This is a genomic window from Bifidobacterium sp. LH_413 (assembly GCF_056357015.1).
The window spans coordinates 1-57,671 of sequence record NZ_JBKEVK010000004.1; the positions used below are offsets into that span (position 1 = coordinate 1).

A 57,671-nucleotide genomic window follows, 5' to 3' on the forward strand; every position below is an offset into this window, starting at 1 on the left:
GCCGAACACCCCGGAAACCAACCAACAGCAGACAACCGGACCGCTCAGCGGCAGCGAATGAATAACCTACACCACACCGACCAACACCGCAAACCCACACCACAAAACAACCCCCAAAACCCCGGAAACACAACACTCCACCGGCGTGTCGAAAAACCGACCACAAACAACCCAACAACCCCCCACAGTCGGCCAAAGGCCGGCAGCTCCCCCTCACAGGGAGAGCAGACACCGCTATCTCTTCCCCGCGCGATTGCAGAGGGCCGGGCGACGGACGCATGCCGCATCGCGCCGCCCGGTTCCCATACCCCGGACCACTCAGCGCCCGTAGAACAGACGGTCGGTGACCTCCCTGGCCTTGCGCATGACGGCGAGCAGGTCGTTCTCGAAATGCTGCCCGCGGTTCGCGTCGTAGCCGAGGTAGACGGCGATGCCGCCGAGCGAATACATGTCGTCGGGCAGGATGTCGGCCTGGTTGACGCGTCCGGACCACAGGTAGTTGCCGTTGCGCGCCGCCGTGCACATCGTCCACGCGTGGCGCAGGGTCGCGGCGTCGCCCGCGTCGATGAGCTTGCGGCGTTCGAGCACGTCGAGGGCCGCCAGGGTGCCGCCAACGCGCAGCTCCTTGATGTCGCCGGCGTGACGCAGCTGCATGAGCTGCACGGTCCATTCCACGTCGGATAGGCCGCCTTTGCCGAGTTTGAGGTGGCGGTCGCGGCGCACGTTGCGCGGCAGTCGTTCCGCCTCCATGCGCGCCTTGAGTTTGCGGATGTCGCCGATTTCGGCGTCGGTCAGGTCGACGTGCGGGTAGCGCAGCGGGTCGGCGAGGTTGGCGAGGAAGTCGCGTGCGAGCGCCTCGTCGCCGGCCGCATACCGGGCGCGCAGCAGCGCCTGCCGCTCCCACGTGCTCGACCAGGAGCGGTAGTACTCCTCGCAGGAGGCGTAGGAGCGCACGAGCGGCCCGTTCTTGCCTTCCGGCCGCAGATCCAGGTCGAGTTCGATCTTCGGTTCCAGCGTGGTCGGCCCTTGCAGGATGGCGCGCAGGTCCTCGACGACCTTGCGGGCGAACAGGTTCGCCGTGCGCTCGTCGACGCCATCGCCGGGACGGTAGATGATGATCGCGTCCGCGTCGGAGCTGAAGTTCACCTCACGTCCGCCGTAGCGTCCCATGCCGATGACGGCGAGCGCGGCAGGCGCCGCGGCGGCCCCACCGGCATCGGAGCCGCCGTCCGCCCCGAATTCGCGCATCCGGTTGTTGACCGCCCAGGTGAGCGCCGCGTCGATGATCGCGTCGTACACGTCGGTCATGCCTTCCAATGACGCGGCGTCGTCCATCACGCCGCTCATCCAGGCGAGGCCGATGCGTTCGATCTCGTGCCGGCGCATGGCGCGCATCGATGTGGCGAAGTCGTTGATGTCGCCCGCGTTGCGTTCCAGCGAGGAGCGGCATTGCACGTCGAGGCTGTCGCGTGTGCGCGCCTTGAGTCGTTCGTCGTTGCCGAGCCAGGTGACCGATTCGACGGACTTGTTGAGCGCGTCGCCGAGGAAACGCGAATTGGACAGCACGTGGCACAGGCGCTGTGCGGCGGATGTGGAGTCGCGCAGGAAGCCGAGGTATTCGCTTTCGGTGCCGAAATGCTCTTCGAGTTTGCGCCAGTTGAGCAGGCCCATGTCCGGGTTCTGGCCTTGGCCGAGCCATTCGAGCACGGCGGGCAGGATGATGCGGTTGATCTTGGCGGCGCGCCCGAGGCCGTTGGTGAGGGCGACGACGTGGCGCATGGCGGCGTCCGGATCGCCGAATCCGATGGAGCTGAAGCGTTCGCGGGCCGCATCCTGGCTCAGGTCGATCTGGTCGTCCTCCAGTTGCGCGGAGACGGGCAGCATCGGCCGGTAGTAGATGTCGAGGTGGAGGTGGCGCACTTCGCGGCGCGTCTCGTCGTAGCGTTCGACGAGTTCCTCCGGGTGGAGGCGGAAGGCGCGCGCCACGCGGCGCAGCTCCTGGTTCTGGTTCAGCGCGTCCACGTCCACGTCGCGTTTGCGTTCGAGCCCGCCGAGGTTCGCCCCCGCGCCCAGGTCGGGGAACAGGTGGGTGCGTTTCAACGCCCACATCTGCTGACGGTGTTCGAGCACGCGTTCGAACCGGTAGTCGGCGGACATCCGCGCGGCCTGTTTGCGCGACACGTAGCCGCCTTCGGCGAGACGCGCCAACGATTCGAGCGTGGAGCGGGTGCGCAGCGTCTCGTCGGTGCGCCCGTGGACGAGCTGGAGCATCTGCACGGTGAATTCGACGTCGCGCAGACCGCCTTTACCGAGTTTGATCTCGCGGTCCTTGAGCGGCGCGGGGATGAGGTCTTCGACGCGCTTGCGCATCTTCTGGCAGTCGTAGACGAAGTTGTCGCGTTTGGCGGCGGACCAGACGAACGGTCGGGTCATGTCCATGTAGGCGCGTCCGAGCTCCGGGTCGCCGGCGACGGGCCGGGCCTTCAGGAGCGCCTGGAACTCCCAGTTCTCCGCCCACTGCTCGTAGTAGCCCTGATGCGAGTCGATGGTGCGCACCAGCGGGCCGTCCTTGCCTTCGGGCCTCAGCCCTCCGTCGATCTGCCACAGGGTCGGTTCGGCGACGCCCATGATCACGGACTGGCATACGCGTTGCAGGGTGGTGGCCATCTTCGTGCCGATGCGGATGAGCTCCTGGCGTCCGATCTCCTTGTCGGCGGGTTCGACCGCGTAGATGAGGTCCACGTCGGACACGTAGTTGAGTTCCTGGGCGCCGAGCTTGCCCATGCCGATGATGACGAACCGTACGTGTTCGCTGCCGGGCACTTCGTGGCGGGCGATGGCGAGCGCGCCTTCGAGCGCCGCGTCGGCCAAATCGGACAGTTCGCGGCTGATGGTCGGCTGGATGGCGCACGGGTCGGCGGCGGTGGCGTCCTGCGCCATGATGGCGGCGAGCTGGCGGCGGTAGGTGCCGCGCAACGCGGTGGCGGATTCGGCGAGCGGAAGCGTGGCGGCGGGCGCGGCCGTCTCGTCCGGATCGGCGCCGACGGCCTTGAGGATGTGCGCGCGTCGTTGCGCGTGGTCGTACAGGTGGCTGTCGCAGCTGTCCTTGGATGCGGCTTCGACGAGTTCGGGACGGAAGCGCATGAGCTTGCCGAGCGCGTCGGATACGCCGAGCACGGTGACGAGCCGTTCGAACGCCGGCTGGTCGGGCACCATCTCCTCGAAGTCGCGTCCCTGGCTCTGCACGGCGTTGGTGATGCCGACAAGGTTGGCGAGGGCCGCGTCCGGGTCGCATGCCTCGGCGAGCGCCTTGAGGATGAACCGCAGCCGATCGTCCGGCACCCCGTCGGCTTTGAGACGGTCGAACTGCCCGCGCGCGTCGTCGAGGTTCTGCAGGCCCGCGCGGATCAGATCCATCGCGGAGGGGCGGAATGCGTCATTTGCGTTCATACCTAGCTAATGTACACCGCGCCCTGCGTTAGACTGGGACGCGGTCGCAATCGTTTCGCGGCGGGGCCTCTCACGGCGGCCGGCGCCGCATGTCGGACGCCGCGCCGCGCACGCGTGCCGCGGACGGTCCGGAAAGGGTATGGTCATGAACGCTGTTGATATCGCGGGCGTCGTCGCCTCGTGCGTGGTCGGCGTGCCGATAGGCGTGTTCTTCGGTCTGGTTCCGTTCAGGAAGGACGAGCTCACCGAGGAGCAGAACAAGGCCTCGCAGGTGCTCGGCGTGGTCGGCGTGGGTCTGATCGTCGTGCTGATCTTCATGAAGCAGGACGCCGCCTCCTGGGCGGCGACGTTCGCGATGCTGGCGGGCTTCGCCATCGGCAAGATTCCGCCGTTGCACGCGTGGGCGCTCCGTCGTTTCCCGTGGCTGCAGCCGAGGAAGGCTCCGGTGAAGCGCGGCGGGGGGAACGGCGGAAAGGCGTCGAAGAAGCGGAAGTGACGCCCGTTCCCCGCATCGCGGATGACGGAAGGCGGTGGATTCCCGACATGGGATTCCACCGCCTTCCGTCGATTCGGGACCGGCTCGGCGGTGATTCGGCGCCGCTCCCGGACCACAGGATCACCGCCGGATCACCGCCGAATCGCCGTCACTCCTCCGTCTTGGTGAACAGGGGACGCACGTTGCGCCAGATGCGGCGCGTGGTGGCGGGACGGTTCATCGTGTACAGGTGCACGCCGTCGACGCCGTGGGCGACGAGGTCGGTGATCTGCGCGGACGCGTAGTTGATGCCCGCCTCACGCAACGTGGGCACGTCGTTCCCCCACCGCTCGAGCAGCGCCTCGACGGCGGGCGGCACGACCGTGTTGTTCTTCGCGGCCATGGAACGCAGCGACTTCGCGCCGTTGATCGGCATGATGCCCGCCTCGATCGGCACATCGATGCCGGCGGCGCGCGCCTTGTCGAGGAAACGGTAGAAGTCCTCGTTGTCGTAGAACAGCTGGGAGATGAGATGCGTGGCGCCGGCGTCGACCTTGGCCTTGAGATAGTCGATGTCCTGGTCGAGCGAGGCGGCCTGGTAGTGGCCTTCCGGATAGCAGGCGCCGAACACCTTGAGATCCGGCTTGCGGGCGCGGATGTAGCGCACCAGGTCGATGGCGTGCTCGAAGACGCCGACTGGGGTCTCCCCTTCGATGTAGTCGCCACGCAGGGCGAGCACGGCGTCGACGCCGGCGTGCTCGAACATCTCCAACGCCTCGTCGACCTTCGCCTCGTCGGAGTAGAGGGCGGTCAGATGGGCGACCGTGGGGATGCGGTACTCCTTGCGGATCGTGTTGGCGATGCGCGCGGTGGCGGTGCGGTCGGCGTGCGTGCCGTGGCCGTAGGTCACCGAGATGAAGTCCGGGTGCATGCCCTGCAGGCCGTCGAGCGTGTCGTAGATGGTGCCGACGGGCGCGTCCCGCTTCGGCGGGAACACTTCCAGCGAGAACATCGGCTGATGCATGATTGAAACCTTCCTTCGTGAGTGAGGCTCCCTCTTGGGAGGGAGCCTCACTCATCTCATTGCGTTGCCGCTGACGCGATCACTTGGCGAGCTGGGCGCGCACGGCCTTGGCGGCGGCGACGAGGTGCTCGAGGCTCGGCCAGGTCTCCGCGTTGCCGCGGGTCTTCAGACCGCAGTCCGGGTTGATCCAGACCTTCTCGACGTCCATCTTCTTGAGGATCTCGCCGATGCGCTCCTCGATCTCCTGCTCGGAGGGGATGCGCGGGGAGTGGATGTCGTAGACGCCCGGGCCGGCCTCGGTCTCAAAGTTGGCCTCGTGGATGGCGTCGAGCACGACGAGGTCGCCGCGGGACGCCTCGAAGGAGATCACGTCGGCGTCCATCGCGTCGATGTCGCGGATGATGTCGTTGAACTCGGAGTAGCACATGTGCGTGTGGATCTGCGTGGTCGGCTTGACGCCGGAGTGCACGAGACGGAACGCGGGCACGGCCCAGTCGAGGTACTTGGAGTGCCAGTCGGTCTTCCTCAGCGGCAGCTTCTCGCGCAGCGCGGCCTCGTCGATCTGGATGACCTTGATGCCGGCGGCCTCCAGGTCGAGCACCTCGTCACGGATGGCGAGGGCGAGCTGCTGGGTCTGCTGCTCGTGGGTGATGTCCTCGCGCGGCCAGGACCAGTTGAGGATGGTGACCGGGCCGGTGAGCATGCCCTTCATGACGTGGTTCGTGCGGCTCTGCGCGTACGAGGACCATGCGACGGTGATCGGCTTGGCGCGGGAGACGTCGCCCCACACGATCGGGGGCTTGACGCAGCGGGTGCCGTAGGACTGGACCCACGCGTTCTTGGTGAACAGGAAGCCGTTGAGGTTCTGGCCGAAGTACTCGACCATGTCGTTGCGCTCGAACTCGCCGTGGACGAGCACGTCGAGGCCGATCTCCTCCTGGTGCTTGATGCACGCGTCGATCTGGCCCTTGATGAACTCGTCGTACGCTTCCTTGGTGATCTCGCCCTTGCGGAACTTCGCACGCTCGGCGCGCACCTCGCGCGTCTGCGGGAAGGAGCCGATCGTCGTGGTGGGCAGCAGCGGCAGGCCGAGGGCCTCGCGCTGCAGCTTCTGGCGCTCGGCGCGGGCCGGCTGGCGCGTGTAGTCGGCGTCGGTGAGGGCGGCGATGCGCTCGGCGACCTTCGGGTCGGCGGCCACGCGGGTGCCGTCGAACAGCTCCTGGTTGGCGGCGAGCGCCGGATCGGCCTTGCGGGCCTCGTCGTCGGCGTCGGCGAGTGTGGCGATCTCCTTGAGCTCGCCGAGCTTCTCGACGGCGAACGCGAAGTGCTTGAGCACGGCCGGGTCGAGGGCGGTCTCGCCTTCGGCGCTGAACGGCACGTGCAGCAGGGAGCTGGCGGTGGAGACGGCGACGTTCGGCGTGACCTGCTTGAGGGCGTCGACGAGGCCGAGGCTCACGGCGTAGTCGTTGCGCCAGATGTTGCGGCCGTTGACGACGCCGGCGAAGATCGTGGTGCCCTCGGCGACGCCGTGCTTGGAGACGGCGGCGAGGTTCTCGTCCTTGCCTTCGTTGAGGTCGAGGCCGATGCCGTCGAAGCCGAGCAGGTTGACGGTCTCGTACACGTCGGCGATGTGGCCGAAGTACGTGTTGAGCAGCACCTTGATCTTGCCGTCGCGGGCGGGCAGGATCTTCGCGTAGAGGCTCTTGAACAGCTCCACGTCGCCCGGCTGCTTGTCGAGCACGAGGAACGGCTCGTCGATCTGAATCCACTTGGCGCCGAGCTCGTTGAACTTGGCGAGCACCTCGGCGTACACGGCGGCGACCGCGTTCACGAGGCCCTTGTCGAAGGCGAGCTCCTGGGCGTCGTCGTCACGGGCGAGCTTGAGGAACGTGTACGGGCCGATGAGCACCGGCTTGGTCTCGATGCCGAGCTCCTTGGCCTCGAGGTACTCGTCGAACGGCTTGGTGCCGTTGAGCTTGATCTCGGTGGACGGCTCGATCTCCGGCACGATGTAGTGGTAGTTGGTGGTGAACCACTTCTTCATCGGCAGGGCGGTCACGTCGCCCTTGTCGCCCTGGTAGCCGCGGGACATGGCGAACAGGGTCTCCTCCGGCTCGGTGAAGCCGAGACGCTGGTAGCGCTCCGGGATCACGTTAAGCAGGATCGCGGTGTCGAGCAGCTGGTCGAAGTAGCTGAAATCGTTGCTCGGGATGAGGTCGACGCCGGCGGCCGCCTGGAGCTTCCAATGCTTGGCCCTGAGCTCCTTGGCGGTGGCGTGCACCTCGTCGAGCGAGGCGTTGCCCTTCCAGTAGGCCTCGATGATCTTCTTCAGCTCTCGGTTCTGACCGATGCGCGGGAACCCGGACACGGACGTGAGTGCAGCCATGAATCCTCCATACTGCTAGCGTTAACGAAACGGCTTTTCAACCCGCCCAGCCTATCAAACACATCCGCAAACAGGGTCATCAGCGACGGTTAAGTGTCGCTATCAATCGGCTTTATAGCGCCGTTTTCCGACCTTGTTCAACGAGCGCTTGGCAACCGGACGAATACACGAGCGGCGAGTATACGCCGCCCGTACCGCCCACGCTCCGCCATGCCCATATACCGGCTACGCGCCGTATCGGCCACCGGCCATACCGGCCGACGGCCGGAGCCGGCAGCGCTCAGTCGAAGTCGGAGGAGCTCATCACGGCGAGCAGGTCGCCGGAATGCACCTGCCACTGCTTGAACGGCTTGTCGGAGCCGAAGATCACCACGCCCGCGGTCTGAAGCCCCAGGTTGAGCAGGTCGAGGCGTTCCGGATCGGATTCGGAGGAGGCGAGCCACTGGCTGGCGATCGAAACGGTGGGCTCATGGCCGAGCACCATGAGCACGCGCGCCTTGTCCTTGACGTGCGTGAGCTCGTCGAACACGGCCTGCATGCCGCCGTCGTAGAGGCTCTGATGGTAGTCGACCTTGGGCTTGTCGCCGAAGGTCTTAAGCATCTTGCCCAGGGTCTGGCGGGCGCGCGTGGCGGCCGAGCAGGCGATGGCGTCGGGCACGAGCTTCATCTCGGCGAGCCCCTTGGCGACCTTCTTCGCCTGCTTGAGCCCCTTGGACGTGAGCTCGCGGCCATAGTCGCCCTCGGCGCCGAACGGCTCCGCCTTCGCATGCCGCATGACGATCAGGATGTGGTCGTAGCCCTTGGCCCGCTTCGCGACCTTGTTCGGATTGACTCCCATCTTGGGCCTCCCAGCCTCGATGTCCACCGCCTCACGCGTCATATGCACGGTCATATGCACGCGCCATATGCGTGAGCGCTCACGAATACATCATTCGATTATACGTCCGCGCCCGCGCCCGCGCATCACGTCAGACGTCGAGCGAGCCCACCTGCCGGTCGAGGTCGCGCAGCACCTTGCGCAGCTTGCGGTCGGAGATGTCGCGCAGCTCGAGGTCCTCCAGCTGCGCCTCGCGCTCCTCGGCGGTCATCTCGTCCACGTCGGTGACGGTGTCCTTGGCGGGGCGGTCGCGCTTCTTCAGCGCGGTGAAGCCGTCGGCCATGGCGCGCGCGACGACGAGGAAGCCGGTGTGGCCGATCATCTGGTGGTCGGGGCGCACGGCGAGGCCGGCGACCTTCCAGCTGCGTTCGAGCGTCTCCTGCACGGCCGGCTCCGTCCACCGCCCGGATTCGCGCAGCGCCTCGACCATGCGGCTCATCTGCGTGGTCGTGGTGATGTAGGCGACGAGCACGCCGCCGGGCGCAATCACCCGCCACGCCTGTTCGAGACGGTTCCACGGGTCGAGCATGTCGAGCATGATCCGGTCATAGTGGTGTTCGGGCAGCCCGGCCGCCACCGTGTCGAAGTCGCCGGTCCTCAGGTCCCACCACGCGGGCTTTCCTCCGTAGTAGAGCGTGGCGTTCGCCTCGGCGACGCGCGCGAAGTCGGGTCGCAGCTCGATGGTGGTGAGCCCGCCGGTCTCCCCCACCGCGTCGAGCAGGTTGACGCTCATCGCGCCCGATCCGGCGCCGGATTCGAGCACACGGTGCCCGGAGCGGATGTCGCCGAGCTGGATGACCTGCGCGATGTCCTTCGGGTACATGATCTGCGCGCCGCGCGGCATGGACAGCACGTAGTCGGCGAGACGCGGGCGCATCACCGCGTACTGCCATCCGCCGATCGCGCGCGCCGCCTTCCACGGCTTGCCGGCGTCGCGTTCCGGGTGGAGGGCGTTGACCTGCGCCTCGCGTTTCGCGGTGACGGTGGTGACGACCACGCCTTCGGTGCGTCCGATCACGTCGTCGTGCAGGATCAGGCCGTGCTCGGTCTGCGTGCTGCCTCCGGCGACGATCTGGTCGGTGATCTTCTTGCCCTTGCGGTCGGTGAACTGCACCTTCTCGCCCGCCTGAAGCGGTCCACGTCGCATGAACGGTCTCCTTAGCTGTCTGCTGTCGTTCTCGGGAAACGTCGACGGATCGTCGACGGAATACGGTCATCGTGCCCTATCGCACGGACTACCTATCGCACGGACTACCGCCTACCGCGCCGGCCGCCAACCGGTCGCGTCGGCGAGCGCGTCCAGCGCGGCGCGGTACGAGCCGTCGGCGCGCATGTCGTCGAGCGCCTCGGCGATGTCGGCGGCGAGCGTGACGGCTCCGGCCTGCACGGCGATGCCGTAGCGCACGCTCCCGTAGCGCACGCCCTTCACGCGCGCCGTGAGCGTGCCGCCTTCGTCGCGCGCGAGTCCGGCGAGCGTGACGGCGTCGCCGGCGATCGCGTCGGCGGTGCCGACCATGAGGTCGGTGACGCATTGCGGGTAGGTGTCGCGTTCGCGCGTCCTCGCCCGCGGCGCGACGGCGAGCAGCGCGTCTTTCGCGCCGCTGCCGGCGACCGTGCAGACGGACTTGCCGGCGAGCGCGGCGACGTCGCCGAGGCTTCCGGCGTCGTCGGGGCGTGCGAGCAGTCCCTGCCGTGTGGTCAGGTACGGTCCGGCATAGGTGGCGCCGGCATCGGAGGCGACGCCCGTCGCGCCCGCGTCGCCGTCCTTGCCGCCACTGTCCCGGCCGTCGCCGTTCCCGTCGTCGGCGGGCATCGGCATGCCGGCGACGACCATGTCGACGGTGCCGTCGGCGAGCAGTTCGAGACGGTTGGCGGGTTCGACCTGTTTGAAGACGATCTGCTTGTTCGCGTATCCGAGTTTCTTGGCGACGTACCGGGCGATCTCGACCTCGAATCCGCCGTAGCCGCCGTCATGCCAGCGTGACAGTCCCGGCTCGTCGGCGGCGACGCCGATCGCGATGGTGGGGCCGTCCGGCTGTCTCACCGTGGAGGGGGCGCCGCCGCAGCCCGCCGTCGCGACGAGCGCGAACGCCGTCAGCGCGGCGGCGAGGCCCCGCGTGACGCGCGTGCGCGCGCCCGGCCGGCGGCTCGCACGGTGCGGACGACGCGGGCGATCGGTTCGGTTGCGGATGGCTGCCATGCGGCGCCTCACTTGAACATGCGCGAACGGGTGAGGAACCAGGTGACGGCGACGGACAGCGCCACGGAGATGAGGATGATGACGGCGAAGCCCCATGATTTGTCGGTCAGCGGCATGCCGAGCATGCCGTCCTGGAAGTTCATGCCGTACATGGAGAAGATGAGCGTCGGGATGGACAGCGTGATGGAGATGATCGTGAAGATGCGCATCACGTTGTTCAGGTTGTTGGACACGATCGAGGCGAACGCGTCGGTCATGTTCGCGAGAACGCCGCTGTAGATGTTGGCCATCTCGATGGCCTGCTTGTTCTCGGTGATGACGTCGTCGAGCAGGTCCTCGTCGTCCGGGTACTGCTTGATGCGCTGCAGGGTGGTGAGCTTCTCCATCACGATCTCGTTCGATTTGAGGGAGGTCGTGAAGTAGACCAAGGTCTTGGAGAGCTCCATGAGCATCACGATTTCGCGGTTCTGCATGGAGTGGCGCAGCTTGAGTTCGAGCTTGTCGCTCTCGCGGTCGATGATGCGCAGGTAGCGCAGGTACATGGTGGCGTTGCGGTAGAGGATCTGCAGGATGAACCGGGAGTGCATGTACGTGTTGAACCCGCGGATTGTGCCCTCCATGAACGGGTGGAGCACGGGCGTGTCCTGCATGCACACGGTGATGATGAGATGCTCGGTGACGATGATCGACAACGGGATGGTCTCGTACCAGTCGCGCCCGCCGCGCTCCTCGACGGTCGGGATGTCGACGATGACCATCGTGTAGTCGTCCTCGACGTCGACGCGGGACCTCTCCTCGTCATCGAGCGGCGCGCGCAGGTCGGCGAGGTCGACGCCGGTCTCGGAGGCGACGGTGGCGAGCTCCACGTCGGTGGGTTCGCTCAGGCACAGCCAGGAGCCGTTCTCCGGTTTGTCGACCCGCTCCACTTGGCCGTTAATGGTGCTGAACATCCTCAACATCGTCTCTTCACCCGCCTTTCGCCGCGTCCGTCCGATCGGGGCCCGCCCCGAAAACCTCGACAAGTCTAGTCCCATGTACGGGACGTGTGCCGACGGATATCGCCATTGCGGTTGAATTCACGGTGAATTCGCGAGACGCCGCGGCCGATGCGGACGTCACCAATCGATCGGCTTCCAGGCGGGCATGTGCGGACCCCTGAGTTCGGCGGGGCCGTTCTCCCAGTCGCCGAGGTTCGCGACGGCGGGGCCCTGGTTGTGTTCGACGAGGTCGAACATCGGCTCGGCCGCGGGCTTCCCATTGACCGTGTGGCGTACGGCGAGACGGCTCCAGCAGGCGTTACGCATCGAGCCGACCGCGTTCATGCCGTCCGGGTCGAGGCCGAGCAGTTCGCTGATCGTCGCGACGATCCACGAGCCGTGGCCGACGAGCATCAGCGTGACGGGCCGCTCGCCCGCATAGGCGGGGTCGGCGATGATGTCGCGCACGGCCTTCGCGCCGCGCTCCCCCACGGCCCGGCGGCTTTCCACCCCATAGGCGGTCTCGCCGCCCTCATGCCGCTTCCATGAGGCGTAGGCTTCGGCGTCCACCGCGCGCACCTCGTCGCGGGTCAGGCCCTCCCATTGGCCGAAGGAGCGTTCGCGCAGACGCGGGTCGGGCGTGACGGGAAGGCCGAGGATGTCGGCGAAGGCATGCGCGGTCTGCATGGCGCGGAACAGGTCGGAGCTGATGACGGCCATGCGGCGGCGTGCGGCGGGGGCCTCCTCGTATTCGAACGTGCGGGTCCTCTCCCGGGCCTCGGGTCCCGGCTGCGGAATCGCCGCGGGATCGTCGGCGAGGCGGCTCACCTTCGCCCAGTAGTAGCGGGCGGCAAGCGCGAGCCCGGACTGGTCGGCCTGCCATTGGCCGACGATGTCGAGCGGCACGTCGATCTGCCCCTGCAATCGGCGTTGGAGGTTGTAGTTCGTGCGTCCGTGCCTGAGCATCACGATCTCGTCGATCATCGTCGGTCCTTTCCGTCGCCTGCGGCCGTGCCGCCATCCACGTCCCAGCTTCCCACATGACCGCCGGTGCCGCCGCCGCGGCGCGCCGGGCCGCCGGTACAATGGAGCGGTGTTGATTTCTGATGCCACGCGCGCCTTCGCCCGCGCGCATAGGGATGGGGACGTGCGCGACCTCGCGCTGCACGCGAAGCCGGGTCCGGACGTGGATCTCACGGCCGCGTTGGAGCAGATCGCCGGATTCCGGACGGCGCGTGTGAAGCTGCCCGGCTGGGCGGCGTGCGAAGGCGTCGTCTACCCGCCGCACCTGGCGATGGAGCAGTGCTCGTCGGAGGCGACGGCGCGCTACAAGGCGGACGTCGCGCGGCGGATCGTCGCGGGCGGCTCACCGACGACGCTGATCGACTTCACCGGCGGTTTCGGCGTGGATTTCTCGTATATGGCGCGCGCGTTCGACCATGCGGTCTACGTGGAGCGGCAAGAGCATCTGTGCGAGCTGGCCGCGCACAACCTGCCGGCGCTCGGGCTCGCGCACGCGCACGTCGTGAACGACGACGCGGCCGTCTATCTCGCGACGTTGCCGGACGATGCGGCGACGATGGCGTTCCTCGATCCGGCGCGGCGTGACGCGCATGGCGCGCGCACGTACGCGATCGCCGACTGCACGCCGGACGTGCTGGGACTGATCGGCCGGCTGCTCGCCGTCGCCCCGCACGTGATGGTGAAGCTCTCCCCGATGCTCGACTGGCATAAGACGGTCGCCGATTTCGCGGGACGCGTGCACGAGGTGCATATCGTGTCCGTCGCCAACGAGTGCAAGGAGCTGCTGCTCGTCATCGGCCGCGACGCGTGCGCCGCGCCGCGGGTCTTCTGCGTGAACGACGGGCGGGTATTGGAGTTCGACGCGAGTGATGACGGGAACGACGGGAACGACGCCGCGGCCGGCGACGATGCGGCCGGCGACGCGGTATCGGCCGACCCCGCCGACCCCGGTTCGTGGCGGTACCTGTACGAACCGAACGCGTCGATCATGAAGGCGGGCTGCTTCGCCCTGCTCGCGCGCCGGTTCGCCGTCGCCCCGGTCGCACGCGACAGCCACCTGTTCGTCTCCGGGAATCCGGTCGAGGATTTCCCCGGCCGCGCGTTCGAGGTCGACACGGTCGCCACGATGAACAAGAAGGAGCTCAAGCGCCTGACGGACGGGCTCACGCACGCGAACATCGCCACACGCAACTTCCCGCTCCCGGTCGCCGCGCTGAGGAAGAAGCTCAAACTCAAGGACGGCGGCGACGCCTACCTGTTCGCCACCACCGACGCCGCCGGCCGCCACATCGTCATCCGTTCGCGGAAGATCCCGCGGACGGCGTGAGCGCGTTCTCGGTGACGCGCCGGATGCACACGATGAGGTCCATGGCAAGCGTGCCGGGGAACAGTTTCACGAGCGGTCGCGGGCGGCTCAGATACGGCTTGTTGAGGTCCTTCACATCCAGATAACCGTTCGCCTCGATGTACGCGATGATCGTGTGCAGGAACGCGATCTGCTGCTGGTTCAGGGCGTGGTCGTTGATGAATCCGGTGAACGCCTTCGCGGCGGCCTCATGATCGAGTTTCGCGATGCTGCGCACGAGCAGTCCGAATGGCTGGTCCGCATAGGTCGCCTCGTAGTCCTCGCGCGTGCCGAGCTCCTCGACGAGCACATGCTCCAGGTCGCTGAAGTCCGATGCGGTGAGCGGCTCGTTGCGGTGCAGTTTGCCGATCACCCCCTCGTTCAGGTGTTCGTTCACGTATCGGTTGACTTTGAGACGGTAGTCCTCGTAATGCTCTCCCATGTCGAACGGCTCGCCTTCGGTGCGACGCGTGACCGGATCGGACAAATCGGTGATGACGACCTTCCTGCCGCCCTCGCCCAGCGTGTAGCGGACGAGTCCGCGCAGGGCGAGCCGGATGCGTTCGAGTTCGGCCACGTCGGCACCGTTCAGATAGTCCGGCCCGTCGGTGATGCGGCCGATCAGCTCCTTGCGCTCACGCACCGGATCCAGCGTCATACGGTCGGCCAGCTTCACGGCGAGGCCGCGTACGCGTGCGGCGTATCCGCCAGTCTTTCCGCCGGTCGCACGTTCGACCATGAACCCGTACATGAGCGCGTCGAAGCGCAGCGCGTCCTCGTCGGGGTCCTCGTAGCTCACGAGCGGTGCAACATCGGTCGTGAGCGTGCGCACGTCGAGGTCGGTGAGCACGTCGAACGCCTTGCGGTCACGGAACGGTTCGACGGCGGCGCGGGCGAGGCGGACGGCGGCGGCCGAACCGTCGAGTCCGGCGACGTGCGCGTGGAGGTCGTCGGCGAGTTCCACGCGCCATGCGCGGATTCCCGCGTCTCCCGCGTACGGCATGGATTGGAACGCATGGGCGAGCGCCGTCTTGCGGGCGAACACGCGGCCGCTGATCGTGAGCATGGCGCCGCCTGCGTCGATGGCGTTCGGGTTGGCGCGGAAGAACGCGAAGTTGGAGCAGTAGTCGAAGATCATGAAATGGCGTTTGCCCACGTATTCGCCGGCGTCGCGTTCCCAGCAGTCGAGGTCGTCGCAGGTACGCGTGCCTCGTCCGATCATCTGCATGAACTTGATCTTCGATCGCACCTTTTTGAAGAAGACGAGGTTGACGATTCCGGGCACGTCGACGCCGGTGTCCATCATGTCGACGGATACGGCGATGACGGGCATGGGCTTGTACTTGAAATCGTCGATGAGGCTGCGGGAGTGGTCGTCGCCGTGCACGATCGCCTTGATGAATCCCTGACCGGCGAGACGCGGGAAACGCTCACCGAAGCGTTGCACGATGTAGCGGGCGTGCGCCTGGTTGACGGCGAAGATGATGGTCTTGCCGAGCCGTTCGCCGCCGTTGGTCCTGATGCCGTTGGCGTCGAGATCGTCGAGCACCGCGTCCACGGTGGCCGGGTTCATCACGAACCGGTTGAGCGCGTCCGCGTCCACGTGGTCGGGAACGTCGCGCCTCCAACCGTCGCCGGAGCCTGTGCCGTCGCCTGTTTCTTCGGGCACGAGTCCAAGCTCCTCTTCGCCGAAGTCCTCCTCGTAGCGTCGTTTCTCGTCGTCGGGAAGATCGTCGTACACGATGCCGTCGTCCATGAACTTCGTGGACGCCTCGATGTTGTGGTACGGCACGAGCACGCCGTCCTTCAGCGCCTGCTCGTATTCGTACACGTAGGTGGGCACGCCGTGCTCGACTTGGAAGAACTCGTAGGTGTTGCGGTCCACCTCGTCGCGCGGCGTGGCGGTGAGCCCGACGACGAGCGCGTCGAAATGGTCGAAGATCACGCGGAACTTGTTGAAGATGGACCGGTGCGCCTCGTCCACGATGATGAGGTCGAAATGCCCGGACGAGAACACGGGTCTGCCGTCGTCGCCGGTTTCGGCGTCAATCGCGTTGACCATGGTCTGGTATGTGGAGAACACGATGCGCGCGGTCACGTCGCGCCGTTTCGTGTCGCACATGTTGCACAGGGATTGGTTGGGCAGATAGTCGCCGTAGGCGCTTGCCGCCTGGTTGACGAGCGCGACGCGATCGGCGAGGAACAGCACGTTGGTGACGTGCCCCGCGCGCATGAGCGCGTCGGCGAGCGCCGCGGAAACGCGCGTCTTGCCGGTGCCGGTGGCCATGACGAGCAGTGCGCGGCGCCGTCCCTTCTCGAAGGTCCCGCATGCGGCTCGGACCGCTTCGATCTGGTAGTAGCGGTTGGAGCCGCCGCCGGCGATGGCCGTGTCCACGGGCACGAGGGTGGGGCGTGTCGCGGTCGCGCGGCGGCGCATGATGCGTTCCATGTCGTCGCGGGCGAACACTTCGCCGACTGGACGCAGGTCGCCGTGACCGCCGGCCACGTATTGGGTGCGATAGCCGTTGGAGAGGAAGACGAGCGGACGGATTCCGCATTCGGCTTCGAGGCAGTCGGCGTATTGGATGGCTTGGGTAAGTCCCTCCTGTTCGTCGCGCGAGGTGCGTTTCGCCTCGATGATGGCGAGCGGCTTGCCGTCGCGCCCGTTGAGCACGTAGTCGATGCGCCCGGTTGTGCCGGGGTTCCCTCCCATGCCGGTGACGGGCCGTTCGCGGATGATGTCGTGTTCGGTCCATCCGACGAGTGCGAGGTCCATGTCGATGAACCTGCGTCTCGTCTCGTATTCGTTCAGGTCGATGGACGGCTCGGGTTCGGGGGTTTCATGCGGCGCGGCCTTGCGCTCCTCGAGTTGCCCGGCGAGTTCGCGCACCTGCCGTTCGAGTGCTTCGATGCGGGCGTCCTTCTCGCCGATGCGGGACTCGTAGTCCTTGCGTGCGGCGTCCTCCCGCCGTTTGAGCTCCTTGGCGGCGAGCGAGTGGGCGACGGCGGGCACCTGTTTCGAATCGAAGGTGCGCCGATGGTAGTCGCTGCCGTACATGTAGTCGATCCATTGAGTGAACGCGAAGAGGATTTTGAGGGAGAACATCGCGTCCTCGGGTTTGAGCTTCGCGTTGCGGTGCGCGGCCATGTTGCCGGCCTTGATGACGTATTGGAAGGATTCCCACAGTCTGCCGCCGCCGACGGCCTTGACGAACGTATCCTCGTGGACGAGCGATTGCAGGTTGTCGCGATAGGGCGTCTCGATGGCGGGGTCGGCGGCGTACGTCCATTTGACGGCGAGTTCGAAGGCGCGACGGGCGGCGAGCGCGCTGATCGTCGGCGACAGGCCGAACGCGCGCTCCGCCTCGACGCACGCATGCGCGAACATCTCGTATTCGGAGTGTCCTTCAAGGTACGAGAAGTTGCCCATCCGCCGTTCTCCCTTCGCTTCCGCTACGCCGCGAAATACCGTTGCGTAAGGCTATCGTACAACGTGTTGAGGCGTTCGAGACGGGCATCGAGCGTGGATTTCAACGATTCGACCTGCATCACGAACGCCGCGAACTCGCGCTGGAGTTCGATGGGCGGGACGGGAACCTCCACACTCGCCAACGTCTTGATGGAAAGATATGAGACCGTGGTCCCCGAAGTACGCCCCAGGAGCTCGTTCCTGAACGAAGGCATGCCGAACAGATGAACCAGAAACGTGGAATCGAGACTGTTCTTCTGTCTTTTCAGCCAAGTAATCATTCCATCCTGGAAATAGAACTCGTCTTCAGGTCGCACCACATAGCACAGGCCCATCGTGCCGCGTGCAGTGACAAGAACATCCCCACCGCGTGGAACCTGATTGGCGTTCCGCAACTGCTCATACGATTCTCTGCTGACATATGAAGAGCACGCATTCGTATCGCCACCGATGCGACTGGTCAAATCACCGAGCTTGAGAAACGGAACCCCGTTTTTCTGCAAGTCACGTGCATATATGCGTTTCGCGGAAGTCACCGTGTACAGGCTGTCCATCTTCTGCTGATTCCAGCGATTACGGTCCTCCACGGGGTCACCGAACATCTCCATGAAGCGGGATTGTATGAGCTCATCGGCCTTCGTCAGCATCTGCTCCGTACGACGAATCTGTTGTTTCACTATCCCCAGCCGTTGAACAATCCCACATTGTTCATCCAACGGTTTTTGCTCAATCTCAATGGTCTTCAGCAGCCTACTGCTGATTCCGGCAATCGTCGCTCCCTGTTTCTGCGACAGCAAGAATCGCGACTGTGCTTGGATGGCATAGCAAAGGTAATCAACGCTCCACTGCTCTGCGTCAATACCGCTAATCGCAACAATGTCCTGATTCGAGCACATATCCACATCGTTGATCGCGACTTTGCCCACACCGACTCGAATGCCCACGAAAATGGAACCCGCTGGAATCAATTTGGTCGCACTATGTTTAATCGCCTCTTCCGTAATCATCTGCTGCGCATCCGATTCGGAAATATGGCCACCGTTCAAAGCGACCGTACTCACCCATGGAGTCTTACCCTGAAAATACTCATCATGCTTTCGGGAGGGCGTTCCACCAGTGACGAACGTACCAACCGAGCCCAGAGTCACCATCTGCGTCATCACTCACCGTCCTTGGCGAGCAGGGCGGCGAGCGCGTCCATGCCTGCGGCGAACTTCGCGTCGAGGTCGCGCAGTTCGGCCATGAGCTGGGAGGTCGGCGGGTATTCCTTCCTCTCGACCTTCACTTCGACGTACTTGTTGAAGCTCAGGTCGTAGTCCTTCTTCGCGATCTCCTCGCGGGGCACCATGAACCCCTGTTCGGTGCGCGCGCGTCCCCGCTCCCCGTCGAGGTTCGCCCAACGGGCGAGGATGTCGGGGATGTCGTTGTGGTCCGGGTCCTCGTCGCGCTTGTCGTCCAATGTGAACCCGTCGTGGCGCATGTCGTAGAACCACACGTCGCCGGTGCTGCCGGGCGTGTCCGTCCGGGTGAACACGAGCACGGCGGTGCTCACGCCCGAATACGGTTTGAACACGCCGGACGGCATCGAGATCACCGCCTCCAGCTTCTGACGTTCCACCAGCTCCTCGCGCAGCTGACGGTAGGCCTTCGCGTTCGCACGGAACAGCACGCCGTTCGGCACGATGCACGCGCACCGGCCGCCGAGCTTCAGCATGCGCAGGAACAGACCGACGAACAGCAGTTCCGTCTGCTTGGTGTCGACGATCGCGCGCAGTGCGTCGTCGATGTCCTCCACGTCCACGGAACCGGTGAACGGCGGATTGGCGAGCACCGCGTCGAACCGGTCGGCGATCCGGTTGTGACGCGACAGGCTGTCCTGGTTGCGGATGTCCGGATGGGTGACGCCGTGCAGCAGCATGTTCATCGCGGAGATGCGCACCATCGTCTGATCGGTGTCGAATCCGGTGAACTGCGGCCCCTCGAACAGGCCCCATTGGCCGGCGTCCATCCCGTCCCCGTGACGGTCCCTGATCCATTCGGCCGCGGAGATGAGGAAACCGGCGGTGCCGCACGCCGGATCGCAGACCAGCTGGCCCGGCTTCGGGTCGAGCAGTCCCACGATCATGTCGCGGATATGCTTCGGCGTGCGGAACTGGCCGTTCGCGCCCGCCGTGTTGAGCTTGCTCAGCATGTATTCGTACAGGTCGCCCAGATCGTCCTGGTCGGCGGCCACGTCGTCGAGCAGCTCATCCACGCCGCGCACCGCGCGCTCCAGCGTCTTCGGTTTCGTGAAGCCGAACGAGGCGTCCTCCATGCCGCGGGCGAACGCGTTGTCCGAATGCATCGCCTTGATGAACGGGAACGCCGTGCCGGACACCACGCGGAACATCTCCTCGGGCGGCAGATCCTTGAAGTTGTGCCAGCGGGCCGCCTGTCCTTCGGGTGTGGCCGGGAACACACGCTCCGGTTCCCCTCCGGTCATCGCGGCGAGCGATTCGGCTTCCAGCTCCTTGTCGTCGAGCTGCTTCATGAACATGAGGTAGGTGAGCTGCATGATCACCTCGATGGGATTGGTGATGCCTCCCTCCCACATCCGCTGCCAGATGTCGTCCACCTTGTTCTTCACCTGTCCCGTAATCACGCGGCGTTCCTCCGTTCCGTCCCCGTTCCCGTCATCGTTCGTACCGCACCACTCTACCGGCAAACGAGCCGGGACATGGACCGCCACGGGGGTTCCACGACGTTGGTGAAGATTCCCGAGAGCTCCGACCACATTCCCTGTACGGCTTGCGCCACAACCGTCGCGTTCGCGACGATGGGCATACGTAATGCTCATCATCGCCACGAGGACGGGAGTCGACATGCAAAGCGAGCACTCGGCGGCACAGTTGCCAAACTGTATCCCTAAAGATACAATCAACCATATCAGCATCCGCAAGACGGACGAATACGAACGATGGTTCCGTGGACTCAAGAACGGTACGGTACGAGCGCGCATCAATGCACGCATCAGGCGATGCCAGCTCGCCGGCAGACCGGTGGGAGACATCGCGCCGACCGGTGGAGGCACCGCGAAGCTCAGGTTCGATTTCGGCCCCGGCTACCGGGTGTATTTCGCCCATAAACAAGGCGTGCTCATGCTGCTGCTTGCCGGCGGTACGAAACGCGGACAGCAGCGGGACATCGAACGCGCCAGGAAAATGCTTGCACAACTCAAGGAGGATGGACGATGGTGAACGTCAGCACATGGGATGCGAGCGACTACATCAACGATGAACAGGACGCGATCGACTATCTGGACGCTGTCGCGGAAACGGGAGACCCCACGCTGATGCAGGCGGCGCTCGGTGACATCGCCCGAGCACGTGGCATGGGCCGCATCGCCGCCGAGGCGGGCGTCGGACGCGAAAGCCTGTACAAGAGCCTGAGCAGGGAAGGCAATCCAAGCTTCCAGACCATCGTCAAGGTGGTCCGCGCGCTCGGAGGCCGAATCAGCATACAACCCGTCTGATCGGCTGCGATCGGCTGCGATATGAGGCAGGGCCCCGGTCCGATGCGCGGAAGCGGTCATCGGACCGGGGCCCTGCGCGGAAAACGGAGAACGGAACGTGGGCCGGAAGGCTCAATCCTTCTCGATGGTCTTGCCGGCGGTGGGGCCGGAGGCGAGGTTCTGGATCTCGGTGACTTCGAGCACCGGGATGACGGCCGGCTTCTTGGTACCCTTCTCCTCGGCGACCTTCACTTGGCTCTCGTAGATGGCGTCGTCGGAGTGCAGGGTCACGGTGCCGCGGAAGCGGTAGCCCTTCTTCTCGGCGAGGTTCGCGAACGCGATGACCAGCGGGGAGCCGTCCTTGAGGTTCTCGTAGGCCTGGCCGGCGGTGCGCTCGTGGTAGGCGATGTGGTTGTCGTCGAGCACGAACAGGCTCATCTTCGGGCCGAGGTCGAGCTGGCCGTCCTTGGAGACGGTGGAGATCCAGCCCAGGTTGTTCTCGATGAAGGTCTTCATCTCGGCGGTGATCGTTGCCATGACAGTGTCCTTTCGTTGCAGCGGACGGTTGTATCCGCCACCCACCTTACCCACTTCCCCGACGCGCCCGGCCGCCGTTCGCTGTGAGGATGCCCACATGGGCATGTCACGGCCGCGCGGGCCGTATCGTATGAGCGTCCGGCAACATTCGGGAAAGGAACGCACGATGGGCATGCGGATGGTCGAACGGTTCAACGCGCTGCGCAGTCGCTGGTCACGCTCGTTCCCGCCGAATCTGGCGCGCATCATGCTGCTCGCGTGCGCGGCGCTGTGGGGCGGCAGCTATCTGCTCGCCAAGGTGGCGATGACCGCGATCCCGCCGCAATGGCTGATGGCGTTGCGCATGGCGGGCGCCTGCGCGTGCATGCTCGCCCTGTTCCACCGTCATATCCTGCCTGCGCTCGACCGGTCGATCATCGTGCCGGCGCTCGTGGTGGGCGTCACCTATTGGGGCACGATGGTCACGCAGATGACGGGCCTGCAGACGATCGACCCGGGGCGCAGCGCGTTCCTGACCGCCGCCTACTGCGTGCTCACGCCGTTCGCCACGTGGATCGTCTCCCAAGTCCGGCCGAAGGCCATCAACCTGGTGGCCGGCGTGATCTGCCTCGTCGGCGTGGGATTCGTCTCACTCAAAAACGGCATGACGCTCTCCCTGTCCGTCGGCGATTGGCTGACGATCGGCACGGCCGGCGTCTTCTCGTTCAACCTCACCTGCCTCGGCGTGTATACGAAACGCTTCGACCCGATCGCCGTCACCTTCGTGCAGTTCGCCGTGGCCGGTGTGCTGTTCGTCGCGGGCGCCGCGTTCACCGAGCCTGCACCTGACGCCGCCTGGCTCGCCCCGCCGGTGGTGGCGAGCGTCCTCTATCTGTTCCTCGGAGCCACGATGAGCGCGCAGATCATGCAGAACATCGGACTCGCGCACGTGCCCGCCTCGCAGGCGTCGATCATCATGTGCACGGAGAGTCTGTTCGCCGTCTCGTTCTCCGCCCTGTTCTGGGGCGAACGGATCACGTGGAGCTCGCTGGTCGGGTTCGCGCTGATCTTCACGGCCGTGCTGCTGTCCGTCTTCAAGCCGACGCGCCATTCGCTGCACCGCAACTGAACCACGGGCATGCCGGCGCGTCCATGTGACGCCGACATGTCGCTTGTGTGGAGATTCCCGCACACATGTAAGCATTCTGAGTCTTTCGTGGACGCCACAGACTATTCCCAGCGGTTTTGGGTACGTTCTATCTTCGTGAAGAAGTTTTTCCAAGGCATATCGATGTCGCAGATCATCGCGGGATCGCTTGCCGCCGTCACCTCGTTCCTCTTGTCCGCGAAGATCGGCATCGCGGGCTCGGTCATCGGCGCGGCGGCCAGTTACGTGATCTCCACGCTGGCTTCGAACATCTACGGCACGATCCTCAAGGCCTCCGGAGAGAAGCTCCAGGAGGTCAATCCGTTGAGCGGCAATTCCGCCGACAAGAAGGACGGCGACGCCGAGTCCGCCGCCGACTCGGCTGACGACGCCGACGACACCAAGACGAACGGCACGGCCACCGCGGAAGACGCGGCCGCCGCGGACACCGGCGACGAGACCGTCATCGGGCGCTTCAACGCCACCGATGTGCTCGAAGCGGGCGGGAAGGGCCGTACTCTCGGCATCGGCGACGTGCCGCTGCCGCCGGCGGCCGGCAGGACGGCGCCCGCGACGAACACCAGCACCTACAACGTGGCCGAGCTACGCGGCAAGCGCAAGATCGACCCGAAGCGCATGGCCATCATCGTCTCCGTGGTGAGCGGCCTGGTGGGCGTGGCGATCACCGCCGGCGTGGTCATGCTGTTCACCAACGGCCATGGCACCGACTCCGTGGTGCGTGACATCGTAAGCCCGTCCTCCACGTCCAAGACCACGACGGACACCGACACGACCACGCAGGAGACGCCGACGAAGCCGGAGAAGCCGAGCGACCAGTACGGCTACGACACGACCGACGACACGGACACCGACACGACCGACGGCACCGGCAGCACGAAGTCCGGCAGCAAGTCCGGCACGTCGGGCTCGTCCTCCGGTTCGGAGTCATCCTCCGGCACGTCCGGCTCCAGCTCGTCCTCGGGCACGAGCGGCTCCTCGTCGTCCGGTTCCTCCTCGTCCGGCTCGTCGTCCTCCTCCGGCTCGAGCGGCTCGTCCGGCTCGTCCTCGTCGGGCACGAGCGGCTCCGAATCGTCCGGCGGCACGTCCTCCGGCTCCGGCTCGTCGTCTTCGTCCGGTTCCAGCGGCTCGGGTACGAGCGGCTCCGAATCGTCCGGCGGCACGTCGGGTTCGTCCTCCGGTTCGACCGGATCCGGTTCGACCGACACCGGTTCCGGCGCCACGAACTGACGGTCCGTCGACATCATCGGGCGCCCTCCCGGTCCGGCCACGTCGGACTGGGAGGGCGCTCGGCGTAAGCGCCGCCGTTACGGATACGCCGAAAAACAACACGAAGGCCTGCAGGAAACCAATCCTGCGGGCCTTCGCCGTATCTGTGGAGCTAAGGGGATTCGAACCCCTGACCCTCTCCATGCCATGGAGATGCGCTACCAGCTGCGCCATAGCCCCGTATTCATTTATCAGCCCGCCGTGCGAACCTCGTATACATTACGACGAAGAACCGTTTCAGGCAAATACGCGTGTCGTCCGCGTGTCGCGCTTGCGGCATGCGGACGACAATCGCGCCACGTCAGCGTTCCTTCTCCCATTCGGGCGTGTCCGCGATGGCCGGACCATGGTTGTATTCGGCGAGACGCCAACGGAACGTGCCGTCGGGCATGTCCATCAGCGCGAGCCGCACCCAATGCGCGTTGCGCATCGAGACGACCGTGGCGAACGTGGGATCCACCTTGTCCAGCCCGAGCAGGGTCTGCAGGGTCTGCGCGATCCACGCGCCGTGGGAGAACACGAACAGGTCGGTGTCCTCCCCCGCGCGCGTGGCCCAGTCGTTCAGCGCCTCCATGCCGCGCATGCCCACGTGGCTTTTGGGTTCGGCGCCGTACTTGAGTTCACCGCCGCCGTGCATGCGCCATGAGGCGAAGTCCTCCGGGTAGCGTTCGGCGAGTTCGGCGACGGCGTGGCCGTCCCACTCGCCGAAGCTGCGTTCGCGCACGCGCTCGTCGTCATGCACTTCGACGCCCGCCCGGGGGCCGCCGAGCGCGTCGGCGAACGCCTGCGCGGTGGCGTGGGCGCGGCTCAGGTCGGAGGAGACGATGAGGCGTCCGGTGACCTCCGGACGCCGGTCGACGTACAGCGACTTCAGCGCGGCCGCGGTCTGGACGACCTGCCACCGGCCGACGGCGTCGAGCGGGATGTCGACCTGACCCTGCAGCTTGTGCGCCGCATTGTAGGAGGTGCGCCCGTGGCGCACGAGGAAGACGGATCGGACGTGGCGGACCATCATTCGGCGCTTTCCGGGTGCGCGAGCTCCAGGTCGATCTGCGGGCAGTCGCGCCACAGACGCTCCAGTCCGTAGAATTCACGGGATTCCTCGTGCATCACGTGAATCACGTAGTCGCCGTAGTCGAGCAGCACCCACTGGCCTTCGGTGAGGCCTTCGCGGTCGCGCGGCTTGCGCCCGTCGCATTTGAGATAGAGATTCTTTTCGATCTCCTCGGCGACGGCGAGCACCTGGCGCTCGTTGGATGCGCCGGCGATCATCATGATGTCGGTGATGCCGAGCGGTCCGGTCACGTCGTAGGCGACGATGTCGGTCGCCTTGACGCGGTCGGCCGCCTCGGCGGCGATGCGGATGTCGTCGATGGATGACTGCAGTGCGGTCATGAATCTCCTCGTGTCTGTTGCGTGATCTGAATGGTCGGAATCGCCGGAATGGCCGGAATAATGGCCGATACGCCCACGGACGCCGGTCAGCGCTCCCAGGCGGGCTTCCAGCCTTCGACGTTGTGCTGCGTGTTCTCCGAGTACACCATCGTGTCGTCGGGAACGGCGTGGCGGATGACGGATCCGGCGCCGGAGGTGACGTTGTCGCCGACCTCCACGGGCGCGACGAGCAGGTTGCCGGCGCCGATGTGGCAGCCGGTGCCGATCGTCGTGCGGTTCTTGTGCACGCCGTCGTAGTTGGCGGTGATGGTGCCGCCGCCGACGTTCGTATGGTCGCCGAGCTGCGCGTCGCCCACGTAGCTCAGGTGCGGCACCTTGGTGCCGTTGCCGATGTGCGCCTTCTTCATCTCGACGAAGGCGCCGGCCTTCGCCTCCTCGCCGAAGTCGTTGCCCTGGCGCAGGTACGTCCACGGGCCGATGTTGGTGGCGCGGCCGATGTGGGATTCCTGAACGCGGGAGCGTTCGACGACGGCCTCGGCATCGATGGTCGCGTCGATGAGCGTCGAGTACGGTCCGACGACCGCCTCCTCGCCGATGACCGTGTGGCCTTGGAGGAACGTGCCGGGCAGGATGGTCGCGTCGCGGCCGATCTCGACGTCGTCCTCGATCCACGTGGTCTCCGGGTCGAGGATGGTGACGCCGGCACGCATCCACGCCTCGCACACGCGGCGGTTGTGCGCCTTGGCGAGCGCGGCGAGCTGCACGCGGTCGTTGACGCCTTCGACGCTCAGGGGGTCGGGGGCGGTGAACGCGCCGACCTTGCCGTCGGCGCGGGCGGTCTCCAGCGCGTCGGTGAGGTAGAACTCGCCCTGCGCGTTGTTGGACTTGAGGTCGGCGATGGCGCGAGCGAGCAGTTCGGCGTCGAACACGTACACGGAGGTGTTCACCTCCTGCACGGCGAGTTCGCTGCGGTTCGCGTCCTTCTGTTCGACGATGCGCAGCACGTTGCCTTCGCGGTCGCGGATGATGCGGCCGTAGCCGGTCGGATCGTCGAGCACGGTGGTCAGGACGGTGGCGCCGTTGCCGGATTCGTTGTGGAACGCGACGAGCTTGGCGAGCGTGTCGGAGTCGAGCAGCGGCATGTCGGAGGCGGCGATGAGCACGGGGCCGGTCAGCGGGCCGTTCTCGGCAAGCTGCGCCATCGCGCACTGCACGGCGCGGCCGGTGCCGGGGATGTCGTCCTGGTTGACGATGGTGACGTCCTCGTCATAGGAGCGGGCCGCGGCGGCGACGCGCTCGGCCTGGAAGTGGACGACCACGGCGAGCGTGTCCGGATCGAGCGCCCTGACGGAGTCCATGACGCGGTTGAGGAAGGTCCTGCCGGCGAAGGCGTGCAGCACCTTCGGCTTCTTGGAGCGCATGCGGGTGCCTTCCCCCGCGGCGAGGATGATTGCGGCGGTCACTGCCGAAGATGCCATATGCGTGTCGTTCCCTTCACTTGGCGTGTCATCTGTTCCAGCACCTAACGATAGACGGCCGCCCGGATGTGCCGGACGGCCGTCTGCGCGGTGTAGGCGTTCCCCCACCTGGATTCGAACCAAGACAAAGGGTTCCAAAGGCCCGTGTGCTGCCATTACACCATGGGGGACCGGCGGCGTTCGCCGCCAAGTGTTTATTTATACCATAAGGTCAGGCGAAAAGGAAACCCTGGCCATGGTGCTCGGGGTACGTGTCGAACAGCTCGGCCACGGAGCCGTCCTCGAACACGGCGCGGATGGCGCCGGCGAGCAGCGGGGCGATGGACAGGACGGTCAGTCCGTCCCAGCGCTTCTCCTCGGGGATCGGCACGGTGTCGGTGAGGACGACCTCGCGGGCGCCGCTCTCCTTGAGGCGTTCGACGGCGGGACCGGACAGCACGCCGTGCGTGGCGACGACGGTGACGGACTTCGCGCCGGCCTCGCGCAGCACCTTGCATGCGCCGGCGATCGTGCCGGCGGTGTCGATGAGGTCGTCGACGAGCACGCAGTCCTTGCCCTTGACGTCGCCGACGACGCGGTTGGCGACGGCCTGGTTCGGACGGGTGATGTCGCGGGTCTTGTGCACGAAGGCGAGCGGGCCGCCGCCGAGGCGCTGCGCCCACTGCTCGGCGACGCGGATGCGGCCGGCGTCCGGGGAGACGACGGCGACGTTGTCGAGCTGGCCCTGGAAACGGTCGCGGATGTAGTCGACGAGCACCGGCATGGCGATGAGATGGTCGACGGGGCCGTCGAAGAAGCCCTGGGACTGCGCGGCGTGCAGGTCGACGGACATGATGCGGTCGGCGCCGGCGGTCTTGAGCAGGTCGAAGATGAGACGGCAGGAGATGGGCTCGCGGCCGCGGTGCTTCTTGTCCTGGCGGGAGTAGCCGAGCAGTGGGCAGACGGCGGTGATGGAGCGGGCGGAGGCGCGCTTCAACGCGTCGATCATGATGAGCTGCTCCATGATCGCCTTGTTGATCGGCTGGTAATGGCTTTGCAGCACGAACACGTCGGCGCCGCGGACCGATTCGGTGTAACGCACGTACATCTCGCCGTTCGCGAAGTCGTATGCGGTGGTTTCGAGCACGTCGATGCCGAGCTGGTCGGCGACGTCCTGCGCGAGTTTCGGATGAATCCTTCCCGTGACGAGAATAAGGTTCTTGTCGGGCTTCCCTTCGAGGATTGCGCTCACCGTATCTCCCAAACGTTGTTTGCAGTTATCAATGGACGAAAACCAAGTGTAATGGCCATAGCCGACCTGCTCCGCGGGCACGCGTCGCGCGGGTTCAGTGCCCGGCGGCGATCCATGCGTCGATGGACCGTCGGATGGCCTGCGCGTAGATGTCGCCGCCGTCGGGGTGGATGCCGTCCGCGGCGAGGTGGTCGGCGTTGGCGGTGGCCATCGCGTCCCAGTCGGCGACGAGCACGTTGCCGGAATGCCCGGCGGCGAAGTCGGCGAGGAGCTGGTTGTTCGACGGAATCCACGAGCGGTCGCCGTGCGCGTTGACGAGCACGAGCACCCGGTCGGGGCCGATCATGTCGAGGTAGCGGTCGAGCTGTTCGGGCGGGATGGGGCCGTTGGTGGCGAGGCCGAGCACGACCCACTGGCGCAGCCCGTCGCCTTTGCCGGACACGATGCCGATGCCGGCGAAGCTGGAGCGCGACACCTGCGCGTCGATGTCGATGCCGGGGAACACCCGCTGCATGCCTTTGGCGCCGGCGAGCATGACGGAGTCGCCGATGGCGGTGATGTCGTCGCCGGCGGGCATGGCGTGCGCCGGTCTGCGCGGCGCGGGGGCCTGGGCGCGGCCGAGCGCCCGTTCGGCGTCGAAGCGCGCGGCCTGCCGTTCGAGCGCGATCTCGACGGAGGTCCTTTCCGGCGCGTCCCGTACGGCGTACACGCCGCCGACGATCACGGATAGGAGGACGACGCAGGAGACGACGATGCGCACGAAGCTCCTCCAGGTGACGAAGCCCAGGGGAACGACGATCGAGACGACGCCGCCGACCGCCGCGGGACGTTCGACGAGGATCCACGAGACGGCGGTGGCGAGGATGGCGACGGCGAGCGTGACCGGCAGCACCCATGGACGCATGTCCCGTCCGGGCGCGAGACGCGGCAGCGCGGCGGAGACGATGAGCCACACCGGCCAATGCCAGAGATACAGGCCGTAGGAGTAACGGCCGAGGAGGGCGAGCGGGCGGAACACGAACTGGGACTGCATCCATGAATCGGTCTGCACGGTGCCGGCGATGAGCAGCACGGCGAGCACGCTGGCGAGCGGGATGCCCCATCGGAACGCGTCGGCGTCCTGGTCGCCGCGGAAGGCCATGTCGATGAGCGCGATCGCGGCGATGAAGGCGACGGCGGGCGCGAGGACGCGCCGGGCGCGCACGATCCACGGCAGACGGTCGCCGATGGCGACGTGGCGGTTCGCGACGATCCAGGCGAGGGCGACGCCCAGCATGAAGCCGGTGGCGTGCGTGTCGGTGCCGAAGTAGACGCGCGTGGGGTCGGCGCCGGGCTCGTACAGGAGGTTCATCGACAGGGCGCTTCCCACGGCGAGGGCGAGGGGGACGAGCACGGAGCAGCGGCTGCGCCGGATGCGGTGCATGATCCATGCGAGGAGCGGCGTGACGAGGTAGAGCTGCATGAGCACGGAGACGAACCACAGGTGCCGCAGCAGCTGCGGGTTCATCTGGCCGAAGTAGCTGTTGCCGCTGGCGATGGCGTACCAGTTGTAGCACCCGAGCGCCACGGTGACGATCTGGTCGCGGATGCGGACGAGCAGGTCCCCGTCGAGCAGCCATGCGGCGGTGCAGACGGCGGGCACCATGAGCACGAGCGCCGGGTAGAGGCGCGCGAAACGTCTGGGCCAGTACTCCTCGAGGCCGAGCCCCTCCCCCGCGTTCAACCGGGTGAACATGCCGCTCACGGCCAGGAATCCGGACACGGTGAGGAACACGTCCACGCCGTAGAATCCTCCCGGCAGCCATGACTGCTCGCAGTGATACAGGATGATGGCGATGAGGGCGAGTCCCTTGATGCCGTCCAATCCGACGAAATGCCGACGTGCCACTGTTCTTCTCTACTTCTCTTGTCTCTCGTTCTTCCCGCGTCCGCCGGGTTGTTCCCGCAAACCGCGGACAGTGACAGACTAGTAACACTCCCCCGCCGACGCGCCTTTCCCGTGTCGTCGTTCACGCCACATTCAAAAAGGCCCGGAACGTCGGAAACGTTCCGGGCCCTCTCACATCACCGGGGAATCGCAGGATGCGTGCGGAGACCGCCGTCCGAAGACGAAGGCGTACGACGGTACGTCGAGCCTGAGGAAAGGCGGCATACGCTCCATCCCGCGATTACTCCGTGGAATCCGGTGATGCGTGCGGTAGCAAGGCGCACCGAGGGAAGGCGTACGAAAGTACGCCGACCGAGGAGCAACGCAGCTAACGATCCATCACCGGATTTCACTCCCATTCGATGGTCGCCGGCGGCTTGGAAGTGCAGTCCAGCACGACGCGGTTGATCTGGCGGCATTCGTTGGTGATGCGGGTGGAGATGGTGGCGAGCACGTCGTAGGGGACGCGGGACCAGTCGGCGGTCATGGCGTCCTCGGAGGAGACGGGCCTGAGGACGATGGGCGAGCCGTAGGTGCGCTCGTCGCCCTGGACGCCGACGGAGTGGACGTCGGCGAGGAGGACGACGGGGCACTGCCAGATGTCGCGGTCGAGGCCGGCCTTGGTGAGCTCCTCGCGGGCGATGGCGTCGGCCTCGCGCAGGACGTCGAGGCGTTCGCGGGTGATCTCGCCGACGATGCGGATGCCGAGGCCGGGGCCGGGGAACGGCTGGCGCCAGACGATCTCGTCGGGTAGGCCGAGCTCGGTGCCGATGGCGCGGACCTCGTCCTTGAAGAGGGTGCGCAGGGGCTCGACGAGCTGGAACTTGATGTCCTTGGGCAGGCCGCCGACGTTGTGGTGGCTCTTGATGTTGGCCGCACCGTCGCCACCGCCGGATTCGACGACGTCCGGGTAGAGGGTCCCCTGCACGAGGAACTTCACTTCCTTGCCGCGGGCGCCGGCCTCCTCGAGGACCTGGAGCTGGGCCTTCTCGAAGGTGCGGATGAACTTCTCGCCGATGATCTTGCGCTTGCGCTCGGGCTCGGAGACGCCCTTCAAGGCGTCGAGGAAGTCGTCGGCCGCGTCGACGGTGATGAGGCGGATGCCGGTGGCTTCGACGAAGTCGTGCTTGACCTGCTCGACCTCGCCCTTCCTGAGCAGGCCGTGGTCGACGAACACGCAGGTGAGCTGGTCGCCGATGGCCTTGTGGACGAGGGCGGCCGCGACGGCGGAGTCGACGCCGCCGGACAGGCCGCAGATCACTTCGGCGTCGCCGACCTGCTCGCGGATCTTCGCGACCTGGTCTTCGATGATGGAGGAGGCGTCCCAGTCGGAGCCGAGGCCGGCGCAGTCGTGGAGGAAGGTCTCGATGAGCTGCTGTCCGAGCGGGGTGTGCTTGACTTCGGGGTGCCACTGCACGCCGTAGAGCTTGCGGGACTCGTCGGCCATGGCGGCGACGGGCGCGCCCTCGGTGTGGGCGAGGACCTCGAAGCCGGCGGGCGCGGTCTTGACGGCGACGCCGTGGCTCATCCACGTGCTCTGCTCGGCCGGGGAGCCGGCGAGGATGGCGTCGGCGTGGTCGATCGTGGTCTCGGTCTTGCCGTATTCGCCGAGGGCGGCCTTGTCGACGTCGGCGCCGAGGGCGTAGGCCATGGCCTGGAAGCCGTAGCAGATGCCGAGCACGGGCACGCCCGCCTCGAAGAGCTTCTTGTCGACGCGCGGGGCGCCGGGCTCGAAGACGGAGGCCGGGCCGCCGGAGAGGATGATCGCCTTCGGATCCTTGGCCAGCATCTCGTCGACGGGCATCGAGTGGGGCACGAGTTCGGAGTAGACGTTGGCCTCTCGGACGCGACGGGCGATGAGCTGGGCGTACTGGGCGCCGAAGTCGACGACGAGCACAGGACCTGTTGCCATGGATGTTCCCCTAACGTTTATCGGGATGTAACTTGATGACTTGCCAGACCATTATCCCCGTCCAACGAGACAAGGGGAAAAGGCCGTTTTCATGTGCGGAAAACGCACTTCCTTCACATGCCGGCACGGCCAACACGCCGGGAGTGAACATAACGAAACGAACGTGCCCCATCGCGCGAAAAGCGTTGTTTCCATTGATATTCCAACGTTTTCATTTCGTCTTGCCGCATTTTTGATGCGCACAATCGCACGGGCAATTCACACAAAACCAGCAAAAATCGAAACAATTCCGAACACACCCGCAAGAAATCGTTCAAAAGTCGTGTTGTCCTCGTACCATAACGAGTGATTGGGAGCGGAAACCGCATAACCGCAAGGCTGTACGGCACCGCGACCGAGTGGAAATAATCAATCGCGCGACGATCGCACGATCGGCGCGCAGGAGTACAGGAGTACACATGACGAGTCCTGTTATTGGCACCCCTTGGAAGAAGCTGAACGCTCCGGTTTCCGAGGAGGCCCTCGAAGGCGTTGACAAGTACTGGCGCGTTGCCAACTACCTCTCCATCGGCCAGATCTACCTGCGTAGCAACCCGCTGATGAAGGAGCCCTTCACCCGCGAGGACGTCAAGCACCGTCTGGTCGGCCACTGGGGCACCACCCCGGGCCTGAACTTCCTGATCGGCCACATCAACCGCTTCATCGCCGACCACGGCCAGAACACCGTGATCATCATGGGCCCGGGCCACGGCGGCCCGGCCGGCACCTCGCAGTCCTACCTGGACGGCACCTACACCGAGACCTTCCCGAAGATCACCAAGGACGAAGCCGGTCTTCAGAAGTTCTTCCGCCAGTTCTCCTACCCGGGAGGCATCCCGTCCCACTTCGCTCCGGAGACCCCGGGCTCCATCCACGAGGGTGGCGAGCTGGGTTACGCCCTGTCCCACGCCTACGGCGCCATCATGGACAACCCGAGCCTGTTCGTCCCGGCCATCGTCGGCGACGGTGAGGCCGAGACCGGCCCGCTGGCCACCGGCTGGCAGTCCAACAAGCTCGTGAACCCGCGCACCGACGGCATCGTGCTGCCGATCCTGCACCTCAACGGCTACAAGATCGCCAACCCGACCATCCTGTCCCGCATCTCCGACGAGGAGCTCCACGAGTTCTTCCACGGCATGGGCTACGAGCCGTACGAGTTCGTCGCCGGCTTCGACGATGAGGACCACATGTCCATCCACCGTCGCTTCGCCGAGCTCTTCGAGTCCATCTGGGACGAGATCTGCGACATCAAGTCCGCGGCCAACACCGACAACGTGCACCGTCCGTTCTACCCGATGCTGATCTTCCGCACCCCGAAGGGCTGGACCTGCCCGAAGTACATCGACGGCAAGAAGACCGAGGGCTCCTGGCGTTCCCACCAGGTGCCGCTGGCCTCCGCCCGCGACACCGAGGCCCACTTCGAGGTCCTCAAGAACTGGCTCGAGTCCTACAAGCCGGAGGAGCTGTTCGACGAGAACGGCGCCGTCAAGGACGATGTCCTCGCCTTCATGCCGAAGGGCGAGCTGCGTATCGGTGCCAACCCGAACGCCAACGGTGGTGTCATCCGCGACGACCTGAAGCTCCCGAACCTCGAGGACTACGCCGTCAAGGAAGTCGAGAAGTACGGCCACGGCTGGGGCCAGCTCGAGGCCACCCGTCGTCTGGGCGTCTACACCCGCGACATCATCAAGAACAACCCGCACGACTTCCGCATCTTCGGACCGGATGAGACCGCCTCCAACCGTCTGCAGGCCTCCTACGAGGTCACCAACAAGCAGTGGGACGCCGGCTACATCTCCGACGAGGTCGACGAGCACATGCACGTCTCCGGCCAGGTCGTCGAGCAGCTGTCCGAGCACCAGATGGAAGGCTTCCTGGAGGGCTACCTGCTCACCGGTCGCCACGGCATCTGGAGCTCCTACGAGTCCTTCGTGCACGTGATCGACTCCATGCTCAACCAGCACGCCAAGTGGCTCGAGGCCACCGTTCGTGAGATCCCGTGGCGCAAGCCGATCGCGTCCATGAACCTGCTGGTCTCCTCCCACGTCTGGCGCCAGGACCACAACGGCTTCTCGCACCAGGATCCGGGTGTCACCTCCCTGCTGCTGAACAAGTGCTTCCACAACGACCACGTCATCGGCATCTACTTCGCCACCGATGCGAACATGCTGCTGGCCATCGCCGAGAAGTGCTACAAGTCCACCAACAAGATCAACGCCATCATCGCCGGCAAGCAGCCGGCCGCCACCTGGCTGTCCCTCGACGAGGCTCGCGCCGAGCTCGAGAAGGGTGCCGCCGCTTGGGATTGGGCCTCCACCGCGAAGTCCAACGATGAGGCCGAGATCGTGCTTGCCGCCGCCGGCGATGTCCCGACCCAGGAGATCATGGCCGCCTCCGACAAGCTCAAGGCCATGGGCATCAAGTTCAAGGTCGTCAACGTGGTGGACCTGCTCGCTCTGCAGTCCGCCAAGGAGAACGACGAGGCCCTGTCCGACGAGGAGTTCGCCGACATCTTCACCGCCGACAAGCCGGTGCTGTTCGCGTACCACTCCTACGCCCACGATGTGCGCGGCCTGATCTACGATCGTCCGAACCACGACAACTTCAACGTCCACGGCTACGAGGAGGAAGGCTCCACCACCACGCCGTACGACATGGTTCGCGTGAACGAGATCGATCGTTACGAGCTGACCGCCGAGGCCCTGCGCATGATCGACGCCGACAAGTACGCCGATGAGATCAAGAAGCTCGAGGACTTCCGTCTGGAAGCCTTCCAGTTCGCGGTCGACAACGGCTACGATCACCCGGACTACACCGACTGGGTGTACTCCGGCCTGAACACCTCCGAGAAGGGCGCCATCACCGCCACCGCCGCCACCGCCGGCGACAACGAGTGACGCGCCGCCTCTCCACGAGGTGATCGCATCCCGTAAGGGCTGAATGAGGGCCCGGGTTTCCACAACCCGGGCCCTCATTCGCATATTCCGACGCATTCTCCCGCAACTTTCCGCGAATTTCACGGCAACACGTGCGTGAACGATAACAAGCGCCGCTACAATGAGGGGTGGCTACATCCGCACTGAATCATCAAAGGAGACTGACACCAGTGACCGTCACCCGTGTATACATCGCAAGCCCCGAGGGCGCCAATGGCCGCAACGTCGTCGCATACGGCGTCCTCAACGCGTTGACCTCCAAGTACAAGACGATGGTGTTCCGCCCCGCCGTGTCCAACCACGACCACTTCACCCCGGTGCTGCTCGCCGCCTCGAACGCGGGCCTCGGCGTCGCCCTGTCCACCGGACTCGACATCCACAAGGTGCGCGCCGACAAGGAGACCGCCCGCGGCGACATCGTCGGCGCCTTCAACGACGCCCTCGCCGTCTCCCGCGCGGACGCGGCGCTCATCGTCGGCACCGACAAGTCGCACGTCAACGATCCGACCACCTACGAGTTCAACGCGAACGTCGCCGCCGACCTGCAGGCCGGCGTGTTCCTCTCCATCTGCACCATCGACCGTTGGCCGGACGAGCTGGACGAGACCGTGAAGCTGTCCATCGAAGGCATGGAGGCCGCCGGCAACAAGGTGCTCGGCATCTTCGTGACCGGCTGCGAGCCGCGCCATGCGTTCTCCGTCAAGCAGACCCTCGCCAAGTACGGCCTGCCCGTGTGGACGATCCCGCAGGTGCCGTTCACCGACGAGGACAACAAGACGCTGGCGCTCGAAACCTTCCGCGCGAACGCCCCCACCGAAGAGGTGCTCGCCGCGCTCGACGTGGACGACGACTTCCCGATCACCCCCTACGCGTTCCAGTACGGCCTGATCGGCAAGGCCAAGACGAACAAGAAGACGATCGTCCTGCCTGAGGGCGAGGAGGACCGCATCATCAAGGCGGCCGACTTCCTGCTCGAGCGCGAGGCCGTGAACCTCATCATCGTCGGCGAGAAGGACGCCATCCTCGCCCGCGGCAAGGAGCTCGGGCTCAAGTACCTCGACCGCGCCCGCTTCCAGTCCATGGACGACGAGGAGATCCTCAAGCCGATGGTCGAGAAGCTGTGCGAGCTGCGCGCCAAGAAGGGCATGACCGAGGAGCAGGCCCGTAAGCAGCTCAAGGACGCCAGCTACTTCGGCACCATGCTCGTCGTGCTCGGCCAGGCCGACGGCCTGGTCTCCGGTTCCGTCAACTCCACCGCCAACACGGTGCGCCCGGCCCTGCAGGTCATCAAGACCAAGCCCGGCCAGAAGCTCGTCTCCGGCGCGTTCCTCATGTGCTTCAAGGATCACGTGGCCGTGTTCGCCGACTGCGCCATCAACCTGAACCCGACCGCCGAGCAGCTCGCCGAGATCGCCATCCAGTCGGCGGCGACCGCCAAGTCGTTCGGCATCGACCCGAAGGTCGGCATGCTCTCCTACTCCACGCTCGGCTCCGGCAAGGGCCCGGACGTCGACGTCGTCGAGGAGGCCACGAAGCTCGTCAAGGAGAAGGCCCCGGACCTGCCGGTCGTCGGCTCCATCCAGTTCGACGCCGCCTGGTCGCCCACCGTGGCCGCCACGAAGGCCAAGGGCAACGACGTCGCCGGCCACGTCAACGTGTTCGTGTTCCCCGACCTGTGCGCCGGCAACATCGCGTACAAGGCCGTGCAGCGCTCCTCCGGGGCGCTCGCCATCGGCCCGGTGCTGCAGGGTCTCAACAAGCCGGTCAACGATCTGAGCCGCGGCGCGCTGGTGCAGGACATCATCAACACCGTCGCCCTCACCGCCGTCACCGCGCAGTGATCCGATGAACGTCCCCACGGTCTTCCCGTCATTCGGCGGGAGGACCGTGTCTTGTAGCAAGCAGCGAGTAATCTAAACACTTGGAAAGCCGTGTTTCACGGTACGACAACCACAATGGAGGATGCCCACAATGGCGAAAACCGTCCTTGTCATCAATTCCGGCTCCAGCTCGATCAAGTACCAGCTGGTGGACCTCGAGACCGGCGAGGGTCTCGCTTCCGGCCTCGTCGAGAAGATCGGCGAGCCGATCGACGGCCACTACAAGCACGAGTACAACGGCGAGAAGCATGAACTCGAGGAGCCGATCCACGACCACGAGCAGGGTCTGAAGCGCGTCCTCGGCTTCTTCGAGGAGTACGGCCCGAAGCTGTCCGACGCGGGCATCGTCGCCGTCGGCCACCGTGTCGTCCAGGGCGGCTCCCTCTTCCCGAAGCCGGCCCTCGTCACCGACAAGACCATCAACCAGGTCAAGGATCTGGCCGTCCTCGCCCCGCTGCACAACGGCCCGGAAGCCAAGGGCGCCGAGGTCATGCGCTCCCTGCTGCCGGACGTGCCGCAGATCTTCGTCTTCGATTCCTCCTTCTTCTTCCAGCTGCCGAAGGCCGCCAGCACCTACGCGCTGAACAAGGAGATCGCCGACCAGTACCACATCCGCCGCTACGGCGCCCACGGCACCTCCCACGAGTTCATCTCCTCCGTGGTGCCCGAGGTCGTCGGCAAGCCGGCCGAGGGTCTCAAGCAGATCGTCCTGCACATCGGCAACGGCGCCTCCGCCTCCGCCGAGGTGTCCGGCAAGCCGGTCGAGACCTCCATGGGCCTCACCCCGCTCGAGGGCCTCGTCATGGGCGGCCGCACCGGCGACATCGACCCGGCCGTGGTCTTCCACCTGATCCGCAACGCCCACATGAACGTGGACGAGCTGGACGCCCTGTTCAACAAGCGCTCCGGCATGACCGGCATGACCGGCTTCGGCGATCTGCGCGAGGTCCACCGTCTGGTGGCCGAGGGCAACGAGGACGCCAAGCTGGCCCTCGACGTCTACGTGCACCGTATCGTGAGCTACATCGGCAACTACACCTACCAGATGGGCGGCTGCGATGTCATCACCTTCACCGCCGGCGTCGGCGAGAACGACGACATCGTGCGCAAGATGGTGTGCGACAAGCTCGCCCCGTTCGGCGTGAAGCTGGACGAGGAGAAGAACGCGACCCGCTCCAAGGAGCCGCGCATCATCTCCACCCCGGATTCCTCCGTGGTCATCGCCGTCATCCCGACGAACGAGGAGCTGGCCATCGCCCGCAAGTCCGCCGCCATCGCCGAGGCCGGCGAGGACACCTACGGCAACAAGTTCGCCAAGTGAGTCCCGTCGTCTAGGCCCGCCTAGGCCCGCCCGACCGGTCGCCTAGACCGTGGGACGGATTGATACGGCATACGGAAGGCCCCCGAATCTCCTTCACACAGGAGATTCGGGGGCCTTCCCGTAATCCGCTTCACTTCCAAGCCACTCCGACGGCTACTCCCCCAGCAGCCCCCGCCACATACCCGTGAAATCGGGCAGCGTCTTGCGCGTGGTCTCCACGTCGACGACGAGCACGCCGGGCACCGCCAATCCGATCATCGCGGCGAACGTGGCCATGCGATGATCAGCGTAGGACTCCATCACCGCGCCGTGCAGGTCGCCGCGCGGCACCGGCGTGATCGCGATGCCGTCGGGCAGCTCCTCGGCCTCGCCGCCGATCCGCCTGATCTCGGTGACGAGCGCCTCCAGACGGTTCGTCTCATGGCCGCGCAGATGTCCGATGCCGATCATGCGCGTCGGCGCGTCGGCGAACACGAGAATCGCGGCGAGCGACGGCGCGATCTCGCCGGCCGCCGTCAGATCGAAATCGCCGAGACCGCGGATCGTGCCGTCGGACGTGACCTGGCAGTAGCGCACGCCGTCCTCCTCGGGGAAGGCGACGGTCGCACCCATGCGCTCCAGATAGCCGGGCAGGAGACCTCCCGGCTGCGTGGTCTCGACCGGCCAATGCGGCACGCGCACGGTGCCGCCGGCGATGAGCGCCGCGCCGAGGAACGGCGCCGCGTTCGACAGATCCGGTTCGACGACGACGCGCTCCGGCAGCTGCAGCGCGTGCGGCGCGACGGTCCACACGCGTGCCGCCTCGTCGGCCGAGGCCGCTCCCCCGGCGCCGTTCACGTCGGCGACGGTCATGCGGATGTGCGGCAGGCTCGGCGTCTTCTCCCCCGTATGCGTGAGCGTGAGGCCGCCCGGAAGACGCGATCCGACGAGCAGCAGACCGGAGATGAACTGCGACGATCCGGACGCATCGATGGACACGTGCGCAGCTTCGGCGGGAAGCGCGGCGGGCGGCGTGACGGTGAACGGCAGGAAGCCTTCCTCGCCATGGTATTCGACCGTCGCACCCAACTGCTCCAATCCGTCGAGCACCGGCTTCATCGGGCGTGCATACGCCTGCTCGTCGCCATCGAACCGCACCGGGGCGTCGGCGAACAGGGCGAGTCCGGGCACGAAGCGCATCACCGTGCCGGCGAGTCCGCAATACACGTCCACGTTGCCATGGAAGCGTCCGTCGGCGGGCGGCGTGACGGTGACGGTCGTCTCATTGCCCGGGGCGACGGCGCAGGTCACGCCGAGCGCCTCCAACGCGCCCATCATCAGTTCGGTGTCGCGCGAGCGCAACAGGCCGACGAGCGTGACCGGTTTCTTCCCCAATGCGGCGAGAATCAGATACCGGTTGGACAGGGATTTGCTGCCGGGAATAGTGACGACGGCATGCAACGGGCCGTCCGCCTTCGGCGCGGCCCACAGGTTCTTCTGCGATTCACTCATGCCACCATCGTATCGGCATCATGGCCGAACCGCGTGGATGCGTCCGTCTTACTTGGAGCGCTCCTCATACCCCTGTTTGAGCACGTCGTTGAGCTTCTGCAGCAGCGTGGACGGATTCGCGTTCTCACGCGACTGGCGCAGCTTGTCCTGGAAGTCGTTGATCGCGCCCGACGAGGCGTCGAGGTCGACCAGCTGCGCGGACAGCGTCTGGAGCTGCTGCGCCTGGTCCGAACCCGAGCTGATGGCCGAGACGTCGCCGAGCGCCTTGATCTGGTCGACCACGGCTGCCATCTGGTCGAGCGACTGGGTGAGCGTGCCGGAGAATTCGGAGACGACCTTCGCCTTCGCCTTCGCCAACGATTCCGTCGACGTACGGCAGGAGGCGATGTACTGCTCGTATTGGGCGGTGAAGTCGCTGTCGTACACGGTGCCGCTCGGCGTGTTCCCGCAGGCGTCGTTCATCGTGGACAACGCTTCGGCCGAATCCGCGAGATTGGCGGACATGTCGGCGAACCGGTTCGCCTGGCGCACATAGGAGGCGTAGGCGGCGGCGACGTCCGTGTCCCTGTTGGCCCTGAGATCGGCGAACGACGCCGCGGATTCACGCAGCTTCACGGCCTGCGTCTTGAGTGCGCTCACCTTGTCCGCATCGTAGCCGACGCCCTGCGTATAGAGGAATCCGAGCGCGTCGTCGATGGCGGCCGAGGTCTTCTCGTATTGGCGCTGCATCGCCACCGTGCGTTTCGTTCCGGCCGAATAGTCGGAGGCGCGCACCGAACCGAACGGACGGACGACGACGAGCGTGACGATCAGGGCGATGACCACGACGACCGCGACGGCCACGCCGATCATTGCGGCGGCCGGCGGGCGGCGACGCGGCAGTTCGACGGGAGCCACCAGCGTATCGAAATCGGGGGCTTCGAGCGGATCGCGCGGAACGTCGTCGGAAGCAGGTCCGGCGGGTTCCGCATCGCCGGTCACGGCAGGGGCCGTGGCGGGAACATCCGCGGAAACGTCCGCAAGATCGCCCGTAGGTGCGTCCGCCGCGGGACCGCCCGCGGTGAAGGAACCGTTATCCGCCGCGTCCGCGCCGAGAGGCGGGATGACCGTCGTCTCCTCACCGTGGTGCTGCATGTCCTCGGAGGAGCCTTCACCCTGCTTGTCGTCGGTCATACCTTCTCCCTCTGTCTGGCGGGTGGCGGGGGACGCCGCGAAGACGCGGCGGCGCGTTCATGCGATTGCGCAAAGCAAGTGTACTGGTGAGAGAAGACGGCCATGTATCATGCGCGCCGTACATACGGACCCGCGCATGCGGCCCGTCGCGCGCCGGCGTCGTCAGCGGTCGGAAGCGATGCGGGACTCCGGCATGTCCGCCCTGCGCGCCGCCTGTTCGGCGGTCTGCGCGTGCACGAGCTCCATGGCGACGCGATCGGCCTCGATGGCGGCGATCTGCCGCGAGAACACGATGAACCAGCCGAGGAACAGCATGCCGGCGAGCGCCTCCACGTTGGTGAGCGTGTTGCGGCCGAGCATCATGTTCCCCCAGAATCCGGCGCACAGGAGCGCGGCCAGATCGGAGCCGACCATGACGACCCTGCTGATGCGGGGGGCGAGCCACGGCAGCAGGAGGAACAGGACGAGCATGACGAACGGCAGGCCCTTCGCGCAGATGTTGTGCATGAGGTTGTGCGGCGTGTAGCGGAACGCGCCGATGCCGATGAACGCGAGACCGGAGACGGTGAGCAGCACGGACAGCACGGCGATGCGCACGGTGAAATGCGGGATGTCGTAGCCGCGGTTCGGATCGCCGCGCGTGCGGTCGTGCCATAGTCTCATGAGCCGTTCGGTGGTGACGAGCTCGGACACGGCGAAGTAGCTGACGATGATGACGCACACGCCGGCGAGCATGAGCGTCGAGTTGAACATCGTGGCGGCGAACGTGGTGCGGTCGCCGAGCTGGGAGAAGTTGTTGTGGTACCAGTACGGGTCGTCGGTGGTGAGTCCGGCGACGCACACGCCGGAGACGACGAAGAACGGCAGGAGCGAGGCGAGGGTCTTCGCGCTCATCATCTCCGCCTGCACGAACGTCATGTAGCCGACGACGCCGGCGAACGCGGCGCATACGGACGACATGTAGCCGACGAACAGCGTGCCCATCATCTCGTTGATGGCGCCGAGCAGCGCGAACGTGGAGAGGAACGTGGTGGCCGCGTACACGACGGACAGGGCGAGCGTCTCGAACGTGCGGCGCAGCGGCACGAGCCATCCGGCCTTGAGCGTCATCGACCGCGAATGGCTCATGTATCCGGCGCAGAAGGAGAGGACCGCGCAGGCGGCGACGATGCCGGAGCATACGGAGAAGCGGCGTTGCGTGACCTGCCAGATGGCGGAAGCGTATTCGAGATACAGGTTCATGCCGACGGCGCCGGCGAACGCGCACAGGATGAAGGCGACGAGTCCGCCCGTCTCGGCACGCTGGTGGCGGCCCATGCGCATCGTCTCCATGGCTCCTCCCGTTCGCGTCACGTCCACCTGTATTGTACAATGACTGATTGTGCCTGCTTCGGCGGAGTCACGACGGGCTGTAGCGCAGTTTGGTAGCGCGCCTGCTTTGGGAGCAGGATGTCGCAGGTTCAAATCCTGTCAGCCCGACCCGTAGCCCTTGCTCACCCACCGGTGAGCAAGGGCTTTTTCTTTCTCTCTCCCCCGCCCGCAACTCCCATGGTGCGGCAACACAAAATCTCCATATCGGCGGAAAATGGCCGCTTGCGGCAACCGCACCATGAGGGTTTCACCGCACCATGGGGTCGCGGTCCCGGCACGGCGGCACGTTGGCACGATGCCACGGCGACACGGGGCCTATAACCCCGGCACGGCAACGTCGACAACGTGGGTATGGGATACGGAAAAGACCCCGGGTTCCTTGGGAACCGCGGGGTCTTGCCGGTGTCCGGGATGAGACTTGAACTCACACGCCTGTATAAAATAGGCACTAGCACCTCAAGCTAGCGCGTCTACCATTCCGCCACCCGGACAGGTGTTGTCTTGGCAACGAGTAAATACATTACCAGAACATGACGAATCGTCAAATCCGCGACACGCCGGTGGAGCGGAAAGACCGCCCCGCCGGCGCGCCCGTCGGGAACATCCGTCAGAAGTTGCGCGGCTGCTTCGGCTTCTCGGCGCTCATCAGCAGCATGAAGCTGCGCGACTGCGCGGTGATCGCGAATCCGGCCTCGTAGTTGAGCACGGGTCCCTTCGGATTGTGCGTGTCGACGATGAGCTTCCACTTGCGCCCATAGCGCTCGTCCGGCAGCGTGAACTGGATGGGCTCGTAGTGGGCGTTGAAGATGAGGATGAAGTCGTTGTCGACCATCGGGTTGCCGTAGTAGTCGAGCTCGGGGATGTTGGAGCCGTTGAGGTACACCATCATCGAGAACGCGTGCGTGTTCTGCCAGTCCTCCATATCCATGATGGAGCCGGTGTGGTCGAACCATTCGACCTGCGGGATCGTCTCCGTGTCCTCCCCCGGCTCGCGGCCGGAGAAGAAGCGGCGGCGGTGCAGGACCGGGTGGTCGAGACGCAGGTGGATGAGCTTCGAGACGAACTCGAACATGTCCTCGCGGGTCTCGTCCAGATCCCAGTCGGTCCACGAGATTTCGTTGTCCTGGCAGTAGGCGTTGTTGTTGCCCTGCTGCGTGCGCTCCACCTCGTCGCCGCCGCAGATCATCGGGATGCCCTGGCTGACGAGCAGCGTGGAGAACATGTTGCGGATCTGACGTTGGCGCAGCTCATTGACGTCGCGGATCGTGGTCGGTCCTTCGACGCCGCAGTTCCACGAGCGGTTGTTGCTTTCGCCGTCGCGGTTGCCTTCGCCGTTCGCCTCGTTGTGCTTGCCGTTGTACGAGACGAGGTCGTTCAGGGTGAAGCCGTCGTGTGCGGTGATGAAGTTCACGGAGGCGACCGGTCGACGCCCGTTCATCTGGTACAGGTCGGACGAGCCCATGAGTCGCGACGCGAACTCGGGCAGCGTGGACGGCTGCGAACGCCAGAAGTCGCGCACGGTGTCGCGGTAGCGGCCGTTCCATTCGGACCAGCTGGACGGGAAGCCGCCCACCTGGTAGCCGCCGGAACCGAGATCCCATGGTTCGGCGATGAGCTTGACGCGGCTGATGATCGGATCCTGTTCGACGATGTCGAAGAACGCGGACAGCTTGTCGACCTCCTGGAACTGGCGGGCCAGCGTGGCGGCCAGATCGAAGCGGAAGCCGTCGACGTGCATTTCGGACACCCAGTAGCGCAGCGAGTCGGTGATGAGCTGCAGGGCGTGCGGCGAGCGCATGAGCAGCGAGTTGCCGGTGCCCGTGGTGTCGAAGTAGTGCCGCTGGTCGTTGTCGACGAGACGGTAGTAGGCGCGGTTGTCGATGCCTTTGAAGCTCAGCGTGGGGCCCATGTGGTTGCCTTCGGCGGTGTGGTTGTACACCACGTCGAGGATGACCTCCATGCCGGCCTGGTGGTACGCCTTGACCATCGACTTGAACTCGTTGACCTGCTGGCCGCGCTCCCCCGCCGACGAGTACGCGTTGTGCGGGGCGAAGAAGCCGATCGTGTTGTAGCCCCAGTAGTTCGACAGGCCCTTCTCCTGGAGGAACGAGTCGTTGACGAACTGGTGGATCGGCATGAGTTCGATGGCGGTCACGCCGAGCTTCTTCAGGTATTCGATGACGGTCGGGTAGGCGAGACCCGCGTAGGTGCCGCGGATGTCCGGCGGCACGTCGCGGTTGAGGTTGGTCATGCCGCGCACGTGCGCCTCGTAGATCACGGAATCGTGGTACGGGATGCGCGGGTGCTGGTCGTTGCCCCAGTCGAAGTACGGGTTGACGACCACGGACTTCATGGTGTGGGCGGCGGAGTCCATGTCGTTGAGCACGCCGTCGTTGTCCGGGTCGGAGAAACGGTAGGAGAACAGGCTCTCATCACCGTCGATGTTGCCTTCGATGGCCTTGGCGTAGGGGTCGAGGAGCAGCTTGGCGGGGTTGCACCTGAGGCCCTGGCCGGGGTCGTAGGGGCCGTGCACGCGGTAGCCGTAGCGCTGTCCCGGCTGGATGCCCGGGATGTAGTTGTGCCAGACGTACGAGTTCTGCTCGGTCATCGTGATGCGCGTCTCGTTGTCGTCATCGTCGAACAGGCACAGTTCGACGCTGTCGGCCACTTGGGAGAACAGCGCGAAGTTCACGCCGGCGCCGTCGTAGCTTGCGCCGTACGGATAGGTCAAACCTGGTCGTATCTGCATATTCACCAGTATCGCACCTCCATGTGTGGTGAATCGTCACCGTATATGAACAGTCGGTGATGGGTTGGGTCGCCGCCGTCGAATCGTGGCGATCCGCGATTCGACGGCGCTCGTCGGCGGTCATGGGCCGCCGGAAGTCAGTCACGTGCGGTCAGTCGCCGTATCGTCTCGTGTTGGATGGCGATGATCGAATTGGACGCGGTGATGCGGGTGGCGAGAAGCTCCTCCCAGCCGACCCACGCGGATTCGACGTGCTCGTCCGGGTCGAAGTGCCGGGGCACGTTCCTCCACGCGTCCAGATGGATGACCATGATGTGGGCGAGTTCGTCGGTCATCCCCTCCGACGAATAGTAGTCGCCGACATGGTCGATGCGCATCGCCTCGTCGGAGGCGGGGGCGACGCCGGTCTCCTCGGCGAGTTCGCGCAGCGCCGCGGCGCGCACGTCCTCGCCCTCGTCCATGAGCCCGGCGGGCAGCCCGTACGCGAAGATGTCGCTACCCGCGCGGTACTCGCGTTCGATGAGGTAGCGGTCCGTGGCCACGTCGTGCACGAGCATGACGACGCAGGGGGCGTGACGCAATACCTGCCGGCGGATCGGCACGACGCCGCCGCCGTTCGTGGTCAGTCCGATGGTCATGTCCTCCACGTGGAAGATGGCGCCGCGGTAGACCTCGCGGCGTTCGATCATCTTCGCCGGCACGTTCATGTCGATGCCGTCGGAGCTGGCGTCGAGCACGGCGCGTTCGTCCGTCATCGTCTCACTCCCCTTCCGTTGTCATGTCCGTCGTCGCGTCAGCGCTCCGGTGGAGCGAAAACGTCCACGGATCCGTGTCGCGGCGGATCCAGTTCGTTTCGGGGCGTTCGCCGAAACGCCGTTCGAGCGCGTCGGCGATGTCGCCGACGGCGTAACGGAACCACATCGATTCGATGGCCGAGTGCGGCGTGTTGACGAGGCACGGGCGCGCGTGCGCGTCGCCCGTGCCGAGCGTGACGCCCGCCGCGCGCATCGACGCCTCGTATCGCGCCTGTTCGATGGCGTCGGTGGCCGGATGATGGCGCAGGTCGCTGGTCACGTACACGTCGACGCCGGCGGCGCGCACCTCGTCGAACAGGGAGTCGCCGGAGCCGGGCAGCACGGCGACGGTCTCGACGGGCGTATCCGGGTCGCCGCACGCCTGCACGCCGAGCGCGGTGTCGATGGGCAGCGCGTCGCACACGCGTCGCGCGAACTCGCGCAGCGTGACGGGCTCCGGCAGGCGTCCGACGCGGCCGAGTCCGACGGGACCGGCCGCGCCCGGATCGTCGATCGGCACAAGCGCGCGCTGGTCGACGAGGCCGAAGCCGTCGGCCGCGGCCTGTCCGACGCCTCGCACCGCGCAGTCCGCGTTGGTGTGTCCCACCCACAGCGCGCATCCGGAGCGGCTGAGACGGTTCACGATCATGCCGCGCGCGCCCAGCCCGGACACCTGATGCACGGAACGGAAGAACAGCGGATGATGCGTGACGAGCAGGTCCGCGCCCCATTCCAGCGCCTCGTCGATCACGGCCATGGTCGGGTCGCAGGCGAACGCGATGCGCGTCACCGGCGCCGTGAGGTCGCCGACGATGAGGCCGGGCGCGTCCCAGCTTTCCGCATATTTGAGCGGATACAGCGTTTCGAGCGTGTCGACGGCCTGGTTGAGGTTCGTCATCCTTCTCTCCTTTCCTCCCGTTCCCTTCCCGCCGTCGATCGGCCGACGCGGGCCGGGCGCGGATCAGTGCGCGGCGAGCTGCCAGTCGTCGCCGATGCCGGTGGACACGTCCAGCGGCACGTCGAGCGCGACGGCGTGCTCCATCGCGTCCCTGACGAGCGCGGTCGCCCGCTCGGCCTCGCCCGGCGCGATCTCGACGACGAGTTCGTCGTGGATCTGCAGGATGATGCGGCTCTTCAGCCCGCCGTCCCGCAACGCCGAATCGGCGCGGATCATCGCGATCTTCATGATGTCGGCGGCCGTGCCCTGGATGGGCGCGTTGAGCGCGGCGCGTTCGGCGGCGTCGCGCACGGTGCGGCTGGTCGACTTCAGTCCCGGGAAGTAGCGGCGGCGGCCGAACATCGTCTCCGTGTAGCCTTTGCGACGCGCCTCGGCGACGCATGATTCGAGATAGTCGTGCACCTTGCCGAACGTGGCGAAGTACTTGTTCTTGAGGCCCTCCGCCTCGCCGGGGCTGATCTTGAGCTGCTGGGACAGGCCGTACGTGCTCAGTCCGTAGGCGAGGCCGTAGCTCATGGCCTTCACGTGGCTGCGCTGGTCGGCGCTGATCTCGTCGACGGGCAGCTGGTAGACGAGGCTCGCCACGTAGCGGTGGAAGTCGGCGCCGCTGCGGAACGCCTCGATGAGCGCCTCGTCGCCGGACAGATGCGCCATGATGCGCAGTTCGACCTGCGAGTAGTCGCAGCTCATCAGCGATTCGAAGCCCTCCCCCGGCACGAACGCGGAGCGGATCTCGCGGCCGGCCGCATTGCGGTTGGGGATGTTCTGCAGGTTCGGATCGACCGAGCTCAGACGCCCGGTGGCGGCCACGGTCTGCTCGAACGTGGTGTGGATGCGCCCGTCGGCCGGGTTGACCGCGTCGATCAGCGTGGCGACGATCTGCTTCAACTTGTTGGTCTCGCGGTGACGCAGAAGCGCCCCGAGGAAGCCGCTGGCCCGATCGTCGTCCGCGTTGCGCACGTACAGGGTCTGCAACGCGTCCGCGTTCGTCGTGTACGAACCGGATTTGGTGCGTTTCGTGGGCTTCAGGCCCATGTCCTCGAACAGGACCTTGGCGAGCTGCTTGGGGCTCTGCAGGTTGACGCGCGAACCGGCGTTCTCCCAGGCGATGCGCTGCGCCTGCTCGGCGTCGGCCGCGAAGCCGGCGCGCATGTCCTCCAGACGGCGTTCGTCGACCTTCGCGCCTTCCGCCTCCAGTCCGTACAGGACGCGGGAGACGGGCAGCTCGATGTCGGTCAGGAGCTTCGACTGGTCGTCGGCGGCGATGCGCGGCCTGAGCTCGCGGGCGAGCGCGGCGACGATGGCCGCGTCGCGCAACGTGCCCTGATCGGGTTCCGCGCCGTCGTTCGCGCCGTCCGCCGCGGCGCCGCCGGTCTCGTTGGCGTCGCCCGCGTCAAGGTCGAGCAGACCCTGCGTCGCCTCCTCGTGCTCCTCCAGATGGAGGTCGAGGAACTGGGCGGCGGCCTGTTCGAGCGAATCCGCGTGGAAGTCGGGTTTGACGAGGTAGCCGGCGAGCTTCGTGTCGAACGCGGGGGTCGGCAATGCGACGCCGGCGGCGGCGAGCAGGTGCAGATGCTCCTTGTAGCCGTGGACGGTCATCGTGCCCGCGTGGGCGGCCACCACGTCGCGCAGTGTGTCGACGATTCCGTCGTCCGCCAGCGCCGGCTTGTCGACGACGATGGCCTCGCCGCCGGCGAGCAGCACGACGGCGTCGACCGCGGCGCGGCCCGGACGCGCGTCGCCGGACGCGTACAGCACCCAATCGGGCTGATCGTCGGCTGTTCCGTCGGACGTTCCGTCGGCCGCGGGCAGATGGCGCTCCGCCCACGCACGCAGGGACGCGGCGTCCGCCGCGCGTTCCGCATGCGGCATGTCGAGTGTCGGGGAATCGTCGGCGGCCGCCGACGCGCCGGATGGGAGCACGGGCGCGACGCCGTTGTTGAACGTCTTCATCAGACGGCTCTTGGTGCGCGCGCCGAATTCGAGCTTGGCGAAGAGGGCGTCAAGACGCCCCGCGTCGATGCCGGAGAACGTGAGGTCGTCGACGGTCACACCGAGGTCGACGTCGCGCACGAGCGCGTTGACCTTGCGGTTGAGCATCACCTGGTCGATGTTGGCGCGCAGCGCCTCGCCCTTCTTGCCACCGATCTCGTCCGCATGCTCGCGGATCGCGTCGAGGGAGCCGTACTGGTTGATCCATTTGGCGGCGAAGCCGTCACCCACGCCGGGCACGCCGGGGATGTTGTCCGCCGTCTCGCCGCGCAGGGCCGCGAGATCCGGGTACTGCTGCGGCGTCACCTTGTATTTGGCGACGACCGCGTCCGGCGTCATGTGCTTGAGGTCCTTGAAATGATGGCCCGGATAGAGCACGGTGACGTTGTCGTCGATGAGCTGGAACGCGTCGCGGTCGCCGGACAGGACGAGCGTATGGTAGCCGGCCTTCTCGCCCATCGTGGCGAGCGTGCCGATCACATCGTCGCCCTCGTAGCCGGGCTTCTCGATGTAGGTGACGCCCAACGCGGCGAGCATCTCCTGGATGAGCGGCAGCTGGGTGAGCAGCTCCTCGGGGGCCGCGTCGCGCGTGCCCTTGTACTGGGGCAGCAGCTCGTTGCGGAAGGTGCCGCCCTTCACGTCGAAGGCGACGGCGAGATGGTCGGGCTTCTCCGAATCGACGACCTGCGAGAGCATCGAGGCGAAGCCCCAGACGGCGTTCGTGGCCTGTCCGGAGGAGGTGGAGAAGTTGTCGACCGGTAGAGCGAAGAACGCGCGGAACGCCAGCGAATGGCCGTCTACGACCAGCAGCGTTCCGCGCGTCGGCGTGGATTCTTGTTGCGCCATGTATCCGTGAACGTCCGTTCCGTCCGGCCCGTCTCAGCGCTCGTTGCGTTCCGGCTTCGGATCGCCGTACTTGGCGATGATGGCCATGGCGAGACGCTTCTTCGGGATGCGCTGGTCCATCGACGTCTTCTGGATCCAACGGAACGCGCCCTGCTCGGAGAAGTCCGCCTTGTCCATGAGCAGGCCCTTCGCGCGGTCGACGAGCTTGCGCTCCTCCAGCGTATCCTGCGCCTTCTGGAGGTCGGCCTGCGCCTTGGCGAGCTCCTCCTTGGTCTCCTTGAGCTTCGCCTCGCTGCGCTCGACGTTGTCGAGCAGATCGTTGATCTCGGCGAAGCGGCCCATGGCGACCTCGAGGGCCGGGATGAGCTTGGACTCCTCGTACGGCTTGGTCACGTAGGCCATGGCGCCGGCGCCCGTGGACTTCTTGACGAGGTCCGGCTGGGAGAAGGCGGTGAGCATAACCACGGGGGCGATGTTCTCGTCGCAGATCATGCCGGCGGCGGTGATGCCGTCCATGCGCGGCATCTTGACGTCCATGCACACCACATCCGGGCGCTTGGCACGCGTCAGTTCGACGGCCTCCTCGCCGTTGGCGGCCTCACCGACGACCTCATAGCCGTTGTCCTCGAGCATGCCGACGAGGTCCATGCGGTTCACGGATTCGTCCTCGGCGACCACGACGGTGCGCTTGCGGTTCTCGTCCGCCTCCGCCGGGGCGGCCTCCTCACGGGGAGCGGCGGCCTCCTGCGCGACGGCCTCCAGCTCCTCCTCGGTCAGCACGGGCTCCATCTTCGGAGTCTGATCATCGGCGTTCTTAGCAGCCATGCCAGTCCTTTCCTCATATGCTTACAAAGTCATCCTTGGCGATTTTAACGCATAATCCCAGTGCCCGCCCGCACGACGTGCCCTCCCCTGAACGAAATCGCCACGCGGGACGCGCATCATGTGCGCCGCATCGCGCCGATGTGCTATATTGTCACGAGTGCCTTACGGCATCGTCGATAACCGGATACGCCCCCGTATCCCAATTGGTAGAGGAAGCAGCCTCAAAATCTGCGCAGTGTGGGTTCGAGTCCCACCGGGGGCACGGCTGACAATCCCCGCAATCTTCATGGTTGCGGGGATTTTCTGTATTCGTTCGGGAACAGTGGGCATACGTGGGCATAAAGGAAGGGTCCCTTATCAGCTATCAGCCGTGACGCTGATAGCTGATAAGGGACCCTTTCGCCGGCTCGTTCCGGCTTACGCCGGGAATTCGCCTATCGGCTCATTTCCGCGTTGATGGAATCAGTCGCAGGCGCCCACGGTGTGGACGTAGATGGAGTCGGTGCTGCCCGGCTGGTGCTCGCCCTGGGCGGAGCTCAGGATGACGATCTTGTCGCCGTCGACGACCTTGCCGGCGTCGCGCAGCAGCTTGTCGGTGAAGACCATGAGGTCCTTGCGGGACTTGTCATGGTAGTCCTCTTCGAGCAGGAAGGCCTCAGTGCCCCAGGAGAGGGCCAGCCAGTGGTAGGTGTGCTCGTTGTTGGTGATGCCGTAGATCGGGGCGGCCGGACGCTCGCGGGAGACACGGTGCACAGTGTTGCCGGTCTGGGTGTAGGCGACGATGGCCTTGGCATTGAGCTTGTCGGCCAGGTCGACGGCGGCGGAGGAGACGGCGCCGGTGGAGGACATGTCGAGGTTCTTCAGGGCCGGGATGCGGTCGAAGCCGTGCTCGGTGGCGAAGCCGGAGATGCGGGACATGGTGGCGACGGTGACGGCCGGGTACTCGCCGACGGCGGTCTCGTTGGAGGTCATGGTGGCGTCGGCGCCGTCGAGCACGGCGTTGGCGCAGTCGGAGGCCTCGGCGCGGGACGGGACCGGGGAGTGGACCATGGAGCCCAGGACCTCGGTGGCCACGATGACCGGCTTGGCGTAGTGGCGGGACAGCTCGATGATGCGCTTGGTGGCCAGCGGGACCTCCTCGAGCGGGCACTCGACGGCCATGTCACCACGGGCGGCCATGATGCCGTCGAAGGTCTTGACGATGTCCTCGAGGTTCTCGAGGGCCTGCGGCTTCTCGATCTTGGCGACGATCGGGATGCGGCGGCCTTCCTCGTCCATGATCTCGTGGGCGCGGTCGATGTCGGTGGCGAAACGCACGAAGGACATGGCGATGATGTCGGCGCCGGTGCGGATGGCCCAGCGCAGATCCTCTTCGTCCTTCTCGGTCAGGGCCGGCAGGGAGACGGCGACACCCGGCAGGTTGATGCCCTTGTGGGAGGACACCGGACCGGCCACGACGACCTTGGTGTACACGTTGTTGCCCTCGACCTTGGTGACCTCGAGACGGACCTTGCCGTCGTCGATGAGAATCGGGTCGCCCGGGTGGCAGTCGCCCGGCAGGCCCTTGAAGGTGGTGGAGGTGATGTGCTCGTCGCCCTCGACGTCGTCGGTGGTGATGACGAACTCCTGGCCTTCCTTGAGCTCGACCTTGTCCTCGCCCTCGGCGTTCTTCTTGAACCAGCCGCAGCGGATCTTCGGGCCCTGGAGGTCGACCAGCACGGCCACGTTGCGGCCGGCGGCCTTCGAGGCCTGACGCACGTTGTTGTAGACCTTGAGGTGGTCCTCCGGGGTGCCGTGCGAACGGTTCAGACGGGCCACATCCATGCCGGCCTCGACGAGGCTGGTGATGCCCTCGAGGGATTCGGTGGCGGGACCGATGGTGTCGACGATCTTGGCTTTGCGCATGTTGCCTATTCCTAACTATTGCAAGGGACGCAGGCCGGACGACCTACGTTTTCCACGGAACAGTGTACTAGCTTTCGCCCGTTCCTTCCAGTTTTCCCATCGGTGTGTTGTTAACGCTCACAGCCCAATCGCCGCAATACAAAGAACGCCCACGGAAAATCCCCTTTCAGGGAATTCCGTGAGCGTTCTCGTAGAATTCACCGGACCGACGAATCATCCGCCGGCCGCCGGCCCCGATCGGCCGTCACGCCGACGTCACTCGCCGTCCGCGCCGGACTCCACGGCGGGCTTCGATCCCTTGCCCGCGTCCATCGCCTTCATCTTGACGACCGACGCGAGAGCCGCGCCGCCGATCGCGACGACGATCACGGCGAGCGACAGCCATGTGGGCACCTCGGGCACCCAGTGGACGCCCTCGCCGCCGTTGATGAACGGCAGCGTGTTGCCGTGCAGCGCCTCCATCACCAGCTTCACGCCGATGAACCCGAGCACGACGGACAGGCCGAGCGGCAGGTAGACGAGCTTGTCGAGCAGGGCTCCGAGCAGGAAGTAGAGCTGCTGCAGACCCAGCAGGGCGAACACGTTCGACGTGAACACGAGGAACGGGTCCTTCGTCAGACCGAAGATGGCCGGAATCGAATCGAACGCGAACATCACGTCGGTGGTGCCGATGGTGAGGAACACGATGAGCATCGGCGTCCAGTAGCGCATGCCGTTATGGGTGGTCCTGAGCTTCTCGCCGTCATATTCGTCGGTGATGCGGATCACCTTGCGCAGCGTGCGGATGATTCCGTTCTCCTGGTACTCCTCGTCGTCATCGCCGCCGATGACCAGCTTGACGGCCGTATAGATGAGGAACGCGCCGAAGATGAAGAACACCCACGTGAAACGGCTGACGAGCGCCGCGCCGATGAGGATGAACACGCCGCGGAAGAGCAGCGCGATCGTGATGCCCACGGACAGCACGTACTTCTGGATCTGCTTCGGCACGGCGAAGTTCGACATGATGATGACGAACACGAACAGGTTGTCGATGGACAGCGAATACTCGGTGAGCCATCCGGAGTAGAACTCGATCGCGGGCTTGGAACCGGCGAAATACCAGATGCAGCCGCCGAAGATCAACGCCATGACCACGAAGAAGGCGATGTGCTGGACGCATTCCTTCGTGGAGGGCACGTGCGGCCTGCGTCCGATGACGAACAGGTCGACGATGAAGAACAACGCAAGCACCACGAACGTGGCGATTTCAAATGCAAGAGGGGTTTCGGCCATGATTCCCTACCCTAACGCATCTCTATGACCGTGGTCCTTCCATTTGTCATCCTTCTATTTGTTGGCCTTCGTCATCTGGCGCAGTTCCTTCTTCAGATCGCGGATCTCATCGCGCAGACGGGCGGCGAGTTCGAACTGGAGCTGTTCGGCGGCGGTGTGCATCTGCTCGCTCAGCTGGCGGATCAGATCGGCGAGGTCCTGGGCGGGCAGTCCGGCCTTGAGGATCTCCTCATGGCGCTTGTCCGCCTCGGCGGCGTCGAACGCGGGCACGCCCAGATGCGTGTTGCCCGCCTTGCCGGCGTTGCGGTAGCCGCCTTCGAGCAGGGTGGCCGTGTCCACGTCCTCCTTGGCGAGCATGTCGTTGACGTCGCTGATCTTCTTGATGAGCGGCTTCGGGTCGATGCCGTGCTCCTTGTTGTACGCGATCTGCTTCTCACGGCGGCGTTCGGTCTCGTCGATGGCCTGCCGCATCGCCTCGGTGACCTCGTCCGCGTACATGATGACCGTGCCGGACACGTTGCGCGCCGCGCGGCCGATCGTCTGGATGAGCGAACGGTAGGAGCGCAGGAAGCCCTCCTTGTCCGCGTCGAGAATCGCGACGAGCGACACCTCGGGCAGATCGAGGCCCTCGCGCAACAGGTTGATGCCGACGATCACGTCGATCTTGCCTTCGCGCAGCATGCGCAGCAGCTCGACGCGGCGCAGCGTGTCCACGTCGGAGTGCAGGTATTCGACCTTGATGCCCCGTTCGAGCAGATAGTCGGTGAGGTCCTCGGCCATCTTCTTGGTGAGCGTGGTGACCAAGGCGCGCTCCCCCTTGGCGACGCGGTCCTTGATCTCGGCGAGCAGGTCGTCGATCTGTCCCTCCGTGGGACGCACCTCGACCTTCGGGTCCAGCAGTCCGGTCGGACGGATGATCTGCTCGACCACCCCGTCGGACAACCCCAGCTCGTAGTCGCCGGGCGTGGCGGACAGGTACACGGTCTGGCCGACGCGTTCAAGGAACTCCGGCCATTTGAGCGGCCGGTTGTCCATCGCGGAGGGCAGGCGGAAGCCGTGTTCGACGAGCGTGCGCTTGCGCGACGCGTCGCCCTCGTACATGGCGCCGATCTGCGGGACGGTCACGTGCGACTCGTCGATGACGAGCAGGAAGTCGTCGGGGAAGAAGTCGAGCAGCGTGTGCGGCGGCGTGCCGGGCGCGCGGCCGTCGAAATGCCGTGAATAGTTCTCGACGCCGGAGCACACGCCCACCTGGGTGAGCATCTCGAGGTCGTACGTGGTGCGCATGGTGAGGCGCTGCGCCTCCAGCTCCTTGCCCTGCTTCCTGAGTTCGGCGACGCGCTCGTCGAGCTCCTCGCGGATCGTCTTCAACGCGCGTTCCATACGCTCCGGCCCGGCCACGTAATGCGAGGCGGGGAAGATGTGCACCTCGTTCTCCTCGGCGATCTCGTCGCCGGTCAACGGGTGGAGCGTGGAGATCCGGTCGATCTCGTCGCCGAAGAACTCGATGCGCACGGCGAGCTCCTCGTACACGGGGATGATCTCCACCGTGTCGCCGCGTACGCGGAACGTGCCGCGCGTGAACGCGATGTCGTTGCGCTTGTACTGCATGGCGACGAACTTCCGCAGCAGCTGGTCGCGGTCGATCTGCTGGCCGACCTTGAGCAGCAGCATGCGGCCCGCGTATTCCTCCGGCGTGCCGAGGCCGTAGATGCACGACACGGTGGCGACGACCACGCAGTCGCGTCGCGTGAGCAGGTTGGCGGTGGCCTGGTGGCGCAGACGCTCCACATCGTCGTTGATGTTGGAGTCCTTCTCGATGTACGTGTCGGTCTGCGGGATGTACGCCTCGGGCTGGTAGTAGTCGTAGTAGGAGACGAAATAGCTCACCGCATTGTCCGGCATGAGCTCGCGGAATTCGGCGCACAGCTGCGCGGCGAGCGTCTTGTTCGGCTCGATGATGAGCGTCGGCCGCTGCAGCCGTTCGATGAGCCAGGCGGTGGTGGCGGTCTTGCCGGTGCCGGTCGCGCCCATGAGCACGACGTCGTTCTCGCCGTTCTCGATGCGTGTGGCGAGCTCGTCGATGGCCTGCGGCTGGTCGCCGCTCGGCCGGTACGGCGATTTGACGACGAACGGCCTGTCCTCGCGCTGGATGTTGAACCCCATCACTTCTCCTTCCATTCGGCGACCAGTCTATCAACCTGCTCGAACATGCGTTCGAGCGGCTGTGTGGCGTCGATGACGGCGTCGGCGATCGCCTCGCGCTCCGACCGCGTCGACTGGTGGCGGATGCGTGCCTCGGCCTGCTCACGCGTCATGCCGCGCGTCGCGACCATGCGTTCGATCCGCGTCTCGACGGGCGCCTCGACCGTGACGATATGGTCGAAACGGAACGGGATGTCGCCGATCACCTCGGCGAGCAACGGCACGTCGTGCACGACGATGGCCGCGGCCGGATGCATGCGTTCCATGCGCGCCGCCGCGGCGTAGATCAGCGGATGCTCAATCGCGTCGAGCCGCTCCCGCGCGCCGGGTTCGGCGTCGCGCCCGAACACGTGGTCGGCGACCCATGCACGGTCCAACGTGCCGTCCGCCGCGACGGCGTCGTCGCCGAACTCACGCGCGATGGCCGGCAACGCCGCGCCTCCCGGCGCCACGACCTCGCGCGCCAACGCGTCATAGTCGATGTGCAGCGCGCCGTCCTCGCGCATCCGCGCCGCCACCGTGCTCTTCCCCGCCGCGATGCCCCCGGTCAATCCAATCCGAATCACGAAAACGCTCCTCCCCTTCTCCCCTTCTCTCCATCTCCCCATTTCCCATGGTGCGGTGAAACCCCCATGGTGCGGTAGGCGAAAACGGCTTGATTCCGCCGTTATGAAGAAAGTGTGTTGCCGCACTATGGGAGAGATGGCCGATGATACGACGAAACCCGGCCCATCGGGACCGGGTTTCGTTTCAGGCGTTACGCCGTGAGCTCATGCCGTGAGGCGGAACTCACTTGCCGAGCAGCTGGTCGCGCAGGGCGGCGAGCTGATCGGAGTCGGCGAGCGTGCCGGTGGAGGTGTTGTCGGAAGAGTAGTTGGACACCTCTTCGACCTTCTCCTCCTTCGGGCCCTGGCCGTCGGCGGCAGCGGACTCCTCCGCGTGCTCGAGCTCCTTGGCCACGAACTCCTTGTGCTCCTCCCACAGCTGGTGGGCGGCCGCGTACTGGGACTCCCACTCCTCGCGCTGCTTCTCGTAGCCCGCGATCCACTCGTTGGTGTTCGGGTCGAAGCCTTCGGGGTACTTGTAGTTGCCCTGCTCGTCGTACTCGGCCGGCATGCCGTAGATGGCCGGATCGAAGTCCTCGGAGGCCGGGTCGACGGAGTCGTTGGCCTGCTTGAGGGACAGGGAGATGCGGCGACGATCGAGATCGACGTCGATCACCTTGACGAACACGGTCTCGCCCGGCTTGACCACGGTCTCCGGGTTCTCGACGTGACGGTTGGCGAGCTCGGAGATGTGCACCAGGCCCTCGATGCCGTCCTCGACGGAGATGAACACGCCGAACTGCACGATCTTGGTGACCTTGCCCTTGACGATCTGGCCGGGGACGTGGGTGCGGGCGAAGCGCTGCCACGGATCCTCCTGGGTGGCCTTGAGCGACAGGGAGATGCGCTCGCGGTCCAAATCGACGTCCAGCACCTCGACGGTGACCTTGTCGCCGACCTTGACGACCTCGGACGGGTGGTCGATGTGCTTCCAGGACAGCTCGGAGACGTGGATGAGGCCGTCCACACCGCCGAGATCGACGAACGCGCCGAAGTTGACGATGGAGGAGACGACACCCTCGCGAATCTGGCCCTTCTTGAGCTGCGAGAGGAAGGTCTCGCGCACTTCGGACTGGGTCTCCTCGAGGTACTGGCGACGGGACAGGACCACGTTGTTGCGGTTCTTGTCGAGCTCGAGGATCTTGGCCTGGATCTTCTGGCCGATGTACGGGGTGAGGTCGCGGACGCGACGCATCTCGACCAGGGAGGCCGGCAGGAAGCCACGCAGGCCGATGTCCACGATGAGGCCGCCCTTGACGGCTTCGATGACGGTGCCCTCGACGACGCCGTCCGCTTCCTTGATCTTCTCGATGTCGCCCCAGGCGCGCTCGTACTGGGCGCGCTTCTTGGACAGAATCAGACGGCCTTCCTTGTCTTCCTTCGTGACGACAAGGGCCTCGACGGTGTCGCCGACCTCGACGACCTCGTCCGGATCGACGTCCTTCTTGATGGAAAGCTCGCGGGAGGGGATCACACCCTCGGTCTTGTAGCCGATATCCAGGAGGACCTCGTCGTGATCGATCTTGACGACGGTACCCTCGACCAGATCACCATCGTCGAAGTTCTTGATGGTGGAATCGACTGCCTTGATGAAGTCCTCTTCGGTGCCGATGTCGTTGATGGCGACCTTGGTGACCTCAGTGTTGTTCTCTGCCATGTAGGTAATGGTTTCTCAATAGTTGGATGGATAATTACTC

The 57,671-nt window shown here is 65.7% G+C and carries 40 protein-coding genes and 5 tRNA genes; 11 read left to right on the top strand and 34 right to left on the bottom strand.

Going from position 1 to position 57,671, the window contains the following annotated elements:
- Positions 1-318: 318 nt before the first annotated feature.
- Positions 319-3,450, bottom strand: a complete 3,132-nt coding sequence (locus AC1AYN_RS07205; protein WP_476532743.1) for a bifunctional [glutamine synthetase] adenylyltransferase/[glutamine synthetase]-adenylyl-L-tyrosine phosphorylase — start codon at positions 3,448-3,450, stop codon at positions 319-321.
- Positions 3,451-3,595: 145 nt separating this feature from the next.
- Here AC1AYN_RS07205 and AC1AYN_RS07210 point away from each other — a divergent pair, with 145 nt between their 5' ends.
- The gene (locus AC1AYN_RS07210; protein WP_476532744.1) at positions 3,596-3,946 is read left to right on the top strand and encodes a hypothetical protein; all 351 of its coding nucleotides are present in this window, start codon (positions 3,596-3,598) and stop codon (positions 3,944-3,946) included.
- Positions 3,947-4,094: 148 nt separating this feature from the next.
- On the opposite strand, the gene metF is transcribed toward AC1AYN_RS07210, so the two are convergent.
- The 7 genes from metF to AC1AYN_RS07245 all read right to left on the bottom strand — a co-directional run bounded on the left by metF (position 4,095) and on the right by AC1AYN_RS07245 (position 12,373).
- The gene (gene metF, locus AC1AYN_RS07215; protein WP_476532745.1) at positions 4,095-4,949 is read right to left on the bottom strand and encodes a methylenetetrahydrofolate reductase [NAD(P)H]; all 855 of its coding nucleotides are present in this window, start codon (positions 4,947-4,949) and stop codon (positions 4,095-4,097) included.
- 79 nt (positions 4,950-5,028) lie between these two features.
- Positions 5,029-7,335: a 5-methyltetrahydropteroyltriglutamate--homocysteine S-methyltransferase gene (gene metE / locus AC1AYN_RS07220; RefSeq protein ID WP_476532746.1), complete on the bottom strand. Its 2,307-nt coding sequence runs from the start codon at positions 7,333-7,335 to the stop codon at positions 5,029-5,031.
- A gap of 280 nt (positions 7,336-7,615) precedes the next feature.
- Positions 7,616-8,173, bottom strand: a complete 558-nt coding sequence (locus AC1AYN_RS07225; protein ID WP_476502194.1) for a SixA phosphatase family protein — start codon at positions 8,171-8,173, stop codon at positions 7,616-7,618.
- 130 nt (positions 8,174-8,303) lie between these two features.
- Positions 8,304-9,359: a tRNA (adenine-N1)-methyltransferase gene (locus AC1AYN_RS07230; RefSeq protein WP_034528004.1), complete on the bottom strand. Its 1,056-nt coding sequence runs from the start codon at positions 9,357-9,359 to the stop codon at positions 8,304-8,306.
- Positions 9,360-9,470: 111 nt separating this feature from the next.
- Positions 9,471-10,412, bottom strand: a complete 942-nt coding sequence (locus AC1AYN_RS07235; RefSeq protein ID WP_476532747.1) for a transporter substrate-binding domain-containing protein — start codon at positions 10,410-10,412, stop codon at positions 9,471-9,473.
- A gap of 8 nt (positions 10,413-10,420) precedes the next feature.
- Entirely contained in the window at positions 10,421-11,371 is a 951-nt protein-coding gene (locus tag AC1AYN_RS07240) for a magnesium transporter CorA family protein (protein ID WP_034528002.1), read from the bottom strand.
- A gap of 156 nt (positions 11,372-11,527) precedes the next feature.
- Positions 11,528-12,373, bottom strand: coding sequence for a histidine phosphatase family protein (locus AC1AYN_RS07245; protein ID WP_476532748.1), 846 nt, complete (start codon positions 12,371-12,373; stop codon positions 11,528-11,530).
- 109 nt (positions 12,374-12,482) lie between these two features.
- Here AC1AYN_RS07245 and AC1AYN_RS07250 point away from each other — a divergent pair, with 109 nt between their 5' ends.
- A complete protein-coding gene (locus AC1AYN_RS07250) occupies positions 12,483-13,739 on the top strand; it encodes a THUMP-like domain-containing protein (RefSeq protein WP_476532749.1) in 1,257 nt (418 codons plus the stop codon).
- On the opposite strand, the gene AC1AYN_RS07255 is transcribed toward AC1AYN_RS07250, so the two are convergent.
- From AC1AYN_RS07255 to AC1AYN_RS07265, 3 genes are read right to left on the bottom strand one after another with little or no spacing between them, the layout of a single operon-like run.
- Positions 13,705-17,187 (bottom strand): DEAD/DEAH box helicase family protein, encoded by a 3,483-nt coding sequence (locus AC1AYN_RS07255; protein ID WP_476532750.1) that lies wholly within the window; start codon positions 17,185-17,187, stop codon positions 13,705-13,707. The genes AC1AYN_RS07250 and AC1AYN_RS07255 overlap by 35 nt on opposite strands.
- Positions 17,188-17,210: 23 nt before the next feature.
- A complete protein-coding gene (locus tag AC1AYN_RS07260) occupies positions 17,211-18,386 on the bottom strand; it encodes a restriction endonuclease subunit S (RefSeq protein WP_476532751.1) in 1,176 nt (391 codons plus the stop codon).
- Positions 18,386-19,867, bottom strand: a complete 1,482-nt coding sequence (locus AC1AYN_RS07265; protein WP_476532752.1) for a class I SAM-dependent DNA methyltransferase — start codon at positions 19,865-19,867, stop codon at positions 18,386-18,388. The genes AC1AYN_RS07260 and AC1AYN_RS07265 overlap by 1 nt, the downstream gene beginning before the upstream one ends.
- 187 nt (positions 19,868-20,054) lie before the next feature.
- Between AC1AYN_RS07265 and AC1AYN_RS07270 the strand changes: the two genes are divergently transcribed.
- Complete coding sequence (locus tag AC1AYN_RS07270; RefSeq protein ID WP_476532753.1) at positions 20,055-20,462, top strand: type II toxin-antitoxin system RelE/ParE family toxin; 408 nt, start codon at positions 20,055-20,057, stop codon at positions 20,460-20,462.
- Positions 20,456-20,737 carry an addiction module antidote protein gene (locus AC1AYN_RS07275; RefSeq protein ID WP_476532754.1) on the top strand — a complete coding sequence of 94 codons (282 nt, stop codon included), beginning with the start codon at positions 20,456-20,458 and terminating at the stop codon, positions 20,735-20,737. The genes AC1AYN_RS07270 and AC1AYN_RS07275 overlap by 7 nt, the downstream gene beginning before the upstream one ends.
- A 111-nt stretch (positions 20,738-20,848) precedes the next feature.
- Here AC1AYN_RS07275 and AC1AYN_RS07280 read toward each other — a convergent pair whose 3' ends face one another.
- Positions 20,849-21,253 (bottom strand): pyridoxamine 5'-phosphate oxidase family protein, encoded by a 405-nt coding sequence (locus tag AC1AYN_RS07280; protein WP_476502187.1) that lies wholly within the window; start codon positions 21,251-21,253, stop codon positions 20,849-20,851.
- A gap of 172 nt (positions 21,254-21,425) precedes the next feature.
- Between AC1AYN_RS07280 and AC1AYN_RS07285 the strand changes: the two genes are divergently transcribed.
- Together AC1AYN_RS07285 and AC1AYN_RS07290 are read left to right on the top strand one after the other, a co-directional pair.
- Positions 21,426-22,361, top strand: a complete 936-nt coding sequence (locus tag AC1AYN_RS07285; RefSeq protein ID WP_476532874.1) for a DMT family transporter — start codon at positions 21,426-21,428, stop codon at positions 22,359-22,361.
- A 162-nt stretch (positions 22,362-22,523) separates the two neighbouring features.
- Positions 22,524-23,627, top strand: coding sequence for a hypothetical protein (locus AC1AYN_RS07290; protein WP_476532755.1), 1,104 nt, complete (start codon positions 22,524-22,526; stop codon positions 23,625-23,627).
- Between the two features lie 146 nt (positions 23,628-23,773).
- Here AC1AYN_RS07290 and AC1AYN_RS07295 read toward each other — a convergent pair.
- From AC1AYN_RS07295 to guaA, 8 genes are all read right to left on the bottom strand, one after another.
- A tRNA-Ala gene (locus AC1AYN_RS07295) sits at positions 23,774-23,846 on the bottom strand.
- Positions 23,847-23,967: 121 nt separating this feature from the next.
- On the bottom strand, positions 23,968-24,678 hold the full coding sequence (locus AC1AYN_RS07300; RefSeq protein WP_476502208.1) for a histidine phosphatase family protein: 711 nt from the start codon (positions 24,676-24,678) through the stop codon (positions 23,968-23,970).
- Positions 24,678-25,061, bottom strand: coding sequence for a ribosome silencing factor (gene rsfS / locus AC1AYN_RS07305; protein ID WP_476532756.1), 384 nt, complete (start codon positions 25,059-25,061; stop codon positions 24,678-24,680). The genes AC1AYN_RS07300 and rsfS overlap by 1 nt, the downstream gene beginning before the upstream one ends.
- 86 nt (positions 25,062-25,147) lie before the next feature.
- Entirely contained in the window at positions 25,148-26,539 is a 1,392-nt protein-coding gene (glmU, locus tag AC1AYN_RS07310) for a bifunctional UDP-N-acetylglucosamine diphosphorylase/glucosamine-1-phosphate N-acetyltransferase GlmU (RefSeq protein WP_476532757.1), read from the bottom strand.
- Between the two features lie 99 nt (positions 26,540-26,638).
- Positions 26,639-26,709, bottom strand: a tRNA-Gln gene (locus AC1AYN_RS07315).
- 41 nt (positions 26,710-26,750) lie between these two features.
- On the bottom strand, positions 26,751-27,770 hold the full coding sequence (locus tag AC1AYN_RS07320; protein ID WP_476502184.1) for a ribose-phosphate diphosphokinase: 1,020 nt from the start codon (positions 27,768-27,770) through the stop codon (positions 26,751-26,753).
- Positions 27,771-27,864: 94 nt separating this feature from the next.
- The gene (locus AC1AYN_RS07325) at positions 27,865-29,658 is read right to left on the bottom strand and encodes an acyltransferase family protein (RefSeq protein WP_476532758.1); all 1,794 of its coding nucleotides are present in this window, start codon (positions 29,656-29,658) and stop codon (positions 27,865-27,867) included.
- Between the two features lie 388 nt (positions 29,659-30,046).
- Positions 30,047-31,609 (bottom strand): glutamine-hydrolyzing GMP synthase, encoded by a 1,563-nt coding sequence (gene guaA, locus AC1AYN_RS07330; protein ID WP_476502182.1) that lies wholly within the window; start codon positions 31,607-31,609, stop codon positions 30,047-30,049.
- Between the two features lie 458 nt (positions 31,610-32,067).
- Here guaA and AC1AYN_RS07335 point away from each other — a divergent pair, with 458 nt between their 5' ends.
- From AC1AYN_RS07335 to AC1AYN_RS07345, 3 genes are all read left to right on the top strand, one after another.
- Complete coding sequence (locus tag AC1AYN_RS07335) at positions 32,068-34,545, top strand: phosphoketolase (RefSeq protein WP_034526492.1); 2,478 nt, start codon at positions 32,068-32,070, stop codon at positions 34,543-34,545.
- A 209-nt stretch (positions 34,546-34,754) separates the two neighbouring features.
- Complete coding sequence (gene pta / locus AC1AYN_RS07340) at positions 34,755-36,425, top strand: phosphate acetyltransferase (RefSeq protein ID WP_476502181.1); 1,671 nt, start codon at positions 34,755-34,757, stop codon at positions 36,423-36,425.
- A gap of 130 nt (positions 36,426-36,555) precedes the next feature.
- Positions 36,556-37,785 carry an acetate/propionate family kinase gene (locus tag AC1AYN_RS07345; RefSeq protein ID WP_163197983.1) on the top strand — a complete coding sequence of 410 codons (1,230 nt, stop codon included), beginning with the start codon at positions 36,556-36,558 and terminating at the stop codon, positions 37,783-37,785.
- Between the two features lie 153 nt (positions 37,786-37,938).
- Here the strand turns inward: AC1AYN_RS07345 and aroA are convergent, their stop codons facing one another.
- The 3 genes from aroA to AC1AYN_RS07360 all read right to left on the bottom strand — a co-directional run bounded on the left by aroA (position 37,939) and on the right by AC1AYN_RS07360 (position 41,781).
- A complete protein-coding gene (gene aroA / locus AC1AYN_RS07350) occupies positions 37,939-39,276 on the bottom strand; it encodes a 3-phosphoshikimate 1-carboxyvinyltransferase (RefSeq protein WP_476532759.1) in 1,338 nt (445 codons plus the stop codon).
- 48 nt (positions 39,277-39,324) lie between these two features.
- The gene (locus AC1AYN_RS07355) at positions 39,325-40,449 is read right to left on the bottom strand and encodes a hypothetical protein (RefSeq protein WP_476532760.1); all 1,125 of its coding nucleotides are present in this window, start codon (positions 40,447-40,449) and stop codon (positions 39,325-39,327) included.
- A gap of 162 nt (positions 40,450-40,611) precedes the next feature.
- Positions 40,612-41,781: an ABC transporter permease gene (locus AC1AYN_RS07360; RefSeq protein ID WP_476532761.1), complete on the bottom strand. Its 1,170-nt coding sequence runs from the start codon at positions 41,779-41,781 to the stop codon at positions 40,612-40,614.
- Between the two features lie 73 nt (positions 41,782-41,854).
- Here AC1AYN_RS07360 and AC1AYN_RS07365 point away from each other — a divergent pair.
- Positions 41,855-41,928, top strand: a tRNA-Pro gene (locus AC1AYN_RS07365).
- Between the two features lie 295 nt (positions 41,929-42,223).
- Here AC1AYN_RS07365 and AC1AYN_RS07370 read toward each other — a convergent pair.
- From AC1AYN_RS07370 to AC1AYN_RS07395, 6 genes are all read right to left on the bottom strand, one after another.
- Positions 42,224-42,311: transfer RNA gene (locus tag AC1AYN_RS07370), tRNA-Leu, on the bottom strand.
- Between the two features lie 116 nt (positions 42,312-42,427).
- Complete coding sequence (gene glgX, locus AC1AYN_RS07375; RefSeq protein WP_476532762.1) at positions 42,428-44,569, bottom strand: glycogen debranching protein GlgX; 2,142 nt, start codon at positions 44,567-44,569, stop codon at positions 42,428-42,430.
- A gap of 137 nt (positions 44,570-44,706) precedes the next feature.
- Positions 44,707-45,324: an NUDIX hydrolase gene (locus AC1AYN_RS07380; protein ID WP_476532763.1), complete on the bottom strand. Its 618-nt coding sequence runs from the start codon at positions 45,322-45,324 to the stop codon at positions 44,707-44,709.
- 4 nt (positions 45,325-45,328) lie between these two features.
- Positions 45,329-46,261 carry a Nif3-like dinuclear metal center hexameric protein gene (locus AC1AYN_RS07385; RefSeq protein WP_476532764.1) on the bottom strand — a complete coding sequence of 311 codons (933 nt, stop codon included), beginning with the start codon at positions 46,259-46,261 and terminating at the stop codon, positions 45,329-45,331.
- Positions 46,262-46,324: 63 nt separating this feature from the next.
- A complete protein-coding gene (gene polA / locus AC1AYN_RS07390; RefSeq protein ID WP_476532765.1) occupies positions 46,325-49,159 on the bottom strand; it encodes a DNA polymerase I in 2,835 nt (944 codons plus the stop codon).
- 33 nt (positions 49,160-49,192) lie between these two features.
- Positions 49,193-49,984: an ANTAR domain-containing response regulator gene (locus tag AC1AYN_RS07395; protein ID WP_476532766.1), complete on the bottom strand. Its 792-nt coding sequence runs from the start codon at positions 49,982-49,984 to the stop codon at positions 49,193-49,195.
- Between the two features lie 188 nt (positions 49,985-50,172).
- Here AC1AYN_RS07395 and AC1AYN_RS07400 point away from each other — a divergent pair.
- Positions 50,173-50,246: transfer RNA gene (locus AC1AYN_RS07400), tRNA-Leu, on the top strand.
- A gap of 200 nt (positions 50,247-50,446) precedes the next feature.
- Here the strand turns inward: AC1AYN_RS07400 and pyk are convergent.
- From pyk to rpsA, 5 genes are all read right to left on the bottom strand, one after another.
- Entirely contained in the window at positions 50,447-51,889 is a 1,443-nt protein-coding gene (pyk, locus tag AC1AYN_RS07405) for a pyruvate kinase (protein ID WP_476502168.1), read from the bottom strand.
- Between the two features lie 255 nt (positions 51,890-52,144).
- Positions 52,145-53,164, bottom strand: a complete 1,020-nt coding sequence (locus tag AC1AYN_RS07410; RefSeq protein WP_476532767.1) for a TerC family protein — start codon at positions 53,162-53,164, stop codon at positions 52,145-52,147.
- A gap of 54 nt (positions 53,165-53,218) precedes the next feature.
- Positions 53,219-55,330 carry an excinuclease ABC subunit UvrB gene (uvrB, locus tag AC1AYN_RS07415; protein WP_476532768.1) on the bottom strand — a complete coding sequence of 704 codons (2,112 nt, stop codon included), beginning with the start codon at positions 55,328-55,330 and terminating at the stop codon, positions 53,219-53,221.
- Positions 55,330-55,935 (bottom strand): dephospho-CoA kinase, encoded by a 606-nt coding sequence (coaE, locus tag AC1AYN_RS07420; protein WP_476532769.1) that lies wholly within the window; start codon positions 55,933-55,935, stop codon positions 55,330-55,332. The genes uvrB and coaE overlap by 1 nt, the downstream gene beginning before the upstream one ends.
- Before the next feature lie 223 nt (positions 55,936-56,158).
- Positions 56,159-57,631 (bottom strand): 30S ribosomal protein S1, encoded by a 1,473-nt coding sequence (rpsA, locus tag AC1AYN_RS07425; protein ID WP_476502164.1) that lies wholly within the window; start codon positions 57,629-57,631, stop codon positions 56,159-56,161.
- Positions 57,632-57,671 lie beyond the last annotated feature (40 nt).

What these genes read in the sequence shown, in the direction of transcription:
- guaA (WP_476502182.1), bottom strand. Translation starts at nt 31,609, where the DNA reads ATGGCAACAGGTCCTGTGCTCGTCGTCGACTTCGGCGCCCAGTACGCC.
- AC1AYN_RS07275 (WP_476532754.1), top strand. Translation starts at nt 20,456, where the DNA reads ATGGTGAACGTCAGCACATGGGATGCGAGCGACTACATCAACGATGAA.
- AC1AYN_RS07410 (WP_476532767.1), bottom strand. Translation starts at nt 53,164, where the DNA reads ATGGCCGAAACCCCTCTTGCATTTGAAATCGCCACGTTCGTGGTGCTT.
- AC1AYN_RS07240 (WP_034528002.1), bottom strand. Translation starts at nt 11,371, where the DNA reads ATGTTGAGGATGTTCAGCACCATTAACGGCCAAGTGGAGCGGGTCGAC.
- AC1AYN_RS07205 (WP_476532743.1), bottom strand. Translation starts at nt 3,450, where the DNA reads ATGAACGCAAATGACGCATTCCGCCCCTCCGCGATGGATCTGATCCGC.
- AC1AYN_RS07345 (WP_163197983.1), top strand. Translation starts at nt 36,556, where the DNA reads ATGGCGAAAACCGTCCTTGTCATCAATTCCGGCTCCAGCTCGATCAAG.
- AC1AYN_RS07255 (WP_476532750.1), bottom strand. Translation starts at nt 17,187, where the DNA reads ATGGGCAACTTCTCGTACCTTGAAGGACACTCCGAATACGAGATGTTC.
- AC1AYN_RS07210 (WP_476532744.1), top strand. Translation starts at nt 3,596, where the DNA reads ATGAACGCTGTTGATATCGCGGGCGTCGTCGCCTCGTGCGTGGTCGGC.
- AC1AYN_RS07360 (WP_476532761.1), bottom strand. Translation starts at nt 41,781, where the DNA reads ATGGAGACGATGCGCATGGGCCGCCACCAGCGTGCCGAGACGGGCGGA.
- AC1AYN_RS07235 (WP_476532747.1), bottom strand. Translation starts at nt 10,412, where the DNA reads ATGGCAGCCATCCGCAACCGAACCGATCGCCCGCGTCGTCCGCACCGT.
- AC1AYN_RS07270 (WP_476532753.1), top strand. Translation starts at nt 20,055, where the DNA reads ATGCTCATCATCGCCACGAGGACGGGAGTCGACATGCAAAGCGAGCAC.
- metE (WP_476532746.1), bottom strand. Translation starts at nt 7,335, where the DNA reads ATGGCTGCACTCACGTCCGTGTCCGGGTTCCCGCGCATCGGTCAGAAC.
- AC1AYN_RS07280 (WP_476502187.1), bottom strand. Translation starts at nt 21,253, where the DNA reads ATGGCAACGATCACCGCCGAGATGAAGACCTTCATCGAGAACAACCTG.
- AC1AYN_RS07395 (WP_476532766.1), bottom strand. Translation starts at nt 49,984, where the DNA reads ATGGCTGCTAAGAACGCCGATGATCAGACTCCGAAGATGGAGCCCGTG.
- uvrB (WP_476532768.1), bottom strand. Translation starts at nt 55,330, where the DNA reads ATGGGGTTCAACATCCAGCGCGAGGACAGGCCGTTCGTCGTCAAATCG.
- AC1AYN_RS07290 (WP_476532755.1), top strand. Translation starts at nt 22,524, where the DNA reads ATGTCGCAGATCATCGCGGGATCGCTTGCCGCCGTCACCTCGTTCCTC.
- rpsA (WP_476502164.1), bottom strand. Translation starts at nt 57,631, where the DNA reads ATGGCAGAGAACAACACTGAGGTCACCAAGGTCGCCATCAACGACATC.
- AC1AYN_RS07385 (WP_476532764.1), bottom strand. Translation starts at nt 46,261, where the DNA reads ATGACGAACCTCAACCAGGCCGTCGACACGCTCGAAACGCTGTATCCG.
- AC1AYN_RS07355 (WP_476532760.1), bottom strand. Translation starts at nt 40,449, where the DNA reads ATGACCGACGACAAGCAGGGTGAAGGCTCCTCCGAGGACATGCAGCAC.
- AC1AYN_RS07260 (WP_476532751.1), bottom strand. Translation starts at nt 18,386, where the DNA reads ATGACGCAGATGGTGACTCTGGGCTCGGTTGGTACGTTCGTCACTGGT.
- AC1AYN_RS07380 (WP_476532763.1), bottom strand. Translation starts at nt 45,324, where the DNA reads ATGACGGACGAACGCGCCGTGCTCGACGCCAGCTCCGACGGCATCGAC.
- AC1AYN_RS07285 (WP_476532874.1), top strand. Translation starts at nt 21,426, where the DNA reads ATGCGGATGGTCGAACGGTTCAACGCGCTGCGCAGTCGCTGGTCACGC.
- AC1AYN_RS07335 (WP_034526492.1), top strand. Translation starts at nt 32,068, where the DNA reads ATGACGAGTCCTGTTATTGGCACCCCTTGGAAGAAGCTGAACGCTCCG.
- aroA (WP_476532759.1), bottom strand. Translation starts at nt 39,276, where the DNA reads ATGAGTGAATCGCAGAAGAACCTGTGGGCCGCGCCGAAGGCGGACGGC.
- AC1AYN_RS07300 (WP_476502208.1), bottom strand. Translation starts at nt 24,678, where the DNA reads ATGGTCCGCCACGTCCGATCCGTCTTCCTCGTGCGCCACGGGCGCACC.
- glmU (WP_476532757.1), bottom strand. Translation starts at nt 26,539, where the DNA reads ATGGCATCTTCGGCAGTGACCGCCGCAATCATCCTCGCCGCGGGGGAA.
- AC1AYN_RS07225 (WP_476502194.1), bottom strand. Translation starts at nt 8,173, where the DNA reads ATGGGAGTCAATCCGAACAAGGTCGCGAAGCGGGCCAAGGGCTACGAC.
- AC1AYN_RS07230 (WP_034528004.1), bottom strand. Translation starts at nt 9,359, where the DNA reads ATGCGACGTGGACCGCTTCAGGCGGGCGAGAAGGTGCAGTTCACCGAC.
- polA (WP_476532765.1), bottom strand. Translation starts at nt 49,159, where the DNA reads ATGGCGCAACAAGAATCCACGCCGACGCGCGGAACGCTGCTGGTCGTA.
- pyk (WP_476502168.1), bottom strand. Translation starts at nt 51,889, where the DNA reads ATGCGCAAAGCCAAGATCGTCGACACCATCGGTCCCGCCACCGAATCC.
- glgX (WP_476532762.1), bottom strand. Translation starts at nt 44,569, where the DNA reads ATGCAGATACGACCAGGTTTGACCTATCCGTACGGCGCAAGCTACGAC.
- metF (WP_476532745.1), bottom strand. Translation starts at nt 4,949, where the DNA reads ATGCATCAGCCGATGTTCTCGCTGGAAGTGTTCCCGCCGAAGCGGGAC.
- AC1AYN_RS07245 (WP_476532748.1), bottom strand. Translation starts at nt 12,373, where the DNA reads ATGATCGACGAGATCGTGATGCTCAGGCACGGACGCACGAACTACAAC.
- rsfS (WP_476532756.1), bottom strand. Translation starts at nt 25,061, where the DNA reads ATGACCGCACTGCAGTCATCCATCGACGACATCCGCATCGCCGCCGAG.